At 66.4% G+C, this 55,321-nt stretch carries 54 protein-coding genes (2 of these 54 running past the window's edge); 37 read left to right on the top strand and 17 right to left on the bottom strand.

Annotated elements, in window-relative coordinates:
• The 4 genes from GRI72_RS08415 to GRI72_RS08400 all read right to left on the bottom strand — a co-directional run.
• On the bottom strand, positions 1-148 hold the start of the coding sequence (locus GRI72_RS08415; RefSeq protein ID WP_160733456.1) for a cisplatin damage response ATP-dependent DNA ligase. The gene continues 1,445 nt to the left of window position 1, outside the view; 148 of the gene's 1,593 nt are visible here — the first part of the coding sequence; it begins with the start codon at positions 146-148; its stop codon lies beyond the left edge, outside the window.
• A gap of 2 nt (positions 149-150) precedes the next feature.
• Positions 151-1,155: a ligase-associated DNA damage response exonuclease gene (locus tag GRI72_RS08410; RefSeq protein ID WP_160733455.1), complete on the bottom strand. Its 1,005-nt coding sequence runs from the start codon at positions 1,153-1,155 to the stop codon at positions 151-153.
• An 89-nt stretch (positions 1,156-1,244) separates the two neighbouring features.
• Positions 1,245-3,617, bottom strand: coding sequence for an ATP-dependent Clp protease ATP-binding subunit ClpA (clpA, locus tag GRI72_RS08405; protein ID WP_160733454.1), 2,373 nt, complete (start codon positions 3,615-3,617; stop codon positions 1,245-1,247).
• A 110-nt stretch (positions 3,618-3,727) separates the two neighbouring features.
• The gene (locus GRI72_RS08400; RefSeq protein ID WP_160733453.1) at positions 3,728-3,931 is read right to left on the bottom strand and encodes a DUF1192 domain-containing protein; all 204 of its coding nucleotides are present in this window, start codon (positions 3,929-3,931) and stop codon (positions 3,728-3,730) included.
• 93 nt (positions 3,932-4,024) lie between these two features.
• Here GRI72_RS08400 and GRI72_RS08395 point away from each other — a divergent pair, with 93 nt between their 5' ends.
• The 5 genes from GRI72_RS08395 (at position 4,025) to GRI72_RS08375 (ending at position 9,733) form a co-directional block, all read left to right on the top strand.
• On the top strand, positions 4,025-5,035 hold the full coding sequence (locus GRI72_RS08395; RefSeq protein WP_160733452.1) for an NAD(P)H-quinone oxidoreductase: 1,011 nt from the start codon (positions 4,025-4,027) through the stop codon (positions 5,033-5,035).
• A 112-nt stretch (positions 5,036-5,147) separates the two neighbouring features.
• On the top strand, positions 5,148-6,047 hold the full coding sequence (locus GRI72_RS08390; protein WP_160733451.1) for a UDP-2,3-diacylglucosamine diphosphatase: 900 nt from the start codon (positions 5,148-5,150) through the stop codon (positions 6,045-6,047).
• A complete protein-coding gene (locus tag GRI72_RS08385) occupies positions 6,044-7,120 on the top strand; it encodes a glycosyltransferase family 4 protein (RefSeq protein WP_160733450.1) in 1,077 nt (358 codons plus the stop codon). Before GRI72_RS08390 ends, GRI72_RS08385 begins: the two co-directional genes overlap by 4 nt.
• A gap of 114 nt (positions 7,121-7,234) precedes the next feature.
• Positions 7,235-7,942 (top strand): DUF1013 domain-containing protein, encoded by a 708-nt coding sequence (locus GRI72_RS08380; protein WP_160733449.1) that lies wholly within the window; start codon positions 7,235-7,237, stop codon positions 7,940-7,942.
• Between the two features lie 117 nt (positions 7,943-8,059).
• On the top strand, positions 8,060-9,733 hold the full coding sequence (locus GRI72_RS08375; RefSeq protein WP_160733448.1) for a long-chain-fatty-acid--CoA ligase: 1,674 nt from the start codon (positions 8,060-8,062) through the stop codon (positions 9,731-9,733).
• 70 nt (positions 9,734-9,803) lie between these two features.
• Here the strand turns inward: GRI72_RS08375 and GRI72_RS08370 are convergent, their stop codons facing one another.
• Together GRI72_RS08370 and GRI72_RS08365 are read right to left on the bottom strand one after the other, a co-directional pair.
• Positions 9,804-10,211: a bactofilin family protein gene (locus tag GRI72_RS08370; protein WP_160733447.1), complete on the bottom strand. Its 408-nt coding sequence runs from the start codon at positions 10,209-10,211 to the stop codon at positions 9,804-9,806.
• A complete protein-coding gene (locus GRI72_RS08365) occupies positions 10,204-11,277 on the bottom strand; it encodes a M23 family metallopeptidase (RefSeq protein ID WP_160733669.1) in 1,074 nt (357 codons plus the stop codon). Before GRI72_RS08365 ends, GRI72_RS08370 begins: the two co-directional genes overlap by 8 nt.
• Positions 11,278-11,655: 378 nt before the next feature.
• Between GRI72_RS08365 and GRI72_RS08360 the strand changes: the two genes are divergently transcribed.
• From GRI72_RS08360 to wecC, 10 genes are all read left to right on the top strand, one after another.
• A complete protein-coding gene (locus GRI72_RS08360; protein WP_160733668.1) occupies positions 11,656-12,366 on the top strand; it encodes a nicotinate-nucleotide adenylyltransferase in 711 nt (236 codons plus the stop codon).
• Positions 12,367-12,523: 157 nt separating this feature from the next.
• A complete protein-coding gene (rsfS, locus tag GRI72_RS08355) occupies positions 12,524-12,853 on the top strand; it encodes a ribosome silencing factor (RefSeq protein WP_237487003.1) in 330 nt (109 codons plus the stop codon).
• 52 nt (positions 12,854-12,905) lie between these two features.
• Positions 12,906-13,328, top strand: a complete 423-nt coding sequence (locus GRI72_RS08350) for a 23S rRNA (pseudouridine(1915)-N(3))-methyltransferase RlmH (RefSeq protein WP_160733445.1) — start codon at positions 12,906-12,908, stop codon at positions 13,326-13,328.
• A gap of 4 nt (positions 13,329-13,332) precedes the next feature.
• On the top strand, positions 13,333-14,565 hold the full coding sequence (locus GRI72_RS08345; RefSeq protein ID WP_160733444.1) for a murein hydrolase activator EnvC family protein: 1,233 nt from the start codon (positions 13,333-13,335) through the stop codon (positions 14,563-14,565).
• 104 nt (positions 14,566-14,669) lie between these two features.
• Complete coding sequence (locus tag GRI72_RS08340) at positions 14,670-16,007, top strand: S41 family peptidase (RefSeq protein WP_160733443.1); 1,338 nt, start codon at positions 14,670-14,672, stop codon at positions 16,005-16,007.
• 16 nt (positions 16,008-16,023) lie between these two features.
• Entirely contained in the window at positions 16,024-16,497 is a 474-nt protein-coding gene (locus GRI72_RS08335) for a disulfide bond formation protein B (protein WP_160733667.1), read from the top strand.
• Positions 16,497-17,018, top strand: a complete 522-nt coding sequence (locus GRI72_RS08330; protein ID WP_160733666.1) for a demethoxyubiquinone hydroxylase family protein — start codon at positions 16,497-16,499, stop codon at positions 17,016-17,018. The genes GRI72_RS08335 and GRI72_RS08330 overlap by 1 nt, the downstream gene beginning before the upstream one ends.
• Before the next feature lie 114 nt (positions 17,019-17,132).
• Positions 17,133-17,756, top strand: a complete 624-nt coding sequence (locus GRI72_RS08325; protein ID WP_237486948.1) for a hypothetical protein — start codon at positions 17,133-17,135, stop codon at positions 17,754-17,756.
• A gap of 35 nt (positions 17,757-17,791) precedes the next feature.
• Entirely contained in the window at positions 17,792-18,913 is a 1,122-nt protein-coding gene (wecB, locus tag GRI72_RS08320; RefSeq protein WP_160733442.1) for a non-hydrolyzing UDP-N-acetylglucosamine 2-epimerase, read from the top strand.
• An 83-nt stretch (positions 18,914-18,996) separates the two neighbouring features.
• Positions 18,997-20,301 (top strand): UDP-N-acetyl-D-mannosamine dehydrogenase, encoded by a 1,305-nt coding sequence (gene wecC / locus GRI72_RS08315; protein WP_160733441.1) that lies wholly within the window; start codon positions 18,997-18,999, stop codon positions 20,299-20,301.
• Here the strand turns inward: wecC and GRI72_RS08310 are convergent, their stop codons facing one another.
• From GRI72_RS08310 to GRI72_RS08290, 5 genes are all read right to left on the bottom strand, one after another.
• Entirely contained in the window at positions 20,302-21,315 is a 1,014-nt protein-coding gene (locus tag GRI72_RS08310; protein ID WP_160733440.1) for a GDP-mannose 4,6-dehydratase, read from the bottom strand.
• A 42-nt stretch (positions 21,316-21,357) separates the two neighbouring features.
• A complete protein-coding gene (locus GRI72_RS08305; RefSeq protein WP_160733439.1) occupies positions 21,358-22,578 on the bottom strand; it encodes a hypothetical protein in 1,221 nt (406 codons plus the stop codon).
• Positions 22,538-24,691, bottom strand: coding sequence for a GumC family protein (locus tag GRI72_RS08300; protein WP_160733438.1), 2,154 nt, complete (start codon positions 24,689-24,691; stop codon positions 22,538-22,540). The genes GRI72_RS08305 and GRI72_RS08300 overlap by 41 nt, the downstream gene beginning before the upstream one ends.
• A gap of 18 nt (positions 24,692-24,709) precedes the next feature.
• Entirely contained in the window at positions 24,710-25,420 is a 711-nt protein-coding gene (locus tag GRI72_RS08295) for a polysaccharide biosynthesis/export family protein (RefSeq protein WP_160733437.1), read from the bottom strand.
• A 91-nt stretch (positions 25,421-25,511) separates the two neighbouring features.
• Positions 25,512-26,837 carry an O-antigen ligase family protein gene (locus GRI72_RS08290; RefSeq protein ID WP_160733436.1) on the bottom strand — a complete coding sequence of 442 codons (1,326 nt, stop codon included), beginning with the start codon at positions 26,835-26,837 and terminating at the stop codon, positions 25,512-25,514.
• A gap of 338 nt (positions 26,838-27,175) precedes the next feature.
• Between GRI72_RS08290 and GRI72_RS08285 the strand changes: the two genes are divergently transcribed.
• Positions 27,176-27,589 (top strand): hypothetical protein, encoded by a 414-nt coding sequence (locus tag GRI72_RS08285; protein WP_160733435.1) that lies wholly within the window; start codon positions 27,176-27,178, stop codon positions 27,587-27,589.
• Positions 27,590-27,592: 3 nt separating this feature from the next.
• Here GRI72_RS08285 and fabI read toward each other — a convergent pair whose 3' ends face one another.
• The 3 genes from fabI to GRI72_RS08270 are packed head-to-tail and all read right to left on the bottom strand — an operon-like array spanning position 27,593 to position 30,466.
• The gene (gene fabI / locus GRI72_RS08280; RefSeq protein WP_160733434.1) at positions 27,593-28,399 is read right to left on the bottom strand and encodes an enoyl-ACP reductase FabI; all 807 of its coding nucleotides are present in this window, start codon (positions 28,397-28,399) and stop codon (positions 27,593-27,595) included.
• A complete protein-coding gene (locus tag GRI72_RS08275; protein WP_160733433.1) occupies positions 28,396-29,442 on the bottom strand; it encodes a YihY/virulence factor BrkB family protein in 1,047 nt (348 codons plus the stop codon). Before GRI72_RS08275 ends, fabI begins: the two co-directional genes overlap by 4 nt.
• A 37-nt stretch (positions 29,443-29,479) precedes the next feature.
• Positions 29,480-30,466, bottom strand: coding sequence for a DnaJ C-terminal domain-containing protein (locus tag GRI72_RS08270; protein WP_160733432.1), 987 nt, complete (start codon positions 30,464-30,466; stop codon positions 29,480-29,482).
• A gap of 230 nt (positions 30,467-30,696) precedes the next feature.
• On the opposite strand from GRI72_RS08270, the gene pdxH reads away from it, so the two are divergent.
• The 3 genes from pdxH to GRI72_RS08255 are packed head-to-tail and all read left to right on the top strand — an operon-like array spanning position 30,697 to position 33,091.
• Complete coding sequence (gene pdxH / locus GRI72_RS08265; protein WP_160733431.1) at positions 30,697-31,320, top strand: pyridoxamine 5'-phosphate oxidase; 624 nt, start codon at positions 30,697-30,699, stop codon at positions 31,318-31,320.
• Positions 31,317-32,267, top strand: a complete 951-nt coding sequence (locus tag GRI72_RS08260; RefSeq protein ID WP_160733430.1) for a cation diffusion facilitator family transporter — start codon at positions 31,317-31,319, stop codon at positions 32,265-32,267. Before pdxH ends, GRI72_RS08260 begins: the two co-directional genes overlap by 4 nt.
• Complete coding sequence (locus tag GRI72_RS08255; protein ID WP_160733429.1) at positions 32,264-33,091, top strand: PhzF family phenazine biosynthesis protein; 828 nt, start codon at positions 32,264-32,266, stop codon at positions 33,089-33,091. The genes GRI72_RS08260 and GRI72_RS08255 overlap by 4 nt, the downstream gene beginning before the upstream one ends.
• On the opposite strand, the gene GRI72_RS08250 is transcribed toward GRI72_RS08255, so the two are convergent.
• Positions 33,076-34,203: a serine hydrolase domain-containing protein gene (locus GRI72_RS08250; protein WP_160733428.1), complete on the bottom strand. Its 1,128-nt coding sequence runs from the start codon at positions 34,201-34,203 to the stop codon at positions 33,076-33,078. The two genes, GRI72_RS08255 and GRI72_RS08250, sit on opposite strands and share 16 nt — an antisense overlap.
• Positions 34,204-34,238: 35 nt before the next feature.
• Between GRI72_RS08250 and GRI72_RS08245 the strand changes: the two genes are divergently transcribed.
• The 14 genes from GRI72_RS08245 to GRI72_RS08180 all read left to right on the top strand — a co-directional run bounded on the left by GRI72_RS08245 (position 34,239) and on the right by GRI72_RS08180 (position 50,150).
• Positions 34,239-34,601, top strand: a complete 363-nt coding sequence (locus GRI72_RS08245) for a hypothetical protein (protein ID WP_160733427.1) — start codon at positions 34,239-34,241, stop codon at positions 34,599-34,601.
• Between the two features lie 88 nt (positions 34,602-34,689).
• Positions 34,690-36,183, top strand: coding sequence for a DegT/DnrJ/EryC1/StrS family aminotransferase (locus GRI72_RS08240; RefSeq protein ID WP_160733426.1), 1,494 nt, complete (start codon positions 34,690-34,692; stop codon positions 36,181-36,183).
• Positions 36,183-38,018, top strand: a complete 1,836-nt coding sequence (gene asnB, locus GRI72_RS08235) for an asparagine synthase (glutamine-hydrolyzing) (RefSeq protein ID WP_160733425.1) — start codon at positions 36,183-36,185, stop codon at positions 38,016-38,018. Before GRI72_RS08240 ends, asnB (GRI72_RS08235) begins: the two co-directional genes overlap by 1 nt.
• 71 nt (positions 38,019-38,089) lie before the next feature.
• Entirely contained in the window at positions 38,090-38,926 is an 837-nt protein-coding gene (locus GRI72_RS08230) for an aldolase (protein WP_160733424.1), read from the top strand.
• Positions 38,923-39,969 (top strand): N-acetylneuraminate synthase family protein, encoded by a 1,047-nt coding sequence (locus GRI72_RS08225; RefSeq protein ID WP_202389022.1) that lies wholly within the window; start codon positions 38,923-38,925, stop codon positions 39,967-39,969. Before GRI72_RS08230 ends, GRI72_RS08225 begins: the two co-directional genes overlap by 4 nt.
• A complete protein-coding gene (locus tag GRI72_RS08220; protein WP_237486946.1) occupies positions 39,959-40,588 on the top strand; it encodes a NeuD/PglB/VioB family sugar acetyltransferase in 630 nt (209 codons plus the stop codon). The genes GRI72_RS08225 and GRI72_RS08220 overlap by 11 nt, the downstream gene beginning before the upstream one ends.
• On the top strand, positions 40,585-41,799 hold the full coding sequence (locus GRI72_RS08215) for a hypothetical protein (RefSeq protein WP_160733422.1): 1,215 nt from the start codon (positions 40,585-40,587) through the stop codon (positions 41,797-41,799). The genes GRI72_RS08220 and GRI72_RS08215 overlap by 4 nt, the downstream gene beginning before the upstream one ends.
• A gap of 79 nt (positions 41,800-41,878) precedes the next feature.
• A complete protein-coding gene (locus GRI72_RS08210; protein WP_337191159.1) occupies positions 41,879-43,045 on the top strand; it encodes a glycosyltransferase in 1,167 nt (388 codons plus the stop codon).
• Between the two features lie 71 nt (positions 43,046-43,116).
• On the top strand, positions 43,117-44,610 hold the full coding sequence (locus GRI72_RS08205; protein WP_160733420.1) for a lipid II flippase MurJ: 1,494 nt from the start codon (positions 43,117-43,119) through the stop codon (positions 44,608-44,610).
• Entirely contained in the window at positions 44,610-46,514 is a 1,905-nt protein-coding gene (gene asnB, locus GRI72_RS08200; RefSeq protein ID WP_160733419.1) for an asparagine synthase (glutamine-hydrolyzing), read from the top strand. Before GRI72_RS08205 ends, asnB (GRI72_RS08200) begins: the two co-directional genes overlap by 1 nt.
• Positions 46,514-47,203, top strand: coding sequence for an acylneuraminate cytidylyltransferase family protein (locus GRI72_RS08195; protein WP_237486999.1), 690 nt, complete (start codon positions 46,514-46,516; stop codon positions 47,201-47,203). Before asnB (GRI72_RS08200) ends, GRI72_RS08195 begins: the two co-directional genes overlap by 1 nt.
• On the top strand, positions 47,200-48,330 hold the full coding sequence (gene neuC / locus GRI72_RS08190; RefSeq protein ID WP_160733417.1) for a UDP-N-acetylglucosamine 2-epimerase: 1,131 nt from the start codon (positions 47,200-47,202) through the stop codon (positions 48,328-48,330). Before GRI72_RS08195 ends, neuC begins: the two co-directional genes overlap by 4 nt.
• A gap of 93 nt (positions 48,331-48,423) precedes the next feature.
• Positions 48,424-49,530, top strand: a complete 1,107-nt coding sequence (locus tag GRI72_RS08185) for an O-antigen ligase family protein (RefSeq protein ID WP_160733416.1) — start codon at positions 48,424-48,426, stop codon at positions 49,528-49,530.
• Positions 49,527-50,150, top strand: coding sequence for a sugar transferase (locus GRI72_RS08180; RefSeq protein WP_237486944.1), 624 nt, complete (start codon positions 49,527-49,529; stop codon positions 50,148-50,150). The genes GRI72_RS08185 and GRI72_RS08180 overlap by 4 nt, the downstream gene beginning before the upstream one ends.
• Before the next feature lie 61 nt (positions 50,151-50,211).
• Here the strand turns inward: GRI72_RS08180 and GRI72_RS08175 are convergent, their stop codons facing one another.
• Entirely contained in the window at positions 50,212-52,185 is a 1,974-nt protein-coding gene (locus tag GRI72_RS08175) for a polysaccharide biosynthesis protein (protein WP_337191158.1), read from the bottom strand.
• 85 nt (positions 52,186-52,270) lie between these two features.
• Positions 52,271-53,461 (bottom strand): tRNA 2-thiouridine(34) synthase MnmA, encoded by a 1,191-nt coding sequence (gene mnmA, locus GRI72_RS08170; RefSeq protein ID WP_160733415.1) that lies wholly within the window; start codon positions 53,459-53,461, stop codon positions 52,271-52,273.
• Positions 53,462-53,557: 96 nt separating this feature from the next.
• On the opposite strand from mnmA, the gene GRI72_RS08165 reads away from it, so the two are divergent.
• From GRI72_RS08165 to GRI72_RS08150, 4 genes are all read left to right on the top strand, one after another.
• Positions 53,558-53,863 carry a hypothetical protein gene (locus GRI72_RS08165; RefSeq protein WP_160733414.1) on the top strand — a complete coding sequence of 102 codons (306 nt, stop codon included), beginning with the start codon at positions 53,558-53,560 and terminating at the stop codon, positions 53,861-53,863.
• Complete coding sequence (gene sciP, locus GRI72_RS08160; protein WP_160733413.1) at positions 53,860-54,159, top strand: CtrA inhibitor SciP; 300 nt, start codon at positions 53,860-53,862, stop codon at positions 54,157-54,159. The genes GRI72_RS08165 and sciP overlap by 4 nt, the downstream gene beginning before the upstream one ends.
• 159 nt (positions 54,160-54,318) lie before the next feature.
• Positions 54,319-54,582 carry a GlsB/YeaQ/YmgE family stress response membrane protein gene (locus GRI72_RS08155; protein WP_160733412.1) on the top strand — a complete coding sequence of 88 codons (264 nt, stop codon included), beginning with the start codon at positions 54,319-54,321 and terminating at the stop codon, positions 54,580-54,582.
• 230 nt (positions 54,583-54,812) lie between these two features.
• Positions 54,813-55,321: the beginning of an efflux RND transporter periplasmic adaptor subunit gene (locus tag GRI72_RS08150; RefSeq protein ID WP_160733411.1), read on the top strand. 691 nt of this gene lie beyond the right edge of the window; only the first 509 of its 1,200 coding nucleotides appear in the window; it begins with the start codon at positions 54,813-54,815; the stop codon falls past the right edge of the window.

Genomic DNA, 55,321 nt, shown 5'->3' with positions numbered 1-55,321 from the left:
GGAAGTCGAGGCCGCCGGTCAGCGCGGCGAGCGCCCAGCCGCGATCGGGGTCCGGCGCATCGCGCAGGTACCCGGCAATCAGGCGCAGTTTCTCGTTGCGGCTGCGGGTGTAGACCAGCGCGTCGAGCAGGGCGGCGAAGGCTTCCACCGCTAGTCGTCCTCGTCCTCGTACCCGACGAGGGCGAGCGCGCGGGCGCGTCGCTGGTGCAACTGGTGCCAGCGCAGCAGGGCTTCCTCGCGGCCATGGGTGATCCAGGTCTCGTGCGGGTCCACTTCCTCGACCGTGCGGGTCAGCTCGCCCCAGTCGGCATGATCGGAGATGACCAGCGGCAGCTCTACGTTGCGCTGGCGGGCCCGCTGGCGCACGCGCATCCAGCCTGACGCCATGGCGGTGATCGGGTCGGGCAGGCGGCGGCTCCACCGGTCGTTGAGCGCCGACGGCGGGCAGACGACGACATGGCCGCGCATCGCATCCTTGTCCGCTTCGCCCACGAGGCGCAGCTCGCCGAGGTCGATCCCGAAATCCGCGTAGAGCCGGCACATCTTCTCCATCGCGCCGTGGAGGTAGACCGGCGCGCGGTGCCCCGCGGCGCGCAGCTCCGCGATCACGCGCTGCGCCTTGCCCAGCGCGTAGGCGCCGACGAGCACGCAGCGATCGGGATGGGCGGCCAGGCGATCGAGCAGCTTGCCGATCTCGGCGGCGATCGGCGGATGGCAGAAGACCGGCAGGCCGAAAGTCGCCTCGGTGATGAAGATGTCGCAGGGCGTGACTTCGAACGGCGGGCAGGTGGGATCCGGCATCCGCTTGTAGTCGCCCGTCACCACGACCCGCTCCCCGGCATGCTCCAGCAGGATCTGCGCGCTGCCCAGCACGTGGCCGGCCGGGATGTACGTCGCATCGACCCCGCCGGGCAGGCTGATCGTCTCGTGATAGGCGACCGGCCGCGCGCCCGCGCAAGTCGCGTAGCGCAACTTCATGATCGCCAGCGTTTCGGGGGTCGCGACGGTCTGCCCGTGGCCGCCGCGGGCGTGATCGGCGTGGCCATGGGTGACAAGCGCGCAGCCCACGGCCTGCGAGGGATCGATCCAGCAATCCGCGGGAACGACATGGATGCCGTGCGGCTCGGGCCGGATCCATGCGAAATCGCGCGCCATGCCCTAGCAATGGCCCCGTCGCGTTGCGGTTCCTCCGGCACCCGGCCCCGGACGCGCGGCGCGCGTGGAGGCGAGGCGCCGCGCGGGCGCTATTCGCCCTTGCCGCCGGCGCCCTCGCTCGCGTCGGGCGCCTTGTCGGCTTCGCCCTTCTTCGCGGCCGGTTTCTTGGCGGCCTTGCGCTTCGGCCGGGCCTTGGGCGGGGCCGGCGTCAGTTCGAAGGCCGGCTTGCCGTCCTTGACGCTTACGTGGACTTCTCCGCCGTCGGCAAGCTTGCCGAACAGCAGCTCCTCGGCCAGCGGCTGTTTCACCTTCTCCTGGATCAGGCGGCCCATCGGGCGCGCGCCGTAGAGACGATCGTAGCCCTTGTTCGCCAGCCACTCGCGCGCGTCCTTGTCGAACTGGATATGCACGTTCTGTTCGGCCAGCTGCAGCTCGAGCTGCAGGATGAACTTGTCGACCACGCGGGCGACCGTGTTCTTGCCAAGGTAGCCGAACGGCACGATCGCATCGAGCCGGTTGCGGAACTCGGGGGTGAACATCTTCTTCACCGCTTCCTCGCCCGCGTCTTCCTTGCTCACGTCGCCGAAGCCGATGCCCTGGCGCGCCATGTCCGCCGCGCCGGCATTGGTCGTCATGATCAGCACGACGTTGCGGAAATCGACCGTCTTGCCGTGGTGGTCGGTCAGGCGGCCGTTGTCCATCACCTGCAGCAGGATGTTGAACAGGTCCGGATGTGCCTTCTCGATCTCGTCGAGCAGCAGCACGCAGTGCGGGTTCTGGTCCACCGCGTCGGTCAGCAGGCCGCCCTGGTCGTAACCGACGTAGCCCGGGGGGGCGCCGATCAGTCGGCTGACCGAGTGGCGCTCCATGTACTCGGACATGTCGAAACGCTTCAGCTCGATCCCCATCACGCTCGCCAGCTGGCGCGCGACCTCGGTCTTGCCGACGCCGGTGGGGCCGGTGAAGAGGAAGCTGCCGATCGGCTTGTCGGGATCGCGCAGGCCGGCCCGGCTGAGCTTCATCGCGGTGGAAAGTCGCTCGATCGCCTCGTCCTGGCCAAAAACGACGTGTTTCAGGTCGCGTTCGAGATTTTCCAGCGCCTTCTTGTCGTCGCTCGACACGGTCTTGGGCGGAATGCGCGCCATCGTCGCGATCACGGCCTCGATCTCGCGCGCGGTGATCTTCTTCTTGCGCCGGCTGGGCGGCACCAGCATCTGCATCGCGCCGACTTCGTCGATCACGTCGATCGCCTTGTCGGGCAGCTTGCGATCGTTGATGTAGCGCGCCGACAGCTCGACCGCGGTCTTCAGCGCATCGGGCGTGTACTTGACGTTGTGGTGCGCCTCGAACGCGGTCCTGAGGCCGCGCAGGATCTTCACCGTGTCCTCGATCGTCGGCTCGTTCACGTCGATCTTCTGGAAGCGGCGCAGGAGCGCGCGATCCTTCTCGAAGTGGTTGCGGAATTCCTTGTAGGTGGTCGAGCCGATGCAGCGGATCGCCCCGCTCGACAGCGCGGGTTTCAGCAGGTTGCTGGCGTCCATCGCCCCGCCGCTGGTGGCGCCGGCGCCGATCACCGTGTGGATCTCGTCGATGAACAGGATCGCCTCGGGCATGCCTTCCAGCTCGCTGACGACCTGCTTCAGCCGTTCCTCGAAATCGCCGCGATAGCGCGTCCCGGCGAGCAGGGCGCCCATGTCGAGCGAGTAGATCACCGCGTCGGACAGGACCTCGGGCACTTCGCCTTCGATGATCTTGCGCGCCAGCCCTTCGGCGATCGCGGTCTTGCCCACCCCCGGATCGCCCACGTAGAGCGGGTTGTTCTTCGATCGGCGGCACAGGATCTGGATCGTGCGGTCCACTTCCGGCCCGCGGCCGATCAGCGGATCGACCTTGCCCGCCTCGGCCTTGGCATTGAGGTTGACGGTGAACTGGTCGAGCGCGGTTTCCTTCTTGTTTTCGCCCTTCTCGTCCGCCTTGCCGCCGTCTTCCGCGCCCTGGGGGGAACGGCTTTCGATCTGCTTGCCGCCCTTGCCGATCCCGTGGCTGATGAAGCTCACCGCGTCGAGCCGGCTCATGTCCTGCTGCTGCAGGAAATAGACCGCGTAGGAATCGCGTTCGGAAAACAGCGCCACGAGCACGTTGGCCCCGGTCACCGTGTCCTTGCCGCTCGACTGGACGTGCAGGATCGCGCGCTGGATCACCCGCTGGAACCCGGCGGTCGGCTGCGGATCGCCGTCGTCCTCGGTCTTCAGCGACTGGTATTCCTGGTCGAGATACTGACGCACCGCCTCGCCCAGTTCGTCGAGGTCGACGCCGCAGGCGACCATGACCTGGGCCGCGTCCTCGTCGTCCACCAGCGCCAGGAGGAGATGCTCCAGCGTGGCATATTCGTGCCGCCGCTCGCCGGCGTGTTCCAGCGCGGAATGGAGGGTTCTCTCGAGGTTCTGGGCGAAACTGGGCATCTAGCGGTCTTTCGTGGCGGAATGCAGGGCCCCCAAGGTGGGGAAATATGAACCGGCGTGGTTAACGAAACCTATATGGGGGCGGGCGTCCGGATTGCGAACCGGGGCCCTCACCGGCCTGTCTTTCGAAACAGGGCGTCGGCCGCCTCGCGCTGGGCGGCCGCCGACAGGCGGTGTTTCTCCACCCGGGCGATCTCCGCCTCGAGCAGGGCGATCCGTTCCGCCAGCTCGTCGCGCGAATACGGCGAGAGGTCCTCGCTGGCGAGCTTGCTCGCGGCGTCGCCCCGGGGGCGCGGACGATCGTCCTCTTCCATTGCCGGCAATCTCGCAATTCGCCGCGCTTGCTGTCAATGGGGGAGCGCGTTAGGTGCGCTTGCGTGACGGCTTGGCCACAGGGGGGAATGCCAATGGCGCCGCAAGTGCCCGGCGAAATGACCGCGATCGGTTTCGACCAGCCCGGCGGACCGGACGTGCTGCGGCCCGAAACGGTCGCCGTGCCCCGGCCCGGCGAAGGGCAGGTTCTCCTCCGGGTGGCCTGGGCCGGGGTCAACCGGCCCGACGTGGCGCAGCGCCAGGGCCTCTATCCGCCGCCGCCCGGCGCCTCGCCGCTTCCCGGGCTCGAAGTCTCCGGCACGATCGCCGCGGTCGGCCCCGGGGTGCTGGAGGAATACGTCGGCGAACGCTACTGCGCGCTGGTGCCCGGGGGCGGCTATGCCGAATATTGCCTCGCCCATATCGGCCACTGCCTGCCGGTGCCCGATGCCATGCCGCTGGCGGAAGCGGCCGCCATTCCCGAAACGCTGTTCACCGTCTGGCACAACGTTTTCGAGCGCGGCTGGGCGAGCGAGGGGGAAACGCTGCTGGTCCACGGCGGGACGAGCGGGATCGGCACGATGGCGACGATGCTGGGCAAGGCCTTCGGCCTGCGCGTGATCGTGACCTGCGGCGACGAGACGAAGTGCGCGGCCGCGCGGTCGCTGGGCGCGGACCTGGCCATCAACTACCGCGAACAGGATTTCGTCGAGGAAGTGAAGACCTTCACCGGGGGCAAGGGGGTCGAGATCGTGCTCGACATGGTCTCCGGCGACTATGTCGCGCGCAATCTCAAGTGCCTGGCCGAAGACGGCCGCCACGTCACGATCGCGATCCTCGGCGGGATGAAGGCGGAAGTGAACATGGCCGTCGTCATGAGCCGCCGCTACACCCTGACCGGATCGACCCTTCGCCCGCGTTCGGACGCGTTCAAGACGCTGCTCGCGGCGGAGATCGAGAAGAACGCCTGGCCGCTGTTCGAAGACCGCACGCTGCGGCCGGTGATGGATCGCAGCTTCCCCCTGGCGGAGGCCGCCGCCGCCCATGCGCGGATGGAGGCGGGCGAACACATCGGCAAGATCGTGCTGGAGGTGGCCGGCGGCTGACCCCGAACGGTCACGCTTTCGCCGAACCGTCATCGAACCGTGAATCGCCTGTAACATTGGCCTGCCATGGCTGCTCCCCGTAAAAATGCTTTCGCGAGACGGGGTTGCGACGATGAGCGACAGGCTCGGCAAGGGATTGCCCGCAGAACTGACCGACCTGGCGAGCGTCGCCAGTTTCCCGCCGATACGCAGCGCGATTCCCGAGCCGGACGAGGGCAAGCGGCGGCGCTATCGCACGATCTGGATCAGCGACGTCCACCTCGGCACCAAGGGCTGCAATGCCGAGATGCTGATCGATTTCCTCGACAGCACCGACAGCGAAACTATGTACCTGGTGGGCGACATCATCGACGGCTGGCGGCTGAAGAAGAAGTTCTACTGGCCGGCGGAACACAACGACGTCGTCTGGCGGATCCTCAAGCGGGCCAAGCGCGGCACGCGGATTGTCTATATCCCCGGCAACCACGACGAGATGCTGCGCCCCTTCTCGGGCATGAACTTCGGCGGGGTCGAGATTCGCCGCGCGGCGTTCCACGACACGGCCGACGGGCGGCGGCTGATGGTCCTGCACGGCGACGAATTCGACACGATCATGCTCGCGCATCGCTGGCTCGCCTTCGTCGGCGACGCGCTCTACCACGTGATGATGGCGCTGAACCGCCACGTGAACGGCGTGCGCCGGATGCTCGGCCTGCCGTACTGGTCGCTGTCGAAGATGGCCAAGCACAAGGTCAAGAACGCGGTCGAGTTCATTTCCAAGTACGAGGAGGTCGTCGCGCGCGCGGCGGGGGAGCACGGCGTGGACGGCGTCGTGTGCGGGCATATCCACACCGCCGAGATCCGCGAGTTCGACGGCATCGAGTACTACAACGACGGCGACTGGGTGGAAGGCTGCAACGCGCTGGTCGAACACTTCGACGGCCGGATGGAACTGCTCCACTGGCCCGAGGAAATGGCCCGCCGGGCGCGCCAGGACGCGGCGACGATGGACACGGCAAAGGCAGCGGCATGAACCGGATGGCCGGTTTCCCCGACGAAACGCGGAACCGGCACCCTTTTCCGCAGCGGATCGCGATCGTCACCGACGCCTGGCTACCGCAGATGAACGGCGTCGTCCGCACGCTGACCACGACCTGCGAGATCCTGCGCGCGCGCGGCCATGCGGTCGAGGTGATCTCGCCCGACCTGTTCCGCTCCGTGCCGTGCCCGACCTATCCCGACATCCGCCTCGCCATGGCCCCGCCGGGCGCGGTCGGCCGGCGGCTGGCGGCGATCGAGCCCGACGCGATCCATATCGCGACCGAAGGGCCGCTGGGCCTGGCGGCACGGCGTCACTGCCTGGCGCGCGACATCCCGTTCACGACCGCCTACCACACGCAGTTCCCCGAATACCTGGCCCGGCGCACCGGCCTCTCCCCCGGGCTCTTCTGGCGCTATATCCGCTGGTTCCATGCGCCCGCACGGCGGGTCCTGGTGGCGACCGAGAGCATTCGCGCCGAGCTACGCGCGCGCGGCCTGCACCGGCTCCATTCGTGGAGCCGGGGGGTCGATCTCGCCTGTTTCCACCCGCGCGCTCCGGCCCCGCCCGAATATGCGGACCTGCCCCGGCCGATCCAGCTCTACGTCGGCCGGCTCGCAGTGGAAAAGAACATCGAGGCGTTCCTGCGCGGCAGCTATCCCGGCTCGCGCGTGGTGGTCGGCGACGGGCCGGCGCTGGCCGAGCTGCGCGCGCGCTTTCCCGAGGCGCACTATCTCGGCCCGCGCACCGGGGCGGAGCTGGCCGGCTGCTACGCCCACGCCGACGTGTTCGTCTTCCCCAGCCGCACCGACACGTTCGGCCTCGTGATGATAGAGGCCCTGGCCTGCGGCACGCCGGTCGCCGCCTATCCGGTGCCGGGGCCGGTCGATATCGTGACCGACAAGGTCGGCGCCCTGTCCGAAGACCTCGACCGGGCGATCGCCGGGGCGCTGTTCAGCGACCGTGCCGACTGTGCGGAGCTGGGCGCGCACTATTCATGGGATGCCGCGACCGACCAGTTCCTGGCCGGGCTCGCCGCCTTCGATGCAGAGCCGCTCGCGGCCTGACCGCACGGCCGCGCTACCCGTAAAAGCTTGCCCTCGCCGGGTGCATCGCCTAAATCGCACCGGCAACGGCCGCTCCGCGAGGGGCGGCCCTTATATTTTCAGGACAGTTTCGCCATGCCCCAACCCACCCCGCTGATGCCGCACGCGACCGCCACCTGGCTGGTCGACAACACCTCGCTCAGCTTCTCGCAGATCGCTGATTTCTGTGGCCTGCACATTCTCGAGGTGCAGGCGATGGCCGACGATCTCGCCGGCAGCAAGTACACCGGGCGCGACCCGGTCCACTCGGGCGAGCTGACGCAGGAAGAGATCGAGCGCGGCCAGGCCGATCCCGACTACGCGCTGAAGATGCACAAGGCCCCGGTCGAGGTGACCCGGACCAAGGGCCCGCGCTATACCCCGGTGTCGAAGCGCCAGGACAAGCCCGACGGGATCGCCTGGATCCTGCGCAACCATCCCGAGATTTCGGACGCGCAGATTTCCAAGCTGATCGGCACGACGCGCAACACGATCACCGCGATTCGCGAACGCAGCCACTGGAACATCCAGAACATCCAGCCCAAGGACCCGGTCACCCTCGGCCTGTGCTCGCAGCGCGAGCTCGACGCCGTCGTCGCCAAGGCGGCCAAGAAGGCCGGGACCGAGGGCGAGGCCCCGGTTGCGGCCGATTCGGGCAGCGACCGCGAGAAGCTGATTGCCGAGCTGCGCGCCGAGCGCGAAGCGAACGAGAAAGCCGCCGCCGAAGCGGCGCAGGAGGCCGAAGCGGCCGCCTGGCTCGAGGCGAAGCGTGCGTCGGAGACCGAGGGCGACGGCCCCGCCTGACGCGGCCTTCGCAGCCCGGCCTGCCGAAGCGGGCGCGCGCTGCGTGCCCGCCGGTTGGGCGCCGGCAGAATCAGAAAATCCTTGCCCTCGCGCGCCGGTTGACGCATCCATGCTGACATGGATGTCAATAGGGCGCAGTACCAGCATGCCGCCGCGTGGGATACGCCGTTCGATCCGGTGACCCTGCCGCACCTGTTCGCGCGCACGGCCGACCGGTGCCCCGACGCGCCGCTGGTGGATTTCCTCGGTCGGGTCTCGTCCTACCGCGAGCTTCACGAAGAGGCGCGCCGTTTCGCCGCCGGCCTGCAGGCCATGGGCATCGAGCGCGGCGACCGGATCGGCCTGTTCCTTCCCAATGTCCCGATCTACGTCTCGGCCTATTACGGCGCGATGATGGCGGGCGCGGTCGTGGTCAATTTCTCGCCCCTCTACACGGTCGACGAACTCGCCCAGCAGGTGGAGGATTCGGGTGCACGCATGCTGGTGACGATCGATGCCGCCAGCCTGCTGCCGACGGCGCTGGAGGTGCTCGACGCATCGCCGCTGCAAGGGCTCGTGGTCGGCCGCCTGGGCGACATGCTGACCTGGCCCAAGCGGATCGCGCTCAAGCTGCTCGGGCGCGGCCGGATCGCCGCGATCCCACGCCGCGGCGACGTGCACCAATGGGGCGATGTCACCCGCCCGCGCCCGCCTGCCGCGGTGGCGCTCTCGCCGGCGGATCTCGCGCTGCTGCAGTACACGGGGGGGACCACGGGTCGGCCGAAGGGCGCCATGCTGACCCATGCCAACCTGGCGATCAACGCGCTCCAGGTCGACGCGATCGACCCGTTCGGCGATGAAGAGGCCGACGTGATCATGGGCGCGCTGCCGCTGTTCCACGTCTTCGCCAATACCTGCGTCCTCAACCGCACGGTGGCCAAGGGCGGGTGCATCGCGATGGTGCCCCGGTTCGAGGCGAAGCAGGTGCTGGCGACGCTGGCGCGAACGCGGGCGACCGCCTTCCCGGGCGTGCCGACGATGTTCCAGGCGCTGCTCGACCATCCCGATATTGCCCGCACCGATTTCTCCGCGCTCAAGGTGGCGATCTCGGGCGGGGCGCCGCTGCCCGCGCCGGTGCGCGAGAAGTTCGAGGACGCGACCGGTTCCCGTCTCGTCGAAGGCTATGGCCTGACCGAGAGCGCGGGGGTGGTCTCGACCAACCCCTATACCGGGCTGCGCAAGCCGGGGACGATCGGCCAGGTCATCCCGCAGACGCGCGTGATCCTGCTCGACAAGGAAGACCCGGCCCGGCGCGCGCCCGCGGGGGAGCCGGGCGAACTGGCGATTGCCGGGCCGCAGGTCATGCAGGGATACTGGAACCGGCCCGATGCGGCCGCGGCCTCGTTTGCGGAGATCGACGGGGAACGCTGGCTGCGGACGGGCGACGTGGCGACGATCGACGACGAGGGGTTCATCGCCATCGTGGACCGGATCAAGGACATGATCGCGGTCGGCGGGTTCAAGGTCTTCCCCAGCCAGGTCGAGGCGATCCTGCTCGAACATCCGGCGGTGAAGGAAGCGCTCGTGATCGGGGTACCCGACGATTACCTCGGCGAAACGCCCCGCGCCTACGTGACCTTGCAGGATGGGGCGGACGAAAGCGCGGAGGCGCTGCGCACCTGGCTCAACGCCCGGGTGGGCAAGCACGAGCGCGCCTCCGCCGTGGTCGTGCGCGACGACCTGCCGCGCACGATGATCGGGAAGCTCGACCGCAAGGCGCTGCGCATCGAGGTCATGGCCCAGGCGGACTGAGCGCCGGCCGCCATCGCGGCGGCACGCCCCAGAAACGAAGCTGCGGAACGAGGGCGCCTTTGCCGAGCGCTTATTGGGCGAGGGTGAGCTTGGGCTCGCCGTCCTGCGCCGCGCCCGGGCCGGCATCGGCGGCGGCCTGTTCGGGCAGGCGGTGGGCGAAACGCCCTTCGACTTGCGCCCCCTGCTCGATCGTCAGCGCATCGTAATGGACGTCGCCCTCGATCCGGGCGGACTTGAGCACGACCAGCTGGCGCGCGGTGATCGAGCCGGAAACCTGGCCCGCCAGGCGCGCGGTCTCCGCGCTCACCGCGCCTTCGATCACGCTCGATTCGCCCTGGACCAGCGAATCGCAGGCGACATCGCCTTCGATCCGGCCATCGACGTGCAGCTCGGTCGATGCCGAAACGTCGCCCTTGATCGTCACGTCGGCGCCGATCACCGAGAAAGTCGAACCCGAGGGAGGCGATTGCCTAGCCATGGTCGTGGCCCCCGTCGGGGAGGGTTCGGACTTCTTTGAGAACATTGGGGGCATTCTCCAGGAAAGGCCGCGGATTGACCGCGCGCCCGTTGATGCGGACTTCGAAATGCAGGTGCGGCCCGGTCGAACGGCCGGTGCTGCCGATCGCGCCGATCACGTGCCCTGCCTCGACCTCCTGGCCCACCCGGGCGGAGAAGCGCGACATGTGGGCATAGCGCGTGGTCAAGCCGTTCCCGTGGGTGATCTCGACCACTTTGCCATAGCCGGACTTGCGCCCGACGAAGGTGACCCGCCCGTCGGCCGCGGCGTAGATCGGCGCGCCCATCGGGCCGCGGAAGTCGAGGCCCTTGTGCATCGCGCTGCGGCCGGTGAACGGGTCGCGGCGATAGCCGAAGCCCGAAGAGATGTACTTGATGCTGGCCGGCTGGAACTGCGGAATGCGGTCCAGCCCCTGCTCCAGCGCGGCCATTCGCGCCAGGCTGAGGCCCAGGCGCTCGAACCGCGGATCGGGCGTGGCGAGAAGCTCGAGCGGACCACCCATCGCCTCGGTGCTGGCCGAACGCAGTATGGCGGACGGGTCGAGGCCCAGCTTGCGCATGGCGGCGACCGCGCGCTGCGCCCGGGCATCGGCGAAGCGGGTCATCTTCTCGACCAGCGCGAGCTGGCGAGCCTCGATCTCGGCCAGGGGGCGGGCCTGGGGGAAGACCGCGCTGACCTTGGAAACGGTCTCGGCCGCCTCGCCGCTCGAATCCGAAACGGTCGATGCGCCCGCCACGTCGTCGGGCAGCATCTCGGCCATTTCCTCGAGCACGGCCTGGCGCTGCTGAAGCTCGCGCGCGACCGCGTCGAGATCGTCGCCATAGGCGCGAAACCGCTCTTCGGACGTGGCGACCTTGGCCTCGCGCTCGAGCAGCGAGAGCCGGCCGGCCTCGGCCCGGTACTGGGTCCAGCCCATGATCGCCATGCTCAGCAACCAGGCGAGCAGCGCGACGGTGGCAATGCCGGCCGCGGCGATCTGCACGCGCGAGGAAATCTTGATGAAACGCACCTGCCCCTGCGATCGCATGAAGAACTCGCGATCCGGAAACCAGGTCCGCAGGCGTTCTGACCAGTCGCCAACGGTAGATTTGAACACTCGAAACGACCCCGCTCTTGCCGTCCTTTTTATCCGTGGAAGGGCGGCTAACACGCGAATCGGCGGGGGTCGAATCGGGCGCGCGTCAAAGGGGGCGAATCGAATGGCTGGCGGGGTGAAGCGTTGCCGTCTTACGAAATAACCGGCGAATCGCCGGAACGAATCGCCGGGCCCGGCGTTTTGCGCGGCCTTTGCCGGGGTGCCTGACAGTGCGCGCCGACGGTGCTAGGCGGCGGACATGGTACCTTCTGCCCCGACCGCGCCTGACCTGGCCGCTTCTGCCCCTACCGCGCCGGCAGGGGCCCGGCCCTGACTTTCGCGCGCCGGATCGGCCTGCTCGGCGGCAGTTTCAACCCCGCGCACGGCGGGCACAGGCGCATCTCGCTGTTCGCCCGCGAGGCGCTGGGCCTCGACGAGATCTGGTGGCTGGTTTCGCCGGGCAACCCGCTCAAGCCTCGCGCCGGCATGGCGCCGCTGGCGGCGCGCGTGAAATCCGCCCTGCGCCAGGCGCGCGGCGCGCCGATCCGGGTGACCGCGATCGAGCGTGAACTGGGCACCCGCTACACGGCAGACACGCTGCGCGCGCTGGCCGCGCGTTACCCGCGGCACCGCTTCGCCTGGCTGATGGGCTCGGACAACCTCGCCCAGTTCCACCAGTGGAGGGACTGGCGCGACATAGCGCGCGCCTTGCCGATTGCGGTGATCGCGCGGCCGGGTTATGATGGCGCCGCCTTCGCAAGCCCCGCGATGGCATGGCTGCGGCGCCACCGTGTCGATGCCGCAGCATTCAGGAACGGGGGCGAATGGAGTGCGCCGAGCCTGGTGATATTGCGTTTCGATCCGGATCCCCGATCGGCCACGGCCATTCGCCGTGACGATCCCGACTGGGCCGATCGCTATTCGCAGGTTCCGCCGCGCGACCAGCTTACATTTCGGCCGATACGTCCTATCTCCGGCGGGAACATGTCCAGCAGGACCGCATCCCATCCGGCCCATCGGGAGCACGTGCAGGCGCCATGACGCGCTCGCCCGCCTCGGCCACCCCCGTCCGCAACCAGCAGGAGCGCAACGACCGCCTATGACCCAGGCGCATACATCCGTGTCACAGCAGGATTCGCCCGACCGCGATTCGCGAGGGCGAGCCGCGATCGAGGCCGAGCCCGGCTCGCTTCACGCCATGGTTCTCGACCAGCTCGAGGACGACCAGGCGCTCGACCTCGTCTCGATCCCCCTCCAGGGCAAGTCGAGCATTGCCGACCACATGATCATCGCGTCGGGCCGCTCGACCCGCCAGGTCGCCTCGATGGCGCAGAAACTGGCCGAGCGGATCAAGCAGGCCGGCCACGGGCCGGTGCGCCTCGAAGGCCTGCCCCAGGCCGATTGGGTGCTGATCGATGCCGGCGACGTCGTCGTCCACCTGTTCCGTCCCGAGGTACGCAGTTTCTATAACCTCGAACGCATGTGGGCTTTCGGCGACGCCCCGCCGGTCGCCGCCGGCAACGCCTGAACGAAATCGCTCGCCGTCCCGCCGGCGGCCCCTGCGCGAGGGAGGGCCTGACATGCTGCTGCACGTGGTCGCGCGGGGCAAGATCGGCCGCTCGCCCGAAGCGGAACTGGTCGCCCGCTATCGCAAGCGGCTGACCTGGCCCTGCACGGTGACCGAGCTGCCCGAGACCGGCGGCAGGATCCCCCCGGCCCAGGCGCCGAGCCGCACCGTCCTGCTCGACGAGCGGGGCCGGCAGATGTCGTCGGAAGATTTCGCCGCCTTGCTGGGGCGCTGGCGCGACGACGGCATGCGCGAGGCGCGCTTCGTCCTCGGCGCCGCCGACGGGCACGATGCACAGGCGCGCGAGGAGGCCGATCTCCTGCTTGCCTTCGGCAAGGCGACCTGGCCCCACCTGATGGCCCGCGCCATGCTGCTCGAACAGCTCTATCGCGCCACCGCGATCCTTGCCGGCCATCCCTATCATCGGGCAGGATAGGCCGATGTGGCGCTTCGCGACCATCGCGGCCTCCGTGGCCGTGCTTGCCCTCGTCGCCGCGCTCGGCGGGCTTGCCGTCGCGCAGCGGCCCGAAGTGCTCGCCGCCGGTCCGGAGGAAGCGCGCGCCGCGCTCCAGCGGGCCCAGCGCGAGGCGCGCGAGGCGCAGCGGCGCGGCGAACGGCTGGAAGCGGAAGCGCGCGCCGCCAGCGAGGCGGCCGAGAAGACCGCGCGCGAAGGTGCGGCCCTCGCCGCCCGGATCCAGGAGGCGGAGGCCGGCATTGCCGCGGCCGAGGCGCGAATCTCGCTGATCGACGCTGAGCGCAGCCGCCTTGCCGCCCGCCTGGCACAGCGGCGCGAGCCCCTGCTGCGGCTGACCGCGGCCTTGCAGAAATTCGCCCGCCGGCCGCTCGCCCTCTCGGCGCTGCGCCCGGGTTCGCTGCGCGAGACGGTCTACCTGCGGGCCATGCTGGAAACGACGATCCCCGAAGTGCGCGCGCGCACCGCCGCCCTGCGCGAAGAGATCGCGCGCGGGCGCCGGCTCGAGGCGGAAGCGCGCCAGGCCCTGTCCAGCTTGCGCGCGAGCGAACGATCGCTGGCCGAGCGGCGCAAGCGACTGGCGGCGATCGAGAGCCGCCAGCGGCTCGAATCGCGCCGCGCGGGCGGGGTCGCTGCGCGCGAATCGGAACGCGCGCTCGCGCTGGCGGAGCAGGCCCGCGATCTCGACGCACTGGTCGAACGGCTCGATTCGGCCAGCGCGCTGCGCCGCGAGCTGGCCGCCCTGCCGGGCCCGATCATCCGCCCCCCGCGGCCGGAGGATTCGCAAGTCGCCTTCGACGGCGGCCAGGCCGCCGGGCAGCAACAGGCGGGGCCGCCGCCGGGCAGTTTCCAGCTGCCGGTCGTCGGCCGCACGGTCACCGGGTTCGGCGCGGTCTCGCCCGGGGGCGTGGTCAGCAGCGGGGTCGCGATCGCGCCCCGGCCCGGGGCCCAGGTGGTTTCGCCCGGGCGGGGCCGGGTCGCCTTCGCCGGGGCATATCGCGGCTACGACCGGATCGTGATCATCGAGCACGACGGGACATGGACCAGCCTCGTCACCGGCCTTGCGCGCACCGACGTGGCGGTCGGCGAAGAGATCCTGCCCGGTGCGCCGCTCGGCGTCGCCGGGGGCGAAGCGCCGGTGGTCACGCTGGAACTGCGGCGCGAGGGCACCCCGGTGAACCCGCTCGACCACATCGGCTGACGCCCCGTGGCCATCGGCCTTGCGGCGGGCGCCCGTGCAATCCTCATCTGGCATTCAGCCGGCCCGCGCGATAAAAGCGCCTTCGCTAAGGAGATCCGATGCCGATGACATTCGCCGCTCTCGCCCGGTCGGCCGCGCTGGTCACCGCGGTGGCGCTGATCCCCGCGACGACCGCCGGCGTCGCCCAGGTGGACGGGCGCGCCGGGTCCGAGTTCGCGCGCCTTTTCGCGACGTACGAACGGATCAAGGCCAGCTACGTCGACCCGGTCGATGACGAGAAGCTGATCCGCGGCGCGATCGACGGAATGCTGGCGAGCCTCGATCCGCATTCGGCCTATCTCGACGGGTCCGATCTCCAGCGGCTCGAAACGATGATCGACGGCAATTACTCCGGCCTCGGCCTCTCGGTGCAGATGGACGATGGCGCGGTGAAGATCATCTCGCCCTTCCGCGGCAGCCCGGCGATGGAAGCGGGCCTCAAGGCCGGCGATTACATCACCCATCTCGATGGCGACCTGATCTACGGCGGCGACCTGGACGAGGCGGTCAGCCGCATGCGCGGCCCACCCGGCACCTCGATCCGCCTCACCGTCTTCCGCCCGGGCCGCGACGAACCGTTCGACGTGACCGTGACGCGCGGCGTGATCGAGCTGGAGCCGGTGACGCACGAACTCGCCGAAGGCGATATCGGCGTGATCTTCGTCAACGAATTCTCGCGCGATGTCGGGGCCGACGTCTTTTCCGCGTGGGAGGCGCTGAAGCGCGAGGCCGGCGGACGGGTCAACGGCCTCGTGCTCGACCTGCGTTCCAACCCCGGGGGCTCGCTGGACGAGGCCGTCGCGCTGTCGGACCTGTTCCTCGACAAGGGGCGGATCGTCTCGCAGCGCGGGCGCGCGCGGGGGGAAACCTATATCTACGATGCCGAAACGGTCTATCGCGGGGAAATCGCGAAAGACGTGCCGATGATCGTGCTGATCGATGCCGGCTCGGCCTCTGCCAGCGAGATCGTCGCCGGGGCGCTGCAGGATCATCGCCGGGCGCTGATCATGGGCGATCGCAGCTTCGGCAAGGGCAGCGTGCAGACCCTGCTGCCGCTGGGACGCGATGCCGCGCTGAAGCTCACGACGGCGCGTTATTACACGCCGGCCGACCACTCGGTGCAGGAAGGCGGGATCGAGCCGGACATCGCGGTGCCGCAGCTGTCCGACCCGGATCTTGCCAAGCGCGCGCGTTTCATCATGCGCGAATCCGACTTGCGCGGCCACCTCGTCAACGAGGCCGCGCTGAAGGACGAGGAGCTTGAACGCGACCGGCGCGAAGACCCGCGCTTCACCCTGACCGCCGCCGAGCTGGAGGAGCGCGGGATCGACGATTACCAGCTGCACTACGCGCTGCAGACGCTGCGGCGTACGGCCCCCGGGGCCCTGGCGCGGCGCAAGTGACGGGGGACGGCCGATGATGCTCGCCACCCCCCACGGCCGCCTGGCGCAGCGCTTCGCGCTCGGCGTGCCGGCGATCATGCTCGCCGGGGCCTATATCGCGCAATACGTCTTCGGCCTGTTCCCGTGCGAGATGTGCTGGTGGCAGCGCTGGCCCCACTTCGCCGCTTTCGCACTGGCGCTCCTGTCCACGTTCGCGCCGCCGCGCCGGGCCTGGATCGCCCTGGCCGCGGTCGCGATCCTCGTTTCCGGGGCGATCGGCGCGTTTCACGCGGGCGTCGAATATGGCTGGTGGGAAGGGATCACCGGCTGCGCCGTGACCACGCAGGGGGGCGACGATCCGCTCGAAGCGATCATGAACGCTCCGGTGGTTCGTTGCGACAGTGCCCCGTGGGACCTGTTCTCAATCTCGCTCGCGGGCTGGAACTTCCTCCTCTCGTTCGCCGGCGGGCTGGCGATCCTGGGCTTGCTGGCGCGGGAGCGGCGGGTATGATGCGCGAACGCGATATCGCGCGGATGATCCGGGTCGACCAGGCGGGCGAATTCGGGGCCACGCGCATCTACCAGGGCCAGCTCGACGTCATGGGCGACCGCGGGCCCCATGCGGCCGAGATCGCCGAAATGGCCGAGCAGGAAAAAGGCCACCGGGCCCGCTTCGACGCGCTGATGGCGCGGCGCGGGGTGCGCCCCACCGCGTTGCAGCCGTTCTGGTCGGCGGCCGGCTACGCGCTCGGCGCCGGGACCGCGCTGATCGGGCCGGAAGCCGCGATGGCCTGCACCGCGGCGGTCGAGGAGGAGATCGACCGCCATTATTCGCAGCAGCTCGACGAACTGGCCGAACGGGGCGACGATCCCGAACTGTCCGCCATGATCGAGGAGTTCCGCGAGGACGAGCGCCAGCACCGCGAGGCGGCTCTCGCTGCCGGGGCGGAACAGGCGCCGGCCTATCCCCTGCTTTCCGGTGCGATCCGCCTTGGCTGCCGGCTTGCAATCAAGCTCGCCGAGCGGGTCTGAAGCGGGCTGGCGCGGCTTGCCGGGAACCCCTTCAGGGGCCGCGACACTTCATATAGAGTTCACGCCGAAACCGCGACAACCGGCGCGCAGCCGCCGAAAACGATGGGAAACGCCATGAAATCGCTCTTCGCCGCAACGGCCCTCGCCGGGATCGCCCTGCTGACCGCGCCGGCTTCGGCCCAGGAAACGGGGGAAACCCTGACCGACGATGTCCGCATGTCGATCGTCTATGGCGAAGACGCCGCGCCGGCGTGCGGGGAGGAAGAGATCTGCGTCGTCGCCCGGCTTCCCGAATCGGAACGCTACCGCATTCCCGAGACGCTGCGCTTCAGCGACGACCCGGAAAACGTCGCCTGGACCCGCCGGGTCGAGACGCTGGAGATGATCGGCGATTTCGGCACGCTGTCGTGCTCGACCGCCGGCGCCGGCGGCTTCACCGGCTGCACCCAGCAGCTGATCGAACAGGCCTATGGCGAACGGGCGACTTCGGCCAACGTGCGCTTCAGCGAACTGATCGCCGCGGCCCGGGCCGAGCGGCTCTCCACGATCGACGAAGCCGCCGCGGCCGAGCAGGAGCGGGTCGAGCAGATTGAGCGCGAATACATGGAACGGCTCGAGCGCGAGCGCGATGCCGACCTGCCGGGCGAGGAGAACCCCGCGATCCTGCCGAGCGAGACGGCCGAGCCGATCATGGAGACCCCCCAGGCACAGGAAACCACGCCGCCGCCCGAAGGCTGAGGCGTCGTTAACCCTCTTGCGCTATGGGCGGGCGCATGACCTCGCCGCGCAAGATCCTCTCGGTATTCGGGACCCGGCCCGAAGCCATCAAGCTCTTTCCCCTCGTCCACGCGCTGGAGGCGGATTCGCGCTTCGAATCGCGCGTCTGCGTGTCGGCGCAGCACCGCGGGATGCTCGACCAGGTCCTCTCGATCGCCGGGGTGGAGCCGCACCACGATCTCGACCTGATGGAGCCCGACCAGTCGCTCGACGCGCTGACCGCGCGCCTGCTGACCGGGCTGGGCCAGGTGATCGATAGCGAACAGCCGGACGTGGTCGTGGTCCAGGGCGACACCGCCACGGCGATGGCCGGTGCGCTCGCGGCCTATTACCGCAAGGTGCCTGTCGCCCATGTCGAGGCGGGCCTGCGCAGCGGCGATATCCACCACCCCTGGCCGGAAGAGGTCAATCGCAAGATCATCGGCACGATGGCCGCGCTGCACTTCGCGCCGACGGACACGGCCGCTGCGGCCCTGCGGCGCGAGAACATCGACCCGGCGGCGATCCACGTCACCGGCAACACGGTGATCGACGCCCTCCACTGGATCACCGGGCAGATCGGTCGGCAGCCCGAGCTTGCGGCCGATCTCGCCCCGCTGGAAGGCCGCTTTGCCGGTCGGCGCATCATCGGCGTGACGACCCACCGGCGGGAGAATTTCGGCCAGGGCATGGAAGCGATCGCGGATGCGGTGCGCACCCTGGCGGAGCGGCCCGACGTGGCGGTTGTCTTTCCCGTCCACCTGAACCCGAACGTGCGCGCGGTGATGAACGATCGGCTTGCCGGGCTCGACAACGTCGCGCTGATCGAACCGCTCGACTACCCCCACTTCGCGCGGCTTCTCGATATCGCGCACCTGATGCTGACCGACAGCGGCGGCGTGCAGGAAGAAGCGCCCGCGCTGGGCAAGCCCGTGCTCGTCATGCGCGAGACGACCGAGCGCCCCGAGGGGGTGGAGGCGGGGACGGCGCGCCTCGTCGGCACCGATTCCGCGCGCATCGTGGCAGAGACCGCCCGCCTGCTCGACGACGCGGCGGCCTACGACCGGATGGCCCGGGCGCACAACCCGTTCGGCGACGGCCGGGCCAGCGTGCGCATTCTGGAGCTTCTCGCTGCCTGAAACGGGCGAACGTCATCGTTACCGGTATGTTTACCGGCGCCGCCTAGAGCCATGCCGTGAACGCGGACACGAGCGGAGCGACAATGCGCGGCGAGAACAAACCACAGGTATGCGTTATCGGCTTGGGCTACATCGGCCTGCCCACGGCGGCGATCATTGCCCGCGCGGGCTGCCCGGTGGCCGGGGTCGACCTGTCGCAGGACGTGGTGGACACGATCAACCGAGGCGAGATCCATATCGAGGAAGTCGATCTCGACGGGCTCGTGCGGGGCGTCGTCCAGCGCGGCCTGTTGTCGGCTTCGACCCAGATCGGTCCGGCCGACGTGTTCGTGATCGCCGTGCCGACCCCGTTCGAGAAGGACGGGAACCATACGCCCGACACGTCCTATGTCATGGCCGCCGCGACCGAGGTCGCCGGCGTGCTGAAGAAGGGCGACACGGTCATCCTCGAATCGACTTCGCCGGTCGGCACGACGGAGGCGATGCGCGACCTGATCGCCGGCCTGCGCCCCGACCTGCGGCTTCCTGGCCGGACCGACGAGACGCCCGATGTCGCGATCGCCTATTGTCCGGAGCGGGTCCTGCCGGGCCGCATCCTCGAGGAACTCGCCAACAACGACCGTTCGATCGGGGGCATCACGCCGCGTTGCGCGCGCAAGGCGCTCGCCTTCTACAAGCGTTTCGTGCGGGCGAGCTGCGTCACGACCGACGCCCGCAGCGCGGAAATGTGCAAGCTGGTCGAAAACGCCTTCCGCGACGTCAATATCGCCTTCGCCAACGAACTGTCGATGATCGCCGATCACATGGGGCTTGACGTGTGGGAGGTGATCCGGCTCGCCAATCGTCATCCCCGCGTCAACGTTCTCCAGCCGGGCCCGGGCGTCGGCGGGCACTGCATCGCGGTCGATCCCTGGTTCATCGTCCATGGCGCGCCCGACCAGGCGCGCATGATCCGCTCCGCGCGCGAGATCAACGATGCCAAGATGCATCACGTCGTCGAACGGGCGGAGCAGCTGATCGAGGCGAACCCCGGCGTGCCGGTCGCCTGTCTCGGCCTCGCGTTCAAGGCGAATATCGACGACTTTCGCGAAAGCCCGGCCCGCTTTGTCGCCGCACGCCTGGCGCGAAAGTTCGGGGACCGGATGCACGTGGTGGAACCTTACGCCAGCGAACTGCCGATCGAGTTCGAGGGCACGGGCGCGACGCTGATCGACCTCGACACCGCGCTCGAGACCTGCGGCGTTCTCGTCGTCCTGGTCGACCACGACATTTTCCGCGTCGTCCCCCCGGAAGAGCGCGGCCGTGCCGTCATCTACGACACCCGCGGCATCTGGCCGGACGTCGCGCCGGTCGCGCCCCGCCGACCAGGCCTGCGCCTCGCGGGCTAGCTAGACGCCGTAATACTCGCGGTACCAGGCGACGAATCGGCGGATGCCTTCCTTCACGTCGGTTTGCGGACGATAGCCGGTCAGCTCCTGCAGCAGCGTCGCATCGGCCCAGGTCGCGGGCACGTCGCCCTTCTGCATCGGCATGAAGTTCTTGACCGCTTCGCGTCCGCACTCGGCCTCGATTGCCTCGACGAAGTCCATCAGGCGGACCTTGTCGCTGTTGCCGATGTTGACCACCCGGAACGGCGCGGCGGGGGACAGGCTGTCGTGTGCGCCAATCTCTTCCGGTGCCTGCGGACGGACCGGCGCCGCGTCGATCAGCAGGCGGATGCCGCGCACCAGATCGGTGACGTAGGTGAAGTCCCGGTACATCTCGCCGTCGTTGTAGATGTCGATCGGCGTGCCTTCGAGAATGCCGCGCGTGAACTTGAACAGCGCCATGTCGGGCCGGCCCCAGGGACCATAGACGGTGAAGAAGCGGAACATCGTGGTCGGCAGGTTCCACAAGTGCGCGTAGCTGTGGCCCATCGCCTCGTTGGCCTTCTTGGTCGCGGCATAGAGCGTCAGCGGGGTGTCGCACTTCTCCCGCTCGTGAAACGGCATTTCCTCGTTGGCGCCGTAGACCGAGCTGGTCGAGGCCATCAGCAGATGGTCGACATCGAGTTCGCGCGCGCACTCCATCACGTTGAAGGTGCCGACCATGTTCGCCTCGACATAGGCGCGCGGGTTCTCGAGGCTGTAGCGCACGCCGGCCTGGGCCGCCAGATGGACGATGACATCCGGCCGCTCCGCGATGGCAAGATCGCGGAGCGTGTCGAAATCCTCCAGCATGCCGACGGTGGCACTGAAATGCTGATTCTGCATCAGCATCTGGTGGCGCCGCTGCTTCAGGCGCACGTCGTAATAGTCGGTCAACCCGTCGTAGCCGACGACCGCGAACCCCTCGTCCAGCAGCAGCTGCGACAGGTGGTAACCGATGAAGCCGGCACTGCCGGTGACAAGCACTTTGCGCATGGTGTCTGCTTCTGCCTCGCCGACTGCTACGGCTTCATGACGTTATTGATCGGCATCTTGCCCGCCGGCGCCGAAGGTCACGGTTATCGGTGAAATGGTGCCATGGAGTCGCGGTTCGTCCGACCAGGCTCGGCCCGACAGCACGACTGCGACGAACGGGCATCGCTCGGGGATGGCAGTATCGAGAGCGATCTGTCGCTCTCTGAAGTTCTCCTGTGCCAGGACTTCTCCCGTTGCGGCGCATGATACCGACACCGAAAGACGCCGGGCCTGGGCCGTGGGCTCGAGCTGGTGGTTGGCGCGCAACCGTATCGATGAGCCTTGGGCACGGAAGATCCTCGTCACGAACGGCCCTCCCTTGCCTCGGGCGATGAGCAGGTCCAGCTGTTCGCTTTCCGGATCGCGCTGGGCCCGAAAACCGGGTTCGTCGACGAAGCGCCAGTCGAAGGGCGGAATGGTGCTGGCCTGCCACCCGGGACGCTCGCCCTGTTTCTGCGCGAGGCGGCGGTGGAGATCGTGGGCGAGGTCCAGCTGGCCGGACCGCGCGAACGCCGAAATCAGCGCCTGGTCCACATGCGCTTCGATGGATCCGTCCGGCAACCGATGACGAATGCGGCTGAGGTTCTCGAGGCCCTCCTCGTTTCGGGACGCGGCAACCAGGAAGGCGTCGCCCCATTTCGGATCCGCGGCGAGGATCTCGACGAACGGGTCGATCGATCGAGGATCGGGAAGGGCCTGGCTAAGCGCGGCGAAGAACCTCTCGCGCTGATTTTCCCTGACCAGAAGAAGCTGGTTCAGCACTCTGATCGAGCGATCGAGATCATCATGGCCAAGGTGGTGATCGAGCAACAGGCCCTGCAACAGCGTATCGCGCCGGCTGACCTGGGCCGCAAGCTCCCAGAACGCGTCGGCGCGGTCGTCCGGCAGGCTCGCGCCGATGACGGCAACCGCCTCCGGCGTCAGCGGCTGGCGGCGATAGGCGTCGCGAGCCAGCTCGACGATCCAGGGCTCGGGCGGCGCCACCGCCTCTCCCGCGGCGAGCTGTCCCTGGTAGGCGCCCTTGGCGAGGTGGGCCTTGGCCGAGCCGTCCCAGGGGGCCGCCGCGGCAGCTTCCTTGGGGCGGGTGCTCTCGCCCACGATCGCCAGCGTCTGCGCGCCGGCGGCAATGGCCAGGACCGGGAAAACCAGCCCGGCGAGAACGATGCGCCAGGCGCGGGGCGTGTCAGCCGGTCGCGGCATGGGCGTCGCGGTCCGTGTCGCCATAGCCATAACCATAGCCGTAGCCATAGCCGTAGCCATAGGCGGAGTTGCGCTCGTCGAGCTTGGTTATGATCGCGCCGTAGATCTTCGCGTTGGCCGAGCGCAGACGGCGCATCGCGGTCTCGATCGCGCGGATCTTCACGTCGTTCGATTCGATCACGTAGACCGCGCCTTCGACCGCGGTGGAGATTTCCAGCGCGTCGGCCAGCCCCAGGACCGGCGGTCCGTCGACGAGGATGAAGTCGTAGGATTCCTCGAGCGAACGGATCAGGCGGGCGAGCGCATCGCTGGCCAGGAGGTCGGCCGGGTTGGGCGGGGTCGCGCCGCTCGGGATCAGGTCGAAGCCGTGCTCTTCGATCGGGATCATGTGCGACAGGGGGTCTCCCTGCCCGGCGAGCAGGCTGCTCAGGCCCGTGTCGGCGCGCGCCTGCTTGCCGAGGAAGTCCGACAGTGCGGTGTTCCGCAGGTCGGCGTCGATCAGCAGCGTGCGCTTGCCCAGCTGGGCGAAGCTGCGGCAGATCGCGACCGAGGTCAGCGACTTGCCCTCGTTGGGCCGCGTGCTGGTCAGCATCAGCGACTTGGGTGCGCCGCGCGGGGTCAGGAACGAAATGTTCGAGCGAACCGCGACATAGGCCTCGGACAGCTCCGAACTGCGCCGGTTCAGTTCCTCGAGAATATCGTCCTCGTTGACCCGCGGAATCAGGCCGAGCGCCGGGATGCCCAGCAGGCGCTGGACATCGTTGGGATCACGCAGCGTCTGGTCCATCGTCTCGCGCAGGAAGACGAAGGCCGCGGCGACCACGCCCGCGGCGAGCAGGCTGAGCGCGAGATTGAGCAGCAGCGAGGGGCGATAGGGTTCTTCCGCCGGCACTGCCGGCTGGACCACCGTCATGTTGTTCTTGCCCGCGCCTGCGGCTTCGAGTTCCTTCGACCGCTGCAGCAGCGCGTCGTAAAGCTGGCGGTTGGTCTCGACCTCCCGCTTGAGGATGCCGTACTGGATCCCGCCGCCCTGCTGCGAGAGGAACCGCTGCTGGATTTGCTGGACCTGGGCCTCGAGCGCGGCTTCCTCGCCGCGTGCCTGACGATAGGCGGCTTCGAGGGCCGAAATGTCGCGTCCGCGCGAAGCCGCGATCGCTTCGCGCATGGCCTCGACTTCCGAACGGGCTGCCTGGACTTCGGGATAGTCGGGGCCGAAGTTCGCCTGCAGGCTCGCCAGCTTCGCCTCGGCCGTGGCAAGCGCGGTCAACAGCTGGCTCGACGCATTGCGTGTTTCCGGCGCTGTCGAACGGGCCCGCAGGGCGCTTTCCGCCGCGATCCTTTTGGCCGTCGCCTGGGCCAGAGCCTCGTTCAGCGTCGTCAGGCTGTCGCCGATCAGCGAACGCGCCGTGCTGCTGCTGCTGTCGTCGCTGGCCGAGCTGGCATCGACGATCACGATCTGGTTGGCATTGGCGTAATCGACCAGTTCCTTTTCCGACTGGGCCAGCCGTTCACGCAGCTCGGCGATCTGTTCGCGCAGATAGCGCCGGGCATCGATATTGGCGCCGAAGCGCTTCTCGTAATTGGCGGCGAGGAACTGTTCGGCCCACAGGTTCGCGATGTCGGACGACAGGGTGCGGCTGGGGCTGGAGAACCGGACATTGACCAGGTTCGACATGCGGACCGGGTCTATGCTGACATTGTCGAGAAGGATCTTGACGGCTTCGCGCCGCTCCAGCGGCACTTCCGGGTCGTCGGCAAATGCATTGCGGAACTCCGTCGAGGCAGTGAGATTGCCGGCATCCACAACCGCCTCGGCCAGGAAGCGGGAGCCGAGCAGTTCATACTGCGTCTGGAAATACTGCTCGTCGGCCTGGAGCTCCTCGATCTCCGACTCTTCGATGTTGGTCACGTTCGAGGTCACCCGGCTGATCTCGATCACCGCCGTGCTCTGGTAGAGTGGCGTCGACAGCAAGGTGACGAGCAGGCCCAGCACGATGCCGGCGCCCAGGATCGCGGCAATCCAGACGCGCGAGTTGATCGCCTGGCGCCAATAGCGCTCAAACGCGAGGATGCCGCTGCTCTCGCCGGCGTCCCCCGCCGGATCCGGCTGGGCGGAATATATGACTGCTTCTGCCATTATGCTTTTCTCGGATCGTTAGTTGCCGATGCGATCGACCAGGATCGCCGATGTCGACAGCAGGGGGACGAGTTGAAGGATGGTCTGGAGGCGACGACGCCCGGGTGAATCGCCCACGGTTATGATGTCGTCGGCATAGATCTGCGGATCGGGGTAGTTCCCGCGCTGGATCGCCTCGATGTTGTACACCCCGATATACGTGACATCTCCGACCGAGCGCAGCACGAGTACATCGTCCGACTTCGCGAATTCGGACAGTCCGCCGGCGGTGTTCACCGCCCGAAGGAGGGTTCGTGAAAGGCGTGCCGGATAGGAGCCGGGCTTTTCCACTTCGCCGCCCACCGACACCGTGGGTTGCGAAAGCTCGGACGGGATGACGCTGATATTCGGGTTGAGAAGAAAGCGGCCTTCCAGCTGCGAAGCGACCTTCTTTCCGACGGTCGTCGCCGAATCGCCGGCAACCGGCACGCGACCGATGAGGGGGAAATCCAGCGTGCCGTCGTCGTCGACGACATATGTCCCGCTCAGTTCTTCCGAATTCAGAACGGTGATCTCGAGCAGGTCGCCTGGCTGAACCCGGGTAACGTAGCCGCTTTCGGGCACGGGAAGGCTGTCCAGTTCGGTCAGTTCGATCCCCGGGGACAGGCCGACGGGCCGGTTCCCACCGGCACAGCCGGCCAGCAGACCGGCCGCCAGAAAACAACCGAGGAAATACCTGAATATCGACATGCGTTTCTATTCGTCCAATCTATCGTGCTGCGGCAGCACTAGCCGAGCATTTCTGATAAGCAAGCTTAGTCGATGCCGGCCTGGTTTCTCTTCATGGTCCCGAAGAATCGATCGACCGGCGGGCATCCGTTCCGGCATCCTCTACCGTGCTTTTGCTCGCCCAGATAGACAGAAGAACCGCGAAGCTGGCCATGGCGGGTGCCCGCAGGGGATAATCTATCAGCGACGCGACGAACAGGATGGCCAGCGCCAGCAGCGCCGCCCCGGAAAGCGGCGCAGCGCGAAGCCCCGCGGCCCGTTTGCGCACAAGTGTCCAGAACCGGTGGACATAGAGGGCCATCGCAAAAGCCAGGATGAGGAGGGCGGGCACTCCTCCCGTCATGAACAGTTCGATCACGTCATTATGCGCGTGATTCACGTAAGACGGCATGAGGAGGCCATCCGGTTCGTACATGCGGTAGACGTCGTCGAACGAACCGATGCCGGAACCCCATGGAAGATGCCTCAGCGCGATGTCCCAGGTGGCCGGGAGGAGATCTGCCCTCAGTCCGCCGAGCGAGTCCGCGCCGAGCAGCCGCTCGAACGCCCGGTCGCGACCCACGCCGATCGTAACCAGAACCAGTCCGGCGATGGCGGCCGCGCCGACCATTGCCGGCCCCCACCGGGCGAGGCGCCGTGTTCGGGAAGTCCGGGCACGGCCGGCGGGAGCCAGAACGAGCAGGGCGGCCGTACCGCACAAAGCGAGAACCAGGGTCAGAAGCCCTGCCCGCGAACCCGCGATCAGCACCAGGGGTATGAGAACCAGCATGCCCCCGATTGCGACACTTCCGCGCCGTCCTCTGGACGAACGGATATCGGTCCAGGAGCCGTGCCCAAGCCTGACCCAGGCGTAGAGCAGCGGAATTAGGCTGACGAGGAAAACCGCTTGGTGGTTGCGGTTGGCGAACAGACCGACCGGAAAGCTGTAGCTCGTCTTGCTGTAGAGATAGAGCGGCCCGCGCGGGTTGCCCATCAGTTGCAGGATGCCCCAAAGGGCGGTGAGCGCGCCCAGGGCCAGCAGAAAAGTCAAAAGCAGTTCTCGCTGCCGCTCGTCGAGCTGGATGGCCAGGACCATGACCGCGCAGGGCGTAACCAGGGCCATGAGGGCGTTGCGCGAGGCCTGGGGATCGAGCGTCAGCGGTCGCCATAGCTCCGACCAGCCCAGTGCGTGGTCGATCGCCACCACGGTCTCCCGCCCGGGCAGGGCCTGCCATAGCGCCGGCGGCAAGGGCAGGAGATGAGCCACGGCGAGGATCACGGCGGCACCGGCTATGAGAACGAGCGGCCAGTAGCGACGCACGTGCTCTCCGGACAGCGTCAGCAGGCCATAGCCGAGGACGAGAATGGAAACCGGCCGCAAAACCAGCAACCCGGTCATGTCCTCTCGCGAGCTGCCCCCAGTGAGAAACACCACGAGGAGAAAGCCGCACAGCACGACCAGTCTGCTTGCAGGCGAGAAAACTCGGCCGCGGATGCCGTGCACGCGCGAGGGGAGCCGGCCGGCCTCCTCTCCGGGGCGACCGCGAGATGTCGATCGCGACAAACGACCTCGGCCTAATGAGCTCTGCCTCGACACAGATCGCGTCTCACTCTTGTTCCAGCGTTATACGTCAGGTCGCCGCCGTCTCCTCTCAGAGTGGACCTGTCAAGCAACACGGGCAAAACGCACGGGATTTCCTCTTGGCCGGGCACCCCCTCGCCCCTATCTGGCGACCGATGGAGACAGACCTTTCGGCGGTGGCGCTCGTGGCGCAGGTGGAGCCCTGGCTCGTTCGCTTCGCAGAGGTGTGGATCGGGTGGAAGCTGTGGCTTTCGGACTGGACGGCGGTGAGCCATCCGGTACTTCACGCCTATCTCGGGGTTCTGGCGCAGATCCTGTTTGCCGCGTTCGCCCGTCGCGGGCTTGCGAGCTGGTGGCCCTGGCTGCTCGTTCTCGCGCTCGAGTGCTGCAACGAACTGCTCGACTGGTCGCGGGCGCTGGCCTACGGCTCGGCCGGCAGGGCGCTGGCGGTGGAGACCGCGTGGGACATTGTCTTCACCATGGCCCTGCCGACCGTCCTGCTCGCCCTGGCGCGCTGCTTCCCCCGCCTCAACGGCGGCGTTGCGGCGCCGCCGGTTGCCGGGGCCTGAGCCTTACTTGTCGAGCGCGATGTCCGGCGCGTCTTCCTGTTTCATGCCGACGACGTGGTATCCGGCGTCGACGTGGTGCACCTCGCCCGTGACGCCCGAGGCGAGGTCGGAGAGCAGGTAGAGGCCCGACCCGCCGACGTCGTCGATCGTGACGTTGCGGCGCAGGGGCGAATTCAGCTCGTTCCACTTGAGGATATAGCGGAAATCGCCGATCCCGCTGGCCGCCAGGGTCTTGATCGGCCCGGCGCTGAGCGCGTTGACGCGGATGTTGTCGGGGCCGAGGTCGTTGGCGAGATACTGCACGCTGGTTTCCAGTGCCGCCTTGGCCACGCCCATGACGTTGTAATGCGGGATGACCTTTTCCGCGCCGTAATAGGTCAGCGTCAGGATGCTGCCGCCATCGGGCATCATCGCCGCCGCCCGCCGGGCCACGGCGACCAGGCTGTAGGCGGAGATGTTCATCGTCATCAGGAAGTTCTCGAGGCTGGTGTCGAGGTACTTCCCGCGCAGTTCGCTCTTGTCGGAAAAGCCGATCGCGTGGACGACGAAATCGATCGTCTCCCACCGTTCGCGCAGGCGGCCGAACGCCTCGTCGAGCGCGTCCATGTCCGACACGTCGCATTCGAACACGAAATCGCTGCCGAGCTGTTCGGCCAGCGGCCGCACGCGCTTGGCCAGCGCCTCGCCCTGGTAGGAAAAGGCCAGTTCCGCGCCCTGTTCGCGCAGCTGCCGGGCAATGCCCCAGGCCAGCGACTTGTCGTTCGCGAGGCCCATGATCAGCCCGCGTTTCCCAGCCATCAAACCGCTCATGCCGTGTCCTCTTTCGTTTCGCGTTCCTGCTCCGCCGCCTGCCGGGCCGCGGCGCGGCGCCGATCGTCGGCCTGGCCGATGCGGTTCTCCTCTTCCTCGGGAGTTTCGGCCAGCGCGGCGTTGAGCTCGGCGCCTATAACGACCCCTAGGCCGACGAGATAGAAAAAGAAAAGCGCGATCATGATGCCGGCCAGGCTGCCGTAGGTCATGTCGTAGCTGAAGAACTGGCGGATCGCCGGGGGCAGCGCGATGGTGACCGCCACCCACCAGGCGGTGGTGACGAGCGCGCCCGGCCACTTGGGATAGCGCCGCTGGCGATAGGCCTTGGGCGCCAGGGTGAAGAACAGCAGGTAGAGCGAGCCGAACAGGCCGAAGGCCGGGATCAGGCGCGAGATCTGCAGCTCGGCGATCACGTGCGAGAGCCACGGCAGGTAGGCGTCGATCAATTCTTGCGCGGCGCCGATCACGACTTGCGCGATCAGCGACAGCATCAGCAGGATCACCGCGGCCACGATCACCCCGGCCGACAGCAGCCGGTATTTCCAGAACGCCTCGGTCGCGGCGGTGCCGTAGGCGCGGCGCAGGATGTCGCGGATCGTCTCGATCAGGCTCGACACGGTCCACAGCGCGACGAGGCCGCCGGCCCAGAGCAGCCAGCCGGTGCGCGACTGGATCACGTTGCGCGCCACCGGCTCGATCACGTTGCCCACCATCGGCGGCAGGGCATAGAGCACGGCCTCGATCGTCGCGGCGCGCTCGCTCTCCTCCCCCACGAGGGAGAAGATCGCCGCGCCCAGGATGAAGAACGGGAAGATCGCCAGCATCGACATGTAGGCGAGGTTGCCGGCGTGGATGAACCCGTCGTTGTAGGTGCCGATGAAGACCCGCTTGCCCACCTCGAATGCGCGGGTGCCGGGGCCGACGCGGCGCGCCACCTGCCCGCGCAGGCCCATCTTCTGCTCGATCGCCTCGCGCCGCCGCTCTTCGGGCGAGAGGGTGTGGATGCGGCGTTCCTCTGGATCGGGAAGGTCGGTTTCGCTCATCGGCGTTCCTCGCGCGCGCGGGTTCGGCCCCGGCCCGCTAGCCCCCCATGTCCGCGCGCGGGTTGCTGTCGTCCTGCCATCCCTCCAGCCGCCGGGCGAGTTCCGCCGTGTCGCGCGGGAGGGTGATCTCCAGCGTCACCAGCTGGTCGCCGCGCGTGCCGGACCTGGTTGAAAACCCCTTGCCTTTCAGGCGCATGGTCGTGCCGCCGCTGGTCCCGGGCTTGATCGTCAGCATGACCGGCCCGTCCACCGTGGGGCAGCGGACCTTGGCCCCGCCGACCGCCTCGGACAAGGTGATCGGCAGGTCCAGCCGCACGTCGTCGCCGTCGCGGCGGAAGAACTTGTGGCGATCGATCGCGATCGTCACGATCCCGTCGCCATGGCCGCCCGCGCCCGGTTCGCCCTTGCCCTTGAGCCGCATCTGCGTCCCGTCTTCCACCCCGGCAGGCAGCTTGAGGTCGATCGTCTTGCCATCGGCCAGGGTGATCCGCTGGTCCTTGCGGGTGGCCGCATCGACGAAGGGCACGCGCAGGCGATAGGCGATGTCCGCGCCCTTGCGCGGGGGCGGCCGGCGCTGCTGGCCGAAACCGCCCGGCCCGCGCGCGCCACCGCGCGAGAAGCCGCCTTGCCCGCCGCCGAAGAGCCCTTCGAAAATGTCGCCCAGGTCCACGCCTTCCTGCTGGAAGCCCTGGAAATCCTCCGCCCGGAAGCCGCGCTGTCCGCCGCCGCCGAAGCCGCCGGGCCCGCCGCCCATGCCCGCACCGCCCATTCCGCCGCCCATGCCGGCGAAGGGATTGGCCGGGTTGCCCTCGGCATCGATCTCCCCCCGGTCGAAGCGGGCGCGCTTGTCCTTGTCGGCCAGGAGGTCGTAGGCCTGCGTCACCTTGCTGAACCGCTCGGCCGCCTTCGGGTTGTCCTTGTTGCGATCGGGGTGAAGCTCCTTCGCCAGCTTGCGATAGGCGCTCTTGATCTCCTTCTCGGTCGCGTTGCGCGATATGCCCAGCGTTGCGTAAGGATCGGCCATGGCGTGTTAGCTAGGTGCAACAGTCTGCGGGCGCAAGGCGCGCCAGGCTTTCCTACATGCCGCGGGCGCGTTAGGGCGGCAGGCATGATCGCCCCGCCCCCCCGTTCCGCGCCCCCCCGTTCTGCGCCCCCCCGTTCGGCGCTCGGCCGCGCGCCTGTCGCCGACTGGCGCGCGGGCCCGGTTTTCTTGTCCCAGGACAGTGTAACAGGCGGTCCATGTCTGGGCGGCCCATGTCCGGGGGGCAGGCGGTGAAGGGCGCGCGTTCCGAACTGCCCGGATCGGACCCGCTGGCGCTGTTCGACGCCTGGCTGGCCGAGGCGCGCGAGGCCGAGCCGAACGATCCCGACGCGATGGCGCTGGCCACCGCGACGCGCGACGGGCGCCCCTCGGTGCGGATGGTCCTGCTGAAAGGGCACGGGGCGGACGGTTTCACCTTCTTCACCAATGCCCGCAGCCGCAAGGGGGAGGAGATCGCCGCCAACCCCCACGCCGCGCTGCTGTTCCACTGGAAGAGCCTGCGCCGCCAGGTGCGGATCGAGGGGCCGCTTGCCGAAGTCTCCCCCGCCGCGGCCGACGCCTACTTCCATTCGCGCGCCTTCGTCAGCCAGGTCGGATCGGCGGCCAGCGACCAGTCGCGCCCGCTGGCCGACCGGGCCGACTACGTCGCCCGGGTCGAGGCGCTGGGCGAGGCGTGCCGCGCCGCGGGCCAGGTGCCGCGCCCGCCGCACTGGACGGGCTTCACCCTGGCGCCCGAGCGGATCGAGTTCTGGCTCGACCGGCCCAATCGCCTGCACGACCGGCGCCTGTTCACCCGCACGGGGGAAGGGTGGGACAGCACCCTGCTCTATCCATGACCGCGGACGGGGCAGCGCGCCGGGCCGCGCTTACCCGCAGCGCGGCCTGGGCCTCGATCGCGGTCGCGCTGTTCCTCGCCGCGATCAAGGGGTGGGCGACCTGGCGGACCGGCTCGACCGCCATGCTGGGCAGCCTGGTCGATACCGCGCTCGACCTCGTGGCCAGCCTGGCGACGCTCGCCGGGGTGTGGATCGCGGCCATGCCGGCGGACGAGGATCACCGCTTCGGCCATGGCAAGGCGGAAGCGCTGGCGGCGATCTTCCAGGTCATGCTGATCGCGCTCTCCGCCGCGGGCATCGCCTTTCGCGCGATCGCGCACCTGGTGGAAGGGACGCAGACCGCCGCCGCCGGGGAAGGGATCGCCGTCTCGCTGGTCGCGATCGCGGCGACTTTCGCCCTGATCGCGTGGCAGCGCCACGTGATCCGCCGCACCGGCAGCCTCGCAATCAGGACCGACAGCGTCCATTACCAGTCCGACCTGCTGCTCAACCTCGCGGTGATCGCGGCGCTGGTGCTCGACCAGTACCTGGGCCTTTCGCGCGCCGACCCGCTGTTCGGGCTGGCGATTGCCGGCTGGCTGCTGTGGGGCGCCTGGCGCGCGGGCAGCGAGGCGGTGGACCAGATCATGGACCGCGAATGGCCGGAGGAGAAGCGCCAGCGCTTCGTCGAACTGGCCGCGCGCCACCCGGAACTGTCCAACCTGCACGATTTGCGAACCCGGTCGAGCGGGACGCGCGACTTCGTGCAGTTCCACGTCGACCTGCCCGGCACGACCACGGTCGCCGCGGCACACGCGATCATCGAGCGGGTCGAGGCCGACCTGTGCCGCCACTTCCCCGAGATGGAGCTGCTGATCCACATCGACCCGCGGGGCCACGTGGACGACCCGGGCAACCCGCTGGTGGAGGCCGACGAGTTCGAGAAACTGGGAAAGGACGCCGGATGAAACTGCCCTACTGGCACGTCGATGCCTTCGCCGACCGGCCCTTTGCCGGGAACCAGGCGGCCGTCATGCCGCTCGACGACTGGCTGCCCGACGAGGTGCTCCAGGCGATCGGGGAGGAGAACAACTTCGCCGAAACCGCCTTCGTGGTGAAGGACGCGGGCGGCGATGCCGACTGGCAGCTGCGCTGGTTCACCCCGGCGTGCGAGATCCGTCTTTGCGGCCACGCGACGCTTGCGGCGGGGCACGTCCTGCTGGGCCGCGACGGGGGCGATCGCGTCCGCTTCCGCACGCGCAAGGCCGGCGTGCTCGAGGTGCGGCGCAGCGCCGCCGGATACGAGCTGGCGCTGCCCGCCATCCCGACCGCGCGTTCGGACTGGCCCGAGGCCGTGGCCCTGCTGGGCGCGGAGCCCGAGGAGGTGTGGCGCAACCCCGACGGCTACGGCATCTACCTCTACGCGAACGAGGGCGCGGTCCGCGCGCTCGACCCGGACTTGCGCGGGCTCGGCGCGCTGGGCGACGACCAGTTCATCTGCACCGCGCCGGGACGCGCGAGCGACGTGGTCAGCCGGGTCTTCGTGCCCGGCGGCGGAGTGGACGAGGACAGCGTGACCGGCTCGGCCCACGCCGCGCTCACCCCCTTCTGGGCCGCGCGGCTGGGGCGCGACAGCTTCACCGCGCACCAGGCCTCGCGCCGCGGCGGCGATCTCGCCTGCCGGCTGGAAGGCGATCGGGCCTGGCTGGGCGGCGCCTGCGTGACGGTGGTGGAGGGAACGTTCCGCCTGCCCGACGGGGCCGATGGCGGCGGCGGTCAGGTCGCGGGGTAGAGCTCGACGATATCGGCCAGCTCCTGCAACAGGACCGCGCGTTCCTCCGCGTCCGAATGGCCCAGTCGCACGACGGTCAGCTTCTGTTCGGGGGATACCAAGATGTACTGGCCCATGTGCCCGATCGCCGCGAACATCGAACGCGGCGCGCGGCCGGGGAACAGCGGGTTGTCGCTTTCGCCCGGGACCGGGCGGTTGAGCCAGGTCTGGAACCCGTAGTTCTCGCGACGCGGGCTGGGCCGGGTCATCGCCTCGACCCACTTGCGCGGCACAAGCTGGCTCCCGCGATATGACCCCTTGTGGCGCAGGAAGTCGCCGAACCGGGCCCAGTCGCGCGCCGTGCCGTGGATCAGGCTGCCGCCGATCAGCGTGCCGCTGGCGTCGAATTCGGGCACCATCGATTCCATCGCCAGCGGCCCGAACAGGCGGGTGTGGAGATAGCCGGCGACCGCCTCGCGCCGCGCCTCCGGCTCGTCGCGCCGCGACAGGACGCGCGCGGCGATGTCGGCCAGGATAACGCTGGTGGCGGAGGAATACTCGAACGTGCTGCCCGGCTCCGCCTCCAGCGGCTGGCTCTCGGCCCAGTCGGCCATGTCGTCGCGCCCGTCGAGGAACAGCATCCGTACCTCTGACGACTCGTAGGGCGGGTCGCCGGCTTCAGTATGGCGCAGGCCGCTGCGCATCTGGAGCAGCTGGCGCAAGGTGATCTCGCCGCGCGGGTCGCCGGGCCGCTGCCAGCGCGGGACGGGGGGCGATTCGTCGAGCGCCAGACGCCCGTCGGCCACGAGCATCCCGATCATCACCGCGGTCACCGTCTTGGCCATCGACCAGCTGGCGAAGCGGGTTTCGCGGCCATATCCGGGGGCGTAGCGCTCGGCGGCGATCTCGCCCCCGTGCATCACGATCAGCGCGCGGGTCTCGCCCGCGGCGTCGCCGGCGAACAGGTCGTCCACCTGGCGCGCCAGCTGCTGCGCCGGGGCGCCGGGATCGTCCGACACGGCGGCCAGCGCTTCTTCGCTCAGCGGCGGAGGCGGCGGCTCGGCACCGCTGCAGGCAAGCAGGGCTGGCAGCAGGGCGAGGCAGGCGATAAGGGAGGCGGGCCGCGGGAACATGCGGCTTTCCCTCGCGCAGCAAACCGGGCTTGGCAATGGCAAACAGATCCCGCGGAACACGGCATGGCACCCGGCGCGCCCGGCGCAGGCGCTGGCCCCTGTGGCTCGCGCTGGCGGCCGCGGTCCTGGCCGGCCTGGCCTGGCATTTCCGCGCGCCGATCGCCGGTTACTCGGGCATTGCCGCGGCCTATTCGGCGCGCGTGGCCTGTTCGTGCCGCTTCGTCGCGGGGCGCAGTCTCGACGATTGCGAGAAGGACAAGCTGGCCGGGATGGAACTCGTCACCTTGACCGAAGACGTCGAGAACCGCAGCGTCACCGCCCGCTTCCCCTTCCTCGCCGCCGAAACCGCCACCCTGCGCGACGGATACGGCTGCGTGATGGAGCCGTGGGAGGGTTAGATGCCTTGTAAGTTGCTGACGAAACGATACTGACCTTTTCGTGCCCGAGGGCCGGACTTCTTCTCCGGGTTTATCTTTGTGGATTTGCATGACCGATAACGACACCTTGCAGCGCGCTATCGTGCGATCTGACGCCAGCATCCGCACCGTGATGGCCCGTCTCGATCGCAACAGGATCAAGCTTGGCTTGGTGCTGGACGAAGGGGGACGTCTTCTTCGGACCGTGACAGACGGCGACATTCGCCGGGCCTTGCTGGGCGGCGCCTTGCTGGACGATGCCATTTCATGCCTTCCTCCCCAGCGGGCCGTTACGGTGCCGGAGAAGACCGCGCCTGCTCAGTTGCTTCAGGAAATGGACCGGCATGGCGTCAATGCACTTGTTGTGACGGATGCGGCGGGGGAGCCGGTCGATCTGGTCGATCGCGGAATGCTCAGCGGGGCGATCCTTTTGTCCCCACCCCATATGGGAGGTGGCGAGGCGGCACACGTACAGCAGGCGTTCGACGACAACTGGGTCGCGCCTGCGGGCCCCAACCTGGACGCGTTTGAGAAACGTCTGGCGGTTCTCAGCACAAGGGAGCATGCCGTTGCCGTTTCATCCGGGACCGCCGGCCTGCACCTTGCCATGCGGGCGCTCAACTTGCCGCGCGGTGCGCGGGTATACGTTTCGGACCTGACTTTTGTCGGGAGCGTACAGCCGCTGTTGTACGAACGTCTCGAACCGGTCCTCATCGACGCCGAACCTGGTACTTGGAACATGTCGCCCGGGGCACTGCGTCGGCAGATTGAAGCCGATGCCGCGAGTGATCGGAAAGGCGCGGCGATCCTCCTGGTTCATCTCTATGGACAGTCCGCGAATGTGGGGGAAATCCTGACGATCGCGGAAGAACATGGCCTGCCCCTGGTCGAGGACGCCGCCGAGAGCTTGGGTGCGGTCTATGACAATCGCCCGAGCGGGGCGCATGGCGTGATCAGTGTCTATTCGTTCAACGGCAACAAGATCATAACCACCTCGAGCGGGGGAGCCCTGGTCACCGACGATCCGAAGATCGCAGAGCGCGCGCGTTATCTCGCGACGCAGGGGCGCGATCCGGTAGAGCATTACCAGCACGGCACGATCGCATACAACTATCGCATGTCGAACATCCTGGCCGGGGTGGGGCTGGGCCAGCTCGACGTCTTGTCCGACAGAGTGGCGGCACGTCGCGCGATATTCGAGCGTTACAAGGCGGGGTTGAGCGATCTTCCAGGCATTGCCTTTCAGGAAGATAGTCCGCGCTCACTCGGGAACCGGTGGCTGACATCGATTGAATTCGACCCCAACCGCCTGGCGATCCATCCCTATCAGATCATGCGAAAGCTTCGACAGGGCGGCATCGAGACGCGCCCGGGATGGAAGCCCCTGCACATGCAGCCCTTGTGCCATGGTTTTGCATTCGCTCCCCATTCCGAGAAGGTCACGGTGTCGGCTGCGCACTTCCAGCGAGCCTTGTGCCTTCCCACCGGGTCCAACCTGACCGTGGCGGAGCAGGACAGAATTATTGCCGCGGTGCGGTCCATCCTGACGGAGAACCTGGTCTGATGTGTGGCATTTTCGGCGGTTATTCGTTTCGCGCGCAAGATTTCGATTCAGCAGTATTGGAAGAAATGGCCGGGTCCATTTGGCACCGCGGGCCCGATGCCCGCGGCGTCTGGAACAACGAGCGTGCGGCGGTCGGGAACTGTCGTCTTTCGATCATCGATCTCAGCGAAAGGAGCGATCAGCCCCTTTTCTCCGAAGACGGCCAGATCGTGCTGGTCCAGAACGGAGAGATATACAACTTTCTGGAACTGCGGGAATCGCTGCTGAGAGAGGGCGCGCGCTTTTCAACCAGCGGTGACACCGAGGTCTTGCTGCGAGCCTACGAGACGTGGGGCCCGGGTTTCGTAACGCGTCTCAACGGGATGTTCGCGATAGCCGTCTACGATGGTCGCGACGAGGGCGGAACTCTTCGGCTGTATCGTGATCGGCTGGGCGTCAAGCCGCTCTATCTGTCGGGCGATCCGGAATCAGGCCGGCTCTGGTTCGGATCTGAAATCAAGGCGTTGCTGGCGACAGGGATCGAGCGGTCACCGGACCTGGATGCAATCGCACAGTATCTTGCGCTCAACTATATACCGCCCGATCAAACCGCCTTCGAGGGTATTCGACACCTGCCGCCAGCGCATTGGGCGGAGATAACGCCGGCTGGCATTCGTCTGACTCGCTACTGGGACCTGAGCGCCGTGGCGGTCGAGCGGGACATGAGCGAAGCCGAGGCGAAATCGGGTCTTCTGGCTCTTCTCGACGATGCAACTCGCATAAGGATGCGGGCCGATGCGCCTTTCGGCGCGTTCCTTTCGGGTGGGCTCGACAGTTCGTCCGTGGTCGGGTTCATGAGCATGTACCAGACGGACCCCGTTCGCACCTTCTCGATCGGGTTCGACGATCCACGGTTTGACGAGAGCGACCATGCCCGGGCCGCGGCCAGGCGTTTCGGAACCTTGCACGAGCGGCGCGTCACGGAATACGAAGCTGCCGAGCTGTGGCCGAAATTCATCTGGCACGTCGACCAGCCGCACGGCGATGTGTCCTTCATCCCAATGTATCAGGTTTCGGCGCTCGCTGCCCGCGATGTTAAGATGGTACTCACCGGCGACGGCGGCGACGAGCTGTTTGCAGGCTATGAGAAGTACGCACGCTTTTTTGCCAGCGGGACCGAAGACCTTCCGGAAGGTTGGCAGGATGACTTTGCGAGGCAGTCGGGCCTGTTGCTGGACGACGAACCCGAACAGTTGCTGAGCGGCGAGCTGGCTGCGGCATTTCGCGAGACGGACCCGTATCGCGCGCTGTTGAAGGAGATGCAGCGCGCTCCCGGCGGAGACCCCATCAACCAGGTTCTCCATGCGGAAACCGCGATCCTCCTTCCGGGCAACAATCTCGTAAAGCCGGACAGGATGGCAATGGCCAACTCGCTGGAGGTCCGTTCGCCCTTTCTAGACTACCGTATGGCAGAGTTCGCGTTTTCCGTGCCCGGTGCCATGAAACTGCAAGGTCAGGAAACCAAGGCGATCTACAAGCTGGCCGTACGCGATCTTCTCGGTGACGCCCTGACATGGCGAAAGAAGCAGATGTTTACCGTGCCGATCGGCGAATGGTTCCGCCAGTCGTTGGCGGGCTATTGCAGGGAGCTGCTGCTGGACGGGCGCTTGGAAAGCCGGGGGCTGGTCGAAAGCCGGAAGCTTTCGGAGATGCTGGAGGCCCACATACACGGGACTCACAACTATACCCGGCAGATACGGGCCTTGATCTCCCTCGAGATATGGTTTCGCTTGTTCATCGACCAGGACCCTGTCTGGCTGGAGAAAGCTGCCGCCCCCTATCGCCCGTTTGGGTAATCTCGCCATCGACACGATGCGCTGCTGTCCGACCGCTGCTGCTGGCACACGCGTAAAAATCAGGAGACTTTGTGCAGTTCTTGATGATCCTGAGTGATCCGGAGATCGCCCGGTACATATGCCGGGACAAGGGCGTCACGCCTATGGTGGATCTCGAAAGACTGGGGAAGGCCGAACGCCAGGGACACCTGGGTACCTGGAAAAGCCAGCAAGACATCGAGGACGTGAGCCGGATCCGTGGCGTCGTAGGCGATGCCGAACTGCTCGTGCGGATCGATCCGCTCCATGACGGTACGAAGGCTCAGCTCGACGAAGTGATCGCCAGGGGAGCCGACGCTGTCATGCTCCCCATGTTCCACGATATCGACACCCTTGCGCGGTTCCTCGATCTGCTCGGCGACCGGGCTGAGCCGGTCCCACTCTTCGAAACGGCGCGGTCGGTCGCGGCCCTGCCGGATATGGTGGAACAGCTTGGACTGCGAAGGTTGCACATCGGCCTGAACGACTTGCACCTCGACCTGGGGGATGTCTTCTTGTTCGAACCCTTGGCGAACGGCTATCTCGAGGAGCCTTGCGCTGCCTTGAGGAATGCGGGCGTCCGGTTCGGAATTGGAGGACTGGCGCGCGCCCGTGAAGGCATCGTGAGCCCCGAGTTCCTGTTGGGCGAGCATGTCCGGTTGGGTTCGACGGCCGCGATCCTCAGTCAGACATTTCACCGCAATCCGGAAAATCTCGCCGAGCTGAAGAAAAGCATTGATTTCCCCGATGAGATGGCGCGATTGCGGGCCATCTATCTACGGTTTCTTGCCATGGATGCGGAGGGGCTGGAGCACAATCGTGTGGCGACCCGTGATCGGGTATTCGATGTGGCGCAGCTTATTCGCGCGCGAAAGGGAGATGAGTCTTGAACGCCCCGCTGCTTTATTTCGGCGAGCGCCCGATCGGCGGCGATCATCCTGCCTACGTGATTGCCGAGATAGGCGTAAATCATAACGGCAACCTCGAGCTGGCGCACAAGCTCATCGATCTCGCCGCATCTTCTGGCGCTGACGCAGTAAAGTTCCAGACTTACGTAACGGAAGAGCTCATACTGCCGCAGGCCCGCAAGGCAGAATATCAGTCGCGGAACGTGGGCGACGGCTCGCAGTTCGACATGCTGAAGGAATACGAGCTTCCTTTTTCTGCCTTTGTCGAGCTGAAAGCTCACTGCGACAGGATCGGGATCGATTTCATTTCGACGGCTTTCGATGCCCCGAGCCTGGAATTTGTCGTATCGCTTGATCCGGTCTGTCTAAAATGGGCGTCGGGCGAAATGACCAACAAGCCACTGCTCGACCTGGCGGGGCGTTCGGGGCTGCCGATTATCCTGTCGACCGGCATGAGCACCTTCGAAGAGATCGTTGCGGCGCGTAGCTGGCTCGGCCACGATGTCCCGGTTGTGATACTGCAGTGCGTGTCGAATTATCCGGCCGCGATCGAGGATCAGAATCTCCGGGTTCTGCCCGTGCTGCAGCAGCATTTTCAATGTCCGGTCGGATTTTCCGACCATACGGCGGGGCCGCATGCGGCCCTTGTCGCCCGGGCTTTGGGGATGGCCGTGTTGGAAAAGCACTTCACCCTGGACGCTGGTATGCCGGGGCCGGACCACTCCGCGTCGCTCGAGCCGGATGCCTTCCAGAACCTGGTGACGCTGCTGCGCCAGGTGGAGGCGGGCCTCGGCGACGGCGTCAAGCGCCCCCGGGAAGTCGAAATGGACGTGCGAGCGGTCGCTCGCAAGAGCCTGGTCTATCGGCGCGCGCTTGCCGAGGGGCACGTCCTTGGGCCCGGCGATCTCACCGCGAAGAGACCCGGCGGAGGGGTGGCGCCGGAGTGTTACGACCGCTTCGTTGGCCAGCGGTTGGCGACTTCTGTGAGCAAGGATCAGATGGTGAGCGACGCCGATGTCGCCTGACCCCGCCGTGTGCCTGTTCGGTGCCGGCGGCCACGGAAGGGTCGTGGCGTCGCAGCTTACTCAAGCAGGAGTGCGCTCGATTGTCTTCTGCGATCACGCGTTGCAGGGGCAGAGCGTTTGCGGGTACCCGGTCCCATTCGCATCGGTCCAGGACATCCTGGCCGCAGGATCCGATCTGCGCGTGGTTGTCACGTTGGGCGACAACGAGCGACGCCGGCAGTTGCATGAACGACTTGCCGAACGCATCGCTTCCGCGGTCATCATCGAACCGGGCCGGGTCTACACCGATCATATCGCCGAGGGTACGCAAATTCTGGCTGGCGCCGTGGTAAACGTGGAGGCCAGGATTGGTGCGGGAACCATTATCAATACCAACGCGGTCGTCGAGCACGATTGTAGCGTGGGGAGCTTCTCGCACGTGGCGCCGGGCGCCGTGATAGGAGGGGGCGCCGTGGTGGGTGACGGCGTCCTGATCGGCGCTGGCGCCGTCGTCCTCCCGGGCGTGCGGGTGGCTTCAGGAGCAATCGTCGGCGGCGGCGCCCTGGTTGCGCGAGATATCTCGCACGGCGGAACCTGGACGGGCGTTCCGGCGCGGCCACAGCAACGCGTCAACCGATGAACGGTCGCGTCTTTCTGACCAGCTACGGGGGTGGGCATGCCCAGATCATCGCCGCTCTGGTGCCGGCGCTGCAATCGGCCGGATTCGAAACCGACACGATCGGTCTGACCACGGCCTACGCGCTCTTGCGACGGCAAGGGGTGGCGGCGAAGTCGGTCGAGGCCCTGGTGGTGCCCGAGCAAGACCGCCGCTGGCTGTCGCTGGCTGAACGGTTCCTGGGCGAATCGGCTCATCCGGACATCACCGAGAGCCAGACCCGTGCCTATTTCGCGCTGGGTCTTCGCGACCTGGCGCTGGAGATGGGGGAGGAGGCCGCGATCGAGCGGGTCGAGGACCAGGGGCGCATGGCCTTTTGTCCGGTCGACGCATTCCGACGGTACTTTCGCCGCACAACGCCCGATCTCGTCATCAGCACCACCAGCCCGAGATTCGAACTCGCTGCCCAGCTTGGCGCTCATGCCGAAGGCATTCCCGGCCTGGCGGTGGGAGACTTGTTCCTGGAACACGAACGGCAATGGATCTTGCAGCCGGGCTATGCTCGCCAACTGGCCGTCCTGTCGGAACCGGTGCGCCGGTCGATGGAGGCCGACGGCTTCGCAGGGCAGATAAGGGCCACCGGCAATCCGGCGTTCGATCGGCTTGCGATTGTCGCGCAAGATGAACCCCGCCGCAGGGAACTGAGGGCGGCGCTCGGCATCGGGCAGAAGCGTTTGGTGCTATGCCCTGCATCCAGCAGCAGTCACGCCAAGAACGGGCAGGCATTTCTCTCGCCGGCCACCTTCGCCAGGAAAATGGAAGCCCTGTGCAGGCGGCGCCCGGAGCTGACATACATGATGCGCGCGCACCCGAACGCTCCATTTGAGATGCCTTCCGAATGCAAGAGCGGCCACAATCCGGACAGCTCCGTGATGAGCGTGGAGGATGCCATCCTCGCGGCCGATCTCGTCTTTGTCGAATGCAGCACCGTGGGCTTGCAGGCCGCGCTGATGGGGCGGCCGGTGGTATGCCTGGGGTTTGCCGACTATGCCGTATATCCGCGATATGGTTTGGCTCACGTGGTCGACGACCTCGACGAAGCAATCGACAGGATCGACCAGTTCACGTCACTGCCGTCGGAAGGGGCGGGCATTCCGCCTTTGGGAACGGCTACGGACAGCGTGATCGGTTATGTGACGGATATAATAACAGCTCACGATCCTGGGAAAAGTTGAAGAGTTCTGAGCCGGGGGATTGATCACAAGCAGGTCTTGGCCCTGGCAATTGCATACCAGATACGAAGAGATCGCCCCTATGCACATACTCATGGTTCGCTCCATCTTGACCGAGTCGGGTCCTGGGACACAGCCCCTGGTGATCGCCCGGCAGATGCGCGAGCGAGGACATCACGTGACGTTCGTCACCTCCGGCGGGGTCTATGTTCAGGCGGTGCGCGACGCGGGTTTTACGGTTCACATCGTGCCCCAGCTGGCCCCGAACAGGCATCAGCCGTGGAGTATCGCGATCGCCATCCGGCGCCTCACCGCCATAATTCGGCAAGCCCGGCCTGACGTGATTCACGGCCATAATGCGGCGGCGACGATGTGCGCTCACATCGCCGCCCGTCTCGGCGGCGAGAAAATTCCGTGTGTGACAAGTGTACGCGGGGTCGAGGAACGCGATACCCACCAGTGGCGAAACCGGATCTGGAAGCACTTGCCCGGAATCTTGATGGGCGTTTGTGAGCGCACACGAGAGCGGCTTATCGGTTTCGGCGTCCCTGCAACGAAGACCTGCGTGACCTACAATGGCGTTGACCTGGCGCGTTTCGATCCGGGTCGGGTATCGTCCGAACGAAATCGTCGCGAACTCGGGTTGGAGGGGCGCATCGTGGTGGGAACCACTGGAGCCATGGTTCCCCATTCCGAGGTCAATGGCCCTACCAAGGGGCAGCATAACCTGGTGAAGGCAGTGGCTGCCTTGAGGGATCGGCATCCCGAACTATCGGTGCTGCTGGTGGGCGACGGTCCTGCCCGCCCATGCGTGGAAGAGGTGGTGCGCGAAACCGGCATGGAAGGGCGGGTAATATTTGCTGGCCGCCGATTCGACATCCCGGAGATGTTGAGCGCCATGGACATCTACTGCCAGCCCTCAATTTTCGGCGAATTCTTTCCGAATGCGATTATCGAGGCGATGGCGATGGGCAAGCCATGGATCGGGAGCGACATCGCCGGCTTGAAAGAGCTGACCGCAGGTGATTCCGCAGGCTGGGTTTCGCCGCCCGGGGACGTGGACGCGCTGGCGGCCAATCTTGACCGGCTCGCAGGCGATGCAGAGCTTCGTGCGTCTCGCGGCCGCGCAGCCAGGAAGCACGTCCAGGCAGAGCTCACGATCGAAAAGGTGGTTGATCGTATCTTGGGCGCCTATCGCGCGGCGGGAGCGGCCGTGGACACGGGATTGCCACGCCAGCAGGTCATCTAGTGTCCGACCGCTGGCTAGAGCGAGACGAGCGCAAGCTGAGTTCTCAGGTCCTTCTGACATTTGCCGCTTCGATGGCCGGCAAGCTTTTGGGGTTTGTCCGCCTCCAGCAGATTGCTTCGACCTTGGGTGTCAGCATTTATTCCGATGCTGTTCTGGTCGCCATGCAGCTCGTGTGGCTGCTGGAAACGGTCTTCATTTCCAGCGCGGTCATGCCCGTCCTGGTGTCGCGAGTATACCAGGTTGACGCGGCCGAAGGCGGAGATGCCGCCATCCGTTTCTGGCTGCACGCCGCCTTGATCTGTACGCTGGTCGCCTCGGGGGCTTCGGCGCTTGCGATAGTTTTTTCGGAAAGTCTGGCCGTCCTGATCGCTCCAGGCTTTGACGAATATGGGATCGAGCTCTTTTCCACTTTGCTCCTGGCGAGCGCAGCGACCCCCGTCGGGCTCGCGCTCGCCCATTTCCTGGGATTGGTGAACCGGCTGCTGAATAATGCGGTCTGGTATTCCGTTCCGCAGATCGTGACCAATCTCGCCGCCATTGCGGGGCTTCTGATAGGCTTCTACCACGGCGGCGCCGCAGCAGGCGCGTTCTGGATGATGGCAGGCATGGCGATAGGAGCCTACGTCGTCTGCATCCTGCAATTCTGGGTTATTCCGCGGGCGCCCAAGACGCGGATGGTGAGCGGTATCAGGAAGAGCGCCGGGAACGCGCTCGGTCTTCGCGCTCCGCATGGCTACTGGCATGGGGTTCTGGCGCTCGCCCTGGTCGCCTTGCTGAACGAGCTTTACGTATATGTCGATTTCTATTTCGCATCTAAACTTTCGGCCGGTTCGGTAAGCCTTTTGGGTTTTGCCAGCCGCCTGGCGGCGTTGGCCAACATGCTCGTCGTCGGTTCCGCCTTGGTCATCACCGAGCCTCGCTGGGCTCATGCATTGGCAGATCGAGGACAAGCGGCCTGGCGCTCTATAATCGGCCCGGATATCGTTGCGCTATTGGGCTGCATGGCCATTCCAATGGTTCTATTATATTCCTATCCAGAAGAAATAACGAGGATAGTATATAACAGCGGCTCATTTTCTGTAGGGGATCGCAAAACTATCAATGCCCTTACGATGATATTTGCGTTTGGTTCGGTTGCTCTTGCAGTCAACTTGATCAGTACACGGGTTGTGGTGCTTATGCATCGACACCGCTGGATCTTCATTATAAGCGCCATCGTGTTGCCGGCGAAAATTTTCATGAGCGCTTCATTGGTGGGGGAGTACGGTGTTCTCGGGCTGGCGGCCGCTACCGTCGTGGCGACGGTCCTTCAGTCTTTCGGCAACCTCGTCGTGATCGCACTGCATCTCAGGACCGTGGCGTTTCCCATCGCCGACGTCGCGAGGTTGTTGTGCGGTTTTGGCTTGGCATCTTCCGTTGCTTATGTAGTCGATACCCAGATTGGCGGCGGCATTCTCGGGCTGATAATTGCCGGGGGCGGGGTTGCAGCGGCCGTGCTTGCGTTCGGGCTTCTGGGCGGCTTCGGTCGTTCGACGTTCTTTAACTTGGGGATTTCCCGAAACTAATGTGCGGAATTTGCGGTCTGGTGTGGCGACCCTCGGTCCGGGGCGACGTATCGCCAAGGTCGAACCTGGCGATCACGGCCATGCTCGATGCAATGGGGCACCGGGGTCCTGATGGGCAGGGGCGTCATGTCGCCGAGCGTCATGCCCTCGGCCACTTGCGACTTGCCATTATCGACGTCGAAGGTGCGCCCCAGCCGATGTCGTCCCCAGACGGGAACGTGGCGCTAAGCTTCAACGGAGAGATCTATAACTTCGCGCAGTTGATGGAGGATCAGAAGCGCCGCGGCTGGCAGTTCCGGACCCGTTCCGATACCGAGGTCCTTCTGGCCGGTTATATCCAGGACGGCCCCCGTTTCGACGACATGCTCAACGGGATGTACGCCTATGCGGTTCTCGACGAGGCAGGTCTTCACGGGGGATCGGGCGGAGGGCGCCTGCAACTGGGTATCGATCCCGTAGGCGTGAAGCCGCTATACGTTTGGGAAGGCCCCGATGCGGTGCTTTTCGCCTCGGAGCTGCGGGGAATCCTGGCGGCCCTGCGCGCGCTCGAATTTCCCGTCGCTATCGATCGGCGCGCGCTCGCCCAGTTCCTGGCCCAGGGCTGGGTGCCCCAACCGGGATCGCTGGTTCAAGGGGTGCGAAAGCTGACGCCGGGGGCGAGAATGGAGATCGATCTGTCCAACGGGCAGACAAAGGATCTGCCGCCGCGCACTCTTCCCGCCGCACGGGCTGGGAACCTCGAAGAGGTATTGTTCGCGTCGGTACGGCGGCAAGTCATCGCAGACGTACCGGTCGGCTTTTTTCTTTCCGGCGGGATCGATTCGTCGCTGCTGGTTTCCGTTGCTCATCAGATGGGCCTTGCGCCTCGAACCTTTACCGTCCGATTTGAAGGGGAGGGCCATGGGATCGCTGCGGCGAACGAAGCCGACGTGGCTGCGCTCGTCGCTGCTCATTGCAATGCCGAGCATCACGAACTTCGGGTAAATGCGGACATCTTGCTTGAGGAACTGGATGCCGGACTCGCAGCGATGGATCAGCCCATCGCCGACCCGGCGTGCCTCCCGCTCCTCGTGATGTCGAGATTTGCGCGAGACCATGTGAAGGTCTGCCTGTCGGGAGATGGCGGCGACGAGCTGTTCCAGGGGTATCCTCGGCATGCACTGACCCCTTGGAAGAGGCGCTGGCACGGGCTCCCGCCTCAGTTGCGCGACGCGGCGAGGAGCATCGTGCAGCGGCTGCCGACCTCTCCGTCGACTGGCCTCGCGGAGAACCTGCGAAGAATCCGTGTTGGTTTTGGGCTTCTGGACGATCCGGAGTACATTCCGGGGCCGTTTTCCGGGCCCAATGAACGCCTTCTCACCGTCAACCCCGATATGCCGGACTGGATGATGGCCTTGCCGACGTCTGATACGGCAATGTTCGAGGCCGATATGCGAGGACAGCTGTCGGGGCAGATGCTACCGAAGACCGACCATGTTAGCATGTACGCGAGCCTTGAATGCCGCGTGCCGTTTCTGGACCTCGAGATGGTTGCGTTTGCCCAGTCCATCTCGGGTGCCGAGAAGCGAGCCGGGGGACTCGGGAAGGCACCGCTCAGATCCCTGTTGTCGCGATACCTGCCGGATGAGGTGACGAAACGGCCCAAACACGGTTTCCGTGTGCCTCTGACTGACTGGTTCCGCACCAAACTGGCTTCTTCCATCCGTGGTCGCCTGCTTGATCCGGGACAGCCCGTGGCGGGGATGATGCGTCGGACGGACTTGGAGCAGCTCCTCGCAGCCCATATTTCGGGCCGTGCCGAGCATTCCATCCGCATTTGGTCGTTGCTTGCACTCCAGGCCTGGCTCGATCGCAATGGTCTGAGCCACCAAGACGTGGGGTCGGCGCAGGATCTTGCCCCTTGATGCTGGATCTTGCCATCATAACTGCAAGGGCTGGCTCGGTCGGCCTGCCGGGCAAGAACGTCGCCGAGCTCGGCGGTGTGCCCCTTATCGCATGGACCGTGCGCGCCGCCATGGCATCGCGGTGCTTCCGGCGTGTAATCGTCAGCACGGATGGTCCAGCGATCATGTCGGCCGCAAGGGCGGCTGGCGCCGAGGTTCCGTTCGTGCGACCCGCGGAACTCGCAACGTCGGCGGCGCGATCCAGCGATGTGGTTCTCCATGCGCTCTCCGCCACGAAAACCACAGGGGCTTTTGCCCTGCTGCAACCTACATCGCCATTCCGGTCGGCAGAACATATTCGGCAGGCCGTGCGGATATACGACGGGACGCCTTCGCCGGCGGTGGTTTCGGTCGGCAAAGGCAAGCCGGCGGCTTGGCAGTTCACAACCGATGAAACTGGCCGGCTACAGCCGCTCGCAAGGGCCGTTCCCTCCGTTTCCCGGCGTCAGGATGCAGAGCCTTTGCTGGCGCCGAACGGTGCGCTCTATCTCTGCGACGTGAAGACTTTTCGTGACCAGGGTACACTCTTCCCCGATGGCGTTGCGGGCTACGTGATGGGCCACATCGACAGTCTCGATATCGACGAGGAAGAAGATCTCGCTCTGGCGCGAGCGATCGTCGACGCACGCTTACGGGTCATAGATTCATGAAGATTCACTACGTGTCCGGCAGTCGCGCCGATTTTGGCCTCATGCGAGGCTGTCTGCAGCATCTCGCCGGCAGCCGGCATGAACTCTCGGTCGTGGCAACCGGGCAGCATCTTCTCGAGAAGTACGGCAGCAGCGTGAACGATATACGCGCGGCCGGTCTAAGCCTGGCTGCCCAGATACCCGCGCGTCTGACGGGCGAGAGCGGGGGGGAAATGGCCCGCGCCTTCACGGTCGAGATGGACGGCATGATCGATCTATGGGAGCGTGACCGACCCGATCTGGTGCTGGTGCTCGGTGATCGAGGCGAAATGCTGGCCGCAACGCTGGCCGCGGTGCATCTCGGCATCTTCACGGCCCATATCCATGGCGGCGAACGTTCGGGAACACTGGATGAAAGTCTTCGGCACGCGATCAGCAAGCTGGCGCATGTTCATTTTCCTGCCACCGAGGACGCAGCCCAGCGACTGAAGCGAATGGGCGAGCTTCCAGAGACTATACGGGTGATCGGGGCGCCAGGACTGGTCGATCTTTGCCGGTCGCGAGCCGCCTGCATCGATCGGCGCGCTATACTGTCGGAGTACGGGCTGAGCGTGGACAGGCCGCTATCGCTTGTTGTCTTCCATCCGGTGGTGCAGGAGGCGGGAGACGGAGGCGGGCAGATCCGCACGGTGATCCGGTCCCTGCAAAGCCTGGGTCATCAGCTGGTGGTTCTGCGCCCCAACTCCGATGCAGGAGGCAAGGCCATCGACCAGAGCCTCGACGCCGTCGGGGAGCATCCCGACATCGTGGTGCTGACGCACCTCGAGCGAAGGCATTATCTTTCCCTGCTGGCCGCAGCCGATGTGCTCGTGGGCAATTCGTCGTCGGGGATCATAGAAAGTGCAAGCTTGGGAACCCCGTGCGTCAATCTCGGCTCGCGCCAGAATGATCGGCTTCGCAACGACAATACGATCGATTGCCCTGAGATTCGCGAGCAGGAGGTTCAGAATGCAGTGAGCCAGGCGCTGGCTCTAAAAGGGCCATTTCAAAATTTCTATGGAGACGGTCGTTCGGATGAAGAACTACTGTCCGCTATTGATCAGATCGAGTGGAGCCCCAGACTTCTAGTCAAGCGGAATGCTTTCTAAGACATGGATGTAATCATAAGCATCGGAATTTCCGCTCTTGCGCTTCTCCTGGCGGTTGTTCGACTGCAATCCTTCAGGTTCGTCCGGCCTTTCATGGTCTTCTTCGCGCTAGGCGCCGGCCAGATTCACCTGGCCCTGGTCGCGCTCGGCGTGTTCCTGGTTTCCGACCTGAACTTGCGAGGGGATGGGCCACGTCGCGACAGGGTGTTCATCATGGTGTGCATGGTGTTCCTCGCCATCGTGCTTGCCACGATGTTGTCCGACGCCGGATGGAGAGTCCTGAGCGAGCTGCTCCAGCTTGCTGTGTATGTCGGGATGTTCTTTCTGCTTCGCGCTGCCGTATATCAGCCCGGTCAGATGGACCGTTTGATGGCGGCTTCCGCCGCCGGAGCAGTGGCTGTCGCACTATTGGGCTTGTTGCTTGCCGCGGCGGGAATGACGGAAGCACCGGCCATATTCCTCGCAAGAGGTGCGAACGAGGCTTCCACGTTCCTGGTCATAATGGGCGTGGTCCCCAGCGTCTTTCTTTTTATCCAGACGCGAAAGCCAAGGTACCTGGTTTTCATCGGCATTCTCTTCATCGCCCAGATCGAGGCTACAAGCCGGATCAACATACTTCTGAGCATTTCGAGCATCTGCGTTATGTTGTTTTTCCTGTGGCGCAGCTTGTGGTGGAGGTTGGGGCTGGTTGCCGCGGCAGTGTCGGGCCTGGTCGTGAACTTCGCGCTCCTTGAAGACGTATGGGAGCGAAACAGGAATTACTCGTACGAAGAGCGCTTCGCGTTGTACGAGGGCGGCATCGCTCTTTGGGAACAGAGGCCCTGGTTCGGATGGGGATGGGGGTCGTCTTCGGAAATCGTTCCCAGGATACTTCTGACTGACCAGGGTTTCCCGCACTTTCACTCCACCTATATCCAGTTTCTGGTCGAACTGGGTGTTCTGGGAATTTTCCTTACCGCGCTGTGGTTCATAGGCAGCTTGAAAATGATCCACCGCGGCTTTGCGCGACAGCTTCCGGTCGAGTGCAAGGCATATCTCGTCGCCGTGCATGCGGCCCTGATCGGCAGCGGCTTCACCGAGGCAATGCTGTTCGGGGCGGACAGGGCAGTCCAGGTAGCATTTGTATACGCGGTGTCACTCTACATCAGCGACTTGCGCCCCATGAGTGTCGCAGCGTCCGATCAGGAGCAAGCGTATTGAAATACGTTGACGACTTCATGAGGCGCCTGTTGGACGTCGGGGCCGCATCCTTGGCATGTGTAGTCCTGTCGCCCCTTATGCTCCTTATCGCTGTTGCCATAAGGGCCGACGACGGCAGCCCGATATTCTTTCGCCAGGTTCGCGTCGGCAGAGGGCTGAGGCATTTCACGATACTGAAGTTCAGGACCATGAAGTGGGATCCCGCGGCTGCCCCCCAGGGCGGCACCGCCGGGTCGCTCGCGGAGAAAAAAGCCGCGCGGGCGGCGTTCAGGACGACCGTCCCCGGAGATTCGCGGATTACCCGGGTAGGGCGTTTCCTGCGTTCGACGCATCTGGACGAACTGCCGCAGTTGCTGAATGTCCTGCGTGGCGACATGTCCCTGGTGGGCGTTCGGCCCGACACCCCTGCCCAAGAGGTCGATTACCAGGACGGGTACTGGGAAGAGCGGCATGCTTTGCGGCCGGGGATTACAGGGCCTGCCCAGGTTTACGCGAACGAAGGAGGGCTGGAAGAACGCGTCACGCTGGAGCGGCGATGGCTATCGCATCCCGCTCTGGGCGCCTACGTGCGATTTCTGGTGGCCACGATTGGCAAGGTCTTTCGACGATCCAGCTTTTGACGGAATTCATGCGGCTAGCGCCTCTGGACACGATATGAAGGCGCTGGGCCCGGTCCCCGGTTTACGGCGTTTGTGCCGCACACCGCTTCGACCACTCCTTGCTGGGAACAAATTCGGGTACGAGCTTGCTTACGATCTGGACTGCCGTCGTTGAACTGCCCGTTTCTCGGAGGGCGGAATTCAGCTCATCCAGTGCATCGTGCAGATCGTTCCACGGCAGCAGGTTTTCTCGCGCGCGCATGATCCGGGGGTGATTGGTGGGTTCCGGGTTGTTGCCGATCAGGAGCTCTTCATACAGCTTTTCGCCTGGCCGCAAGCCGGTTTCAACCACTTCTATGTCGCCGTCCGGATTGTCCGCGTCCCGCACGCTGAGGCCGGACAGCCGCACCATCGAGTAAGCGAGCTCGGCGATCTTGATCGGCTCACCCATGTCCAGCACGAATACTTCGCCGCCTTTCGCCATGGCACTCGCCTGGATCACGAGCTGTGACGCTTCGGGGATGGTCATGAAGTACCGGGTGATGTCCCGATGAGTCAGGGTTATCGGCCCCCCTTGCGCGATCTGCTCCTTGAACCGCGGCACGACCGACCCGCTCGAACCCAGGACATTGCCGAACCGCACCATGCTGAAAACCGGCCCCCGCCTTTCTTCCGCCGCCTTGGCTTGCAGGATGAGTTCGCAAATCCTTTTCGATGCGCCCATGATGTTGGTCGGGCGTACCGCCTTGTCGGTGCTGATGAGGGTGAAATGGGTGGTGCCGACTTCCTCGGCAGCTTCGACGCTATGGAGCGTGCCCATGATGTTGTTGCGAAGACCCGCTATCGGATTCGCTTCTACCAGGGGCACGTGCTTGTACGCGGCCGCGTGAAACACTGTGTCGGGCCGGTAACGCGCGTAAACACGTCGCATGGACGAACGCTCGGCTGCGTTGGCCAGCTCGGGTATAATCTGCACGCTGGCGCCCGCGTCTGCGCAGAATTCGCGGAGTTCCTGCTCGATCGCGTAGAGGCCGTATTCCGACTGCTCGAGCAGGACAAGCCGCGAGGGCCGGAATTGCACGATCTGGCGACACAGCTCGCTGCCGATCGACCCGCCCGCGCCGGAAACAAGAACGGTGCGGCCGATGATCGTCTTTCCCATCAGAAGTTCATTGGGCGCGACTGCTTCGCGACCGAGCAGCTCTTCGATCTGGATCTCGCGCAAATCGCTGACGGTCACTTTGCCTTCGATCACGTTCGTCAGATTCGGTAGGGAGCGAACGTAGACTTCTTCCTTCTGGAGCGTCTCGATTATGGCTCGGCGTCGCGTACGCGACGCGCTGGGTATGGCGAGCAGCACCTCGTCCACCTCCCGCTCGGCAACGACTTCGCGAAGGCGATCGGATCCGAAGACGGGCGCTCCATCCAGCCTCTGTCCGTGGAGCCGAAGATCGTCATCGAGGAACCCGACGAGGTGAATCTGTGGCTCATGCCTCAACGACAAGGCGAGCTGCTGGCCGGCCCGACCGGCGCCGTAAACCAGCACGCGCTTCCCGTTCACATCCACTGCTTTCAGCAGATCCAGCATCGTGAATCGAATGGCGATGCGGCTCGAGGCCAGGAGGAGGAAGAATATGATCGGATGAAGGACGCTCAACGTGCGCGGCACGTCGGGCAACCGGAAGATCACGCAAACCACGATCAGCGGAATCGCCATCAGGCCGGTAGCCACTGCGAGATTGGCGATCGTTCGGGCGCCTGAAAAGCGCGTGAGGGCGCGGTAAACGCCGGTTCTCCAGGCAATGGGATACCATGTGGCAATCGCTATGGCGGCGAAGGTCATGATCGGCCGCGAGACAAGGTCCCACACCCCGAGGCGCAGTGAAAACGCGATCAGCACCGCCGCAAAGCAGAGGGCAGCGTCGAACAGAATGGCCAGAAGTTGTCGATGAAGCCGCGGCCGACCCAGAATGAAGCGTAGCGTGCGCTCGCGCAACTGACGCCACGCGATGCTGCCAGCGGGGCCAAGACGGGGCGATTGAACCTGTTCGCTCACTGACGATTCGACCTGTCGATTGTTTGTCTGGAACTGCCGGGCAGTCTGGATACTGTGCCGGCACCTAGCAGACGACTTGTCGGGGTCATAAACTTTTCTGACTCAAGGCTAGTGCCGAGCCGTCATCACTCTGGGCCGTCGATTCGATCCAGCCGCCGCCGACGACGCGCTCGCCGGCGTAGATGACGGCGGCCTGGCCGGGGGCGACGCCGTATTCGGGCTGGGCGAAGCGCAGGGTCGCCGCGGCCCCGTCGCCCAGAGGGCCTTCGAGCGTTATCGGCACGGGCCGGGCCAGGCTGCGGACCTTGGCGGTCAGCGGCGCATCGGGAAGGGGGCCGATCCGGTTGCTCTCGACGATCCGGGCGGCATCGACCGCGAGCATCCGGCGCGGGCCGACGCGCACGGCGTGGTTCGCAGCGTCGATCCCGACGACGTAGAGCGGTTCGGGCTGCCCCCCGATCTCCAGCCCCTTGCGCTGGCCGACCGTGTAGTGGACGATTCCCTTGTGGCGTCCCAGGACTTCGCCCGATCCGGCGTGCACGATCGGGCCTGGCCGCCCCCCTTCCGGGCGCATCCTGCGCACGATCGCGGCGTAGTCGCCGTCGGGCACGAAGCAGATGTCCTGGCTGTCGGGCTTGGCCGCGTTGCGCAGTCCGGCCGTCTCGGCCAGCTGCCGCACTTCGCTCTTCGGCAGGCCGCCGAGCGGGAAGCGGAGGAAATCGAGCTGGCTCTCGGTCGTCGCGTAGAGGAAGTAGGACTGGTCGCGCGCCGGATCGAGCGCGCGGTGCAATTCGGGCCCGGCAGGCCCGGCGACCCGGCGCACGTAGTGCCCGGTGGCGAGGCAGTCGGCCCCCAGTTCGCGGGCCATGCGCAGCAGGTCGGTGAACTTGGGCCCCATGTTGCAGCGGATGCAGGGCACCGGCGTGCGCCCGGCGAGGTAATCGTCGGCGAACGTCTCCACCACTTCCTCGCGGAAGGCGCTTTCATGGTCGAAGACGTAGTGGGCGATGCCGAGCCGGTCGGCGACGGCGCGTGCGTCCGCAATGTCGTCGCCCGCGCAGCAGGCGCCCTTGCGGCCGGTCGCTGCACCGTAATCGTAAAGCTGCAGCGTCACGCCGATCGTTTCCGCGCCGGTCCGCGCGGCGAGCGCGGCGACGACCGAACTGTCGACGCCGCCCGACATGGCGACCACGATCCGGCACTGCGCCGCCGGGCGCGGCAGGTCGAACAGGGCGGCGGGATCGGTGGCGCCGGGGATGCGGACGGGAGCGTTCATGCGCGCGCCCATACACGCTGGCGCGTTATCCATAAAGGGAGGGGCGCGAACCCGCGCTTTACCCGATCTTGAGATGTCGCCCCTACACCCTCGGGCATGTACGAAGGCAAGATCGTTCCCGCCGTGGTCGATTCGACGGCCGATGGCGGTTCGCTGCGGGTCCCCGAGTGGGCGGAGCTGGTCACCCGACTGGCCGTCGCCGACGAGATGCGCCGGCTGGCGGCCCCGATTCACGGCCGGCACACGGGCAATTTCGAGCGATTCGGGGCGCTTGGCGAATCTGCACCGGCCGCGCGCGAACCGATCGTTAACCCTGATGATTTAGCTCGTGGCAAAGGCGGCGGCGGCATTGTTCCCTGCGACGAGAACGATGCCCGCGCCGGCGACCGAGAGATGCAATGATCGAGAACCAGAAGATCCGTCCAGACCAGGTGATCGGCCCCCTCGGGGAGCCGCTGACGCTCGACGACCTGCCCCCGCGCGATACCAAGCGGTGGGTCGTGCGCCGCAAGGCAGAGGTCGTCGCCGCGGTCAGTGGCGGGCTGCTGACGATCGACGAGGTCCTGGAACGCTATAGCCTGACGCTGGAGGAGTTCGCGTCCTGGCAGCGCGCGGTCGACCGTTCGGGCATGCAGGGCCTGCGCGTCACCCGCATCCAGCACTACCGCGACCTTTACGAGCGGCAGCTCAAGTACTGAGCGCACGGTGCCGCGCGTTCACCTGCGCTGCAGCCAAGCCTAGCCGAACAATCCCGTTTAGCGTATCCTCGCCCCACGGCACGCCAAGAATGCCGGGGAACCGCATTGCCTTGCCCGTCGTTTGAGCCGGGCAGCGCTTGAAAACAGGAGGAATTGGTAATGGGCTGGATTATTGCAATCATCGTGGGCGGCATCGCCGGCTGGCTCGCGAGTCTCGTAATGAACCGCGACGCCTCGATGGGCATCTTCTGGAACGTGGTGGTCGGCATCGTCGGCTCGGTGATCGGCAACCTCATCGCCAACCAGTTCGGCTGGGCTGGCTCCATACAGGAATTCTCGCTGACCGGCCTCATCATCGCCTTCATCGGCGCTGTCGTGTTGCTGGCGATCGTCAACCTGATCCAGCGCGGGCGGGTGCGCTAAACCCCGCAAGATCGCAGGAAATACCGGGGCGGGCGCGGCGAAGGCCGGGCCCGCCCTTTTCATGCGCGCTTTCGGCAGGGGCATCGGGCATGGCCATTCGTCGGCCAGATATGCCCCCCGTCGAACGCCGCGTTGCCGCAGGGGCGGCGCGCGCGTAAGACGAGGCCCACTATTGCCAGGAGTGAGTTATCAATATAACACACTCCGCAATCCACAAGACCGAGAGCGCGATGAATTACGAGAGTCCCGTGACCGCGGAAAGGGCCGAGGCCTATCCTGCCGACCTCGTCGACGAGGCGGAGGCGCGCGCGCAGCGGCGGCGGCGCTGGATCATCATCGGCGTTTTTGCGCTGGTCGTGCTGGGGGCGATCGCCTTCTTCGTCGCCCGGGGCGGCGAAGGCGGTGCGGCCGGTGCGGGCGACGACCAGTCGCAGGCGCCGGTCATCTCGGTGATCACCCCGGGCCGGGCGACGATCGAGGGCCAGATCGAAGCCTCGGGTACGCTCGCGGCGCGGCGGCCCCTGCCGGTCGGCTCGGTCGGGGAGGGCGGCCGCGTCCTGTCCGTGCCCGTCGATGCCGGCGACTGGGTCGAACAGGGCCAGGTGCTCGCGGTGATCGATCGCGCGGTCCAGGTCCAGCAGATCGCCAGCGCCCGGGCCAATGTCCAGGTGGCGCAGGCCGATGCGGATCTCGCGCAGGCCAATCTCGATCGCGCGCTCCAGCTCGTCGATCGCGGCTT

This window comes from Pelagerythrobacter marinus (assembly GCF_009827515.1).
Classification (GTDB): Bacteria; Pseudomonadota; Alphaproteobacteria; order Sphingomonadales; family Sphingomonadaceae; genus Pelagerythrobacter; species Pelagerythrobacter marinus.
This window is presented reverse-complemented; position numbering and strand designations above follow the sequence as displayed.

Excerpts from the sequence above, each read along its gene's own strand:
- wecC (WP_160733441.1), top strand. The coding sequence starts at position 18,997 with ATGCGCGGCGAGAACAAACCACAGGTATGCGTTATCGGCTTGGGCTAC.
- GRI72_RS08245 (WP_160733427.1), top strand. The coding sequence starts at position 34,239 with ATGGCAAACAGATCCCGCGGAACACGGCATGGCACCCGGCGCGCCCGG.
- GRI72_RS08240 (WP_160733426.1), top strand. The coding sequence starts at position 34,690 with ATGACCGATAACGACACCTTGCAGCGCGCTATCGTGCGATCTGACGCC.
- asnB (WP_160733419.1), top strand. The coding sequence starts at position 44,610 with ATGTGCGGAATTTGCGGTCTGGTGTGGCGACCCTCGGTCCGGGGCGAC.
- GRI72_RS08410 (WP_160733455.1), bottom strand. The coding sequence starts at position 1,155 with ATGGCGCGCGATTTCGCATGGATCCGGCCCGAGCCGCACGGCATCCAT.
- GRI72_RS08350 (WP_160733445.1), top strand. The coding sequence starts at position 12,906 with ATGCTGCTGCACGTGGTCGCGCGGGGCAAGATCGGCCGCTCGCCCGAA.
- GRI72_RS08290 (WP_160733436.1), bottom strand. The coding sequence starts at position 26,837 with ATGACCGGGTTGCTGGTTTTGCGGCCGGTTTCCATTCTCGTCCTCGGC.
- GRI72_RS08285 (WP_160733435.1), top strand. The coding sequence starts at position 27,176 with ATGGAGACAGACCTTTCGGCGGTGGCGCTCGTGGCGCAGGTGGAGCCC.
- GRI72_RS08400 (WP_160733453.1), bottom strand. The coding sequence starts at position 3,931 with ATGGAAGAGGACGATCGTCCGCGCCCCCGGGGCGACGCCGCGAGCAAG.
- GRI72_RS08370 (WP_160733447.1), bottom strand. The coding sequence starts at position 10,211 with ATGGCTAGGCAATCGCCTCCCTCGGGTTCGACTTTCTCGGTGATCGGC.
- GRI72_RS08270 (WP_160733432.1), bottom strand. The coding sequence starts at position 30,466 with ATGGCCGATCCTTACGCAACGCTGGGCATATCGCGCAACGCGACCGAG.
- GRI72_RS08310 (WP_160733440.1), bottom strand. The coding sequence starts at position 21,315 with ATGCGCAAAGTGCTTGTCACCGGCAGTGCCGGCTTCATCGGTTACCAC.
- clpA (WP_160733454.1), bottom strand. The coding sequence starts at position 3,617 with ATGCCCAGTTTCGCCCAGAACCTCGAGAGAACCCTCCATTCCGCGCTG.
- GRI72_RS08295 (WP_160733437.1), bottom strand. The coding sequence starts at position 25,420 with ATGTCGATATTCAGGTATTTCCTCGGTTGTTTTCTGGCGGCCGGTCTG.
- sciP (WP_160733413.1), top strand. The coding sequence starts at position 53,860 with ATGATCGAGAACCAGAAGATCCGTCCAGACCAGGTGATCGGCCCCCTC.
- GRI72_RS08335 (WP_160733667.1), top strand. The coding sequence starts at position 16,024 with ATGCTCGCCACCCCCCACGGCCGCCTGGCGCAGCGCTTCGCGCTCGGC.
- GRI72_RS08215 (WP_160733422.1), top strand. The coding sequence starts at position 40,585 with ATGAACGGTCGCGTCTTTCTGACCAGCTACGGGGGTGGGCATGCCCAG.
- GRI72_RS08325 (WP_237486948.1), top strand. The coding sequence starts at position 17,133 with ATGAAATCGCTCTTCGCCGCAACGGCCCTCGCCGGGATCGCCCTGCTG.
- GRI72_RS08195 (WP_237486999.1), top strand. The coding sequence starts at position 46,514 with ATGCTGGATCTTGCCATCATAACTGCAAGGGCTGGCTCGGTCGGCCTG.
- GRI72_RS08385 (WP_160733450.1), top strand. The coding sequence starts at position 6,044 with ATGAACCGGATGGCCGGTTTCCCCGACGAAACGCGGAACCGGCACCCT.
- neuC (WP_160733417.1), top strand. The coding sequence starts at position 47,200 with ATGAAGATTCACTACGTGTCCGGCAGTCGCGCCGATTTTGGCCTCATG.
- GRI72_RS08165 (WP_160733414.1), top strand. The coding sequence starts at position 53,558 with ATGTACGAAGGCAAGATCGTTCCCGCCGTGGTCGATTCGACGGCCGAT.
- GRI72_RS08330 (WP_160733666.1), top strand. The coding sequence starts at position 16,497 with ATGCGCGAACGCGATATCGCGCGGATGATCCGGGTCGACCAGGCGGGC.
- GRI72_RS08185 (WP_160733416.1), top strand. The coding sequence starts at position 48,424 with ATGGTCTTCTTCGCGCTAGGCGCCGGCCAGATTCACCTGGCCCTGGTC.
- GRI72_RS08365 (WP_160733669.1), bottom strand. The coding sequence starts at position 11,277 with ATGCGATCGCAGGGGCAGGTGCGTTTCATCAAGATTTCCTCGCGCGTG.
- fabI (WP_160733434.1), bottom strand. The coding sequence starts at position 28,399 with ATGAGCGGTTTGATGGCTGGGAAACGCGGGCTGATCATGGGCCTCGCG.
- GRI72_RS08375 (WP_160733448.1), top strand. The coding sequence starts at position 8,060 with ATGGATGTCAATAGGGCGCAGTACCAGCATGCCGCCGCGTGGGATACG.
- GRI72_RS08205 (WP_160733420.1), top strand. The coding sequence starts at position 43,117 with ATGGCCGGCAAGCTTTTGGGGTTTGTCCGCCTCCAGCAGATTGCTTCG.
- rsfS (WP_237487003.1), top strand. The coding sequence starts at position 12,524 with ATGGTTCTCGACCAGCTCGAGGACGACCAGGCGCTCGACCTCGTCTCG.
- pdxH (WP_160733431.1), top strand. The coding sequence starts at position 30,697 with ATGTCCGGGGGGCAGGCGGTGAAGGGCGCGCGTTCCGAACTGCCCGGA.
- asnB (WP_160733425.1), top strand. The coding sequence starts at position 36,183 with ATGTGTGGCATTTTCGGCGGTTATTCGTTTCGCGCGCAAGATTTCGAT.
- GRI72_RS08395 (WP_160733452.1), top strand. The coding sequence starts at position 4,025 with ATGGCGCCGCAAGTGCCCGGCGAAATGACCGCGATCGGTTTCGACCAG.
- GRI72_RS08155 (WP_160733412.1), top strand. The coding sequence starts at position 54,319 with ATGGGCTGGATTATTGCAATCATCGTGGGCGGCATCGCCGGCTGGCTC.
- GRI72_RS08260 (WP_160733430.1), top strand. The coding sequence starts at position 31,317 with ATGACCGCGGACGGGGCAGCGCGCCGGGCCGCGCTTACCCGCAGCGCG.
- GRI72_RS08305 (WP_160733439.1), bottom strand. The coding sequence starts at position 22,578 with ATGGCGACACGGACCGCGACGCCCATGCCGCGACCGGCTGACACGCCC.
- GRI72_RS08340 (WP_160733443.1), top strand. The coding sequence starts at position 14,670 with ATGACATTCGCCGCTCTCGCCCGGTCGGCCGCGCTGGTCACCGCGGTG.
- GRI72_RS08300 (WP_160733438.1), bottom strand. The coding sequence starts at position 24,691 with ATGGCAGAAGCAGTCATATATTCCGCCCAGCCGGATCCGGCGGGGGAC.
- GRI72_RS08255 (WP_160733429.1), top strand. The coding sequence starts at position 32,264 with ATGAAACTGCCCTACTGGCACGTCGATGCCTTCGCCGACCGGCCCTTT.
- GRI72_RS08210 (WP_337191159.1), top strand. The coding sequence starts at position 41,879 with ATGCACATACTCATGGTTCGCTCCATCTTGACCGAGTCGGGTCCTGGG.
- GRI72_RS08250 (WP_160733428.1), bottom strand. The coding sequence starts at position 34,203 with ATGTTCCCGCGGCCCGCCTCCCTTATCGCCTGCCTCGCCCTGCTGCCA.
- wecB (WP_160733442.1), top strand. The coding sequence starts at position 17,792 with ATGACCTCGCCGCGCAAGATCCTCTCGGTATTCGGGACCCGGCCCGAA.
- GRI72_RS08275 (WP_160733433.1), bottom strand. The coding sequence starts at position 29,442 with ATGAGCGAAACCGACCTTCCCGATCCAGAGGAACGCCGCATCCACACC.
- GRI72_RS08380 (WP_160733449.1), top strand. The coding sequence starts at position 7,235 with ATGCCCCAACCCACCCCGCTGATGCCGCACGCGACCGCCACCTGGCTG.
- GRI72_RS08345 (WP_160733444.1), top strand. The coding sequence starts at position 13,333 with ATGTGGCGCTTCGCGACCATCGCGGCCTCCGTGGCCGTGCTTGCCCTC.
- mnmA (WP_160733415.1), bottom strand. The coding sequence starts at position 53,461 with ATGAACGCTCCCGTCCGCATCCCCGGCGCCACCGATCCCGCCGCCCTG.
- GRI72_RS08390 (WP_160733451.1), top strand. The coding sequence starts at position 5,148 with ATGAGCGACAGGCTCGGCAAGGGATTGCCCGCAGAACTGACCGACCTG.
- GRI72_RS08220 (WP_237486946.1), top strand. The coding sequence starts at position 39,959 with ATGTCGCCTGACCCCGCCGTGTGCCTGTTCGGTGCCGGCGGCCACGGA.